Source organism: Rhodothermus marinus (assembly GCF_009936275.1).
Taxonomy (GTDB): domain Bacteria; phylum Bacteroidota; class Rhodothermia; order Rhodothermales; family Rhodothermaceae; genus Rhodothermus; species Rhodothermus marinus_A.
Genome location: NZ_AP019797.1, coordinates 1,497,535 through 1,555,205, shown reverse-complemented (window position 1 = coordinate 1,555,205; position 57,671 = coordinate 1,497,535). Strand labels below are relative to the sequence as shown.

General features: G+C 65.2%; 45 protein-coding genes and 2 tRNA genes (2 of these 47 only partly in view). 12 read left to right on the top strand and 35 right to left on the bottom strand.

Annotated elements, in window-relative coordinates; all coding sequences use genetic code 11:
* The 6 genes from GYH26_RS06765 to GYH26_RS06740 all read left to right on the top strand — a co-directional run.
* On the top strand, nucleotides 1-1,279 hold the 3' portion of the coding sequence (locus GYH26_RS06765) for a CHRD domain-containing protein (protein ID WP_161541000.1). 161 nt of this gene lie to the left of the window's left edge; only the last 1,279 of its 1,440 coding nucleotides appear in the window; its start codon lies beyond the left edge, outside the window; the stop codon is at nucleotides 1,277-1,279.
* A 174-nt stretch (nucleotides 1,280-1,453) separates the two neighbouring features.
* A complete protein-coding gene (locus GYH26_RS06760; protein WP_161540999.1) occupies nucleotides 1,454-2,110 on the top strand; it encodes a metal-dependent transcriptional regulator in 657 nt (218 codons plus the stop codon).
* Nucleotides 2,083-3,030: a metal ABC transporter solute-binding protein, Zn/Mn family gene (locus GYH26_RS06755; RefSeq protein ID WP_161540998.1), complete on the top strand. Its 948-nt coding sequence runs from the start codon at nucleotides 2,083-2,085 to the stop codon at nucleotides 3,028-3,030. The genes GYH26_RS06760 and GYH26_RS06755 overlap by 28 nt, the downstream gene beginning before the upstream one ends.
* Nucleotides 3,027-3,770: a metal ABC transporter ATP-binding protein gene (locus GYH26_RS06750; RefSeq protein WP_161540997.1), complete on the top strand. Its 744-nt coding sequence runs from the start codon at nucleotides 3,027-3,029 to the stop codon at nucleotides 3,768-3,770. The genes GYH26_RS06755 and GYH26_RS06750 overlap by 4 nt, the downstream gene beginning before the upstream one ends.
* 2 nt (nucleotides 3,771-3,772) lie before the next feature.
* The gene (locus GYH26_RS06745) at nucleotides 3,773-4,840 is read left to right on the top strand and encodes a metal ABC transporter permease (RefSeq protein ID WP_161540996.1); all 1,068 of its coding nucleotides are present in this window, start codon (nucleotides 3,773-3,775) and stop codon (nucleotides 4,838-4,840) included.
* On the top strand, nucleotides 4,837-5,967 hold the full coding sequence (locus GYH26_RS06740) for a metal ABC transporter permease (protein WP_161540995.1): 1,131 nt from the start codon (nucleotides 4,837-4,839) through the stop codon (nucleotides 5,965-5,967). The genes GYH26_RS06745 and GYH26_RS06740 overlap by 4 nt, the downstream gene beginning before the upstream one ends.
* Nucleotides 5,968-6,226: 259 nt before the next feature.
* Here GYH26_RS06740 and GYH26_RS06735 read toward each other — a convergent pair.
* Nucleotides 6,227-6,299 (bottom strand) — tRNA-Lys (locus GYH26_RS06735).
* Between the two features lie 186 nt (nucleotides 6,300-6,485).
* On the opposite strand from GYH26_RS06735, the gene GYH26_RS06730 reads away from it, so the two are divergent.
* The gene (locus tag GYH26_RS06730; protein ID WP_242006631.1) at nucleotides 6,486-7,364 is read left to right on the top strand and encodes a DMT family transporter; all 879 of its coding nucleotides are present in this window, start codon (nucleotides 6,486-6,488) and stop codon (nucleotides 7,362-7,364) included.
* A gap of 55 nt (nucleotides 7,365-7,419) precedes the next feature.
* On the opposite strand, the gene GYH26_RS06725 is transcribed toward GYH26_RS06730, so the two are convergent.
* The 8 genes from GYH26_RS06725 to GYH26_RS06690 all read right to left on the bottom strand — a co-directional run bounded on the left by GYH26_RS06725 (nucleotide 7,420) and on the right by GYH26_RS06690 (nucleotide 17,141).
* A complete protein-coding gene (locus GYH26_RS06725) occupies nucleotides 7,420-9,366 on the bottom strand; it encodes a DNA gyrase/topoisomerase IV subunit B (protein ID WP_161540994.1) in 1,947 nt (648 codons plus the stop codon).
* Nucleotides 9,367-9,379: 13 nt separating this feature from the next.
* Nucleotides 9,380-11,707 (bottom strand): DNA gyrase/topoisomerase IV subunit A, encoded by a 2,328-nt coding sequence (locus GYH26_RS06720; protein ID WP_161540993.1) that lies wholly within the window; start codon nucleotides 11,705-11,707, stop codon nucleotides 9,380-9,382.
* Between the two features lie 119 nt (nucleotides 11,708-11,826).
* Nucleotides 11,827-12,483 (bottom strand): AlbA family DNA-binding domain-containing protein, encoded by a 657-nt coding sequence (locus GYH26_RS06715; RefSeq protein ID WP_161540992.1) that lies wholly within the window; start codon nucleotides 12,481-12,483, stop codon nucleotides 11,827-11,829.
* A 17-nt stretch (nucleotides 12,484-12,500) separates the two neighbouring features.
* Nucleotides 12,501-13,607, bottom strand: coding sequence for an NAD(P)H-dependent glycerol-3-phosphate dehydrogenase (locus tag GYH26_RS06710; RefSeq protein ID WP_161540991.1), 1,107 nt, complete (start codon nucleotides 13,605-13,607; stop codon nucleotides 12,501-12,503).
* Between the two features lie 40 nt (nucleotides 13,608-13,647).
* Nucleotides 13,648-14,343 (bottom strand): glycerol-3-phosphate 1-O-acyltransferase PlsY, encoded by a 696-nt coding sequence (gene plsY / locus GYH26_RS06705; RefSeq protein ID WP_161540990.1) that lies wholly within the window; start codon nucleotides 14,341-14,343, stop codon nucleotides 13,648-13,650.
* Between the two features lie 104 nt (nucleotides 14,344-14,447).
* The gene (gene purM / locus GYH26_RS06700) at nucleotides 14,448-15,449 is read right to left on the bottom strand and encodes a phosphoribosylformylglycinamidine cyclo-ligase (RefSeq protein ID WP_161540989.1); all 1,002 of its coding nucleotides are present in this window, start codon (nucleotides 15,447-15,449) and stop codon (nucleotides 14,448-14,450) included.
* An 87-nt stretch (nucleotides 15,450-15,536) separates the two neighbouring features.
* A complete protein-coding gene (locus tag GYH26_RS06695) occupies nucleotides 15,537-16,349 on the bottom strand; it encodes a phytoene/squalene synthase family protein (protein ID WP_161540988.1) in 813 nt (270 codons plus the stop codon).
* A gap of 3 nt (nucleotides 16,350-16,352) precedes the next feature.
* Entirely contained in the window at nucleotides 16,353-17,141 is a 789-nt protein-coding gene (locus GYH26_RS06690) for an enoyl-CoA hydratase/isomerase family protein (RefSeq protein ID WP_161540987.1), read from the bottom strand.
* A 171-nt stretch (nucleotides 17,142-17,312) separates the two neighbouring features.
* Here GYH26_RS06690 and GYH26_RS06685 point away from each other — a divergent pair, with 171 nt between their 5' ends.
* On the top strand, nucleotides 17,313-18,122 hold the full coding sequence (locus tag GYH26_RS06685) for a DUF6454 family protein (protein ID WP_242006630.1): 810 nt from the start codon (nucleotides 17,313-17,315) through the stop codon (nucleotides 18,120-18,122).
* On the opposite strand, the gene GYH26_RS06680 is transcribed toward GYH26_RS06685, so the two are convergent.
* The 7 genes from GYH26_RS06680 to GYH26_RS06650 form a co-directional block, all read right to left on the bottom strand.
* The gene (locus GYH26_RS06680; RefSeq protein ID WP_161540985.1) at nucleotides 18,115-18,843 is read right to left on the bottom strand and encodes a hypothetical protein; all 729 of its coding nucleotides are present in this window, start codon (nucleotides 18,841-18,843) and stop codon (nucleotides 18,115-18,117) included. The two genes, GYH26_RS06685 and GYH26_RS06680, sit on opposite strands and share 8 nt — an antisense overlap.
* Nucleotides 18,824-20,134 carry a threonine synthase gene (thrC, locus tag GYH26_RS06675; protein ID WP_161540984.1) on the bottom strand — a complete coding sequence of 437 codons (1,311 nt, stop codon included), beginning with the start codon at nucleotides 20,132-20,134 and terminating at the stop codon, nucleotides 18,824-18,826. Before thrC ends, GYH26_RS06680 begins: the two co-directional genes overlap by 20 nt.
* A 4-nt stretch (nucleotides 20,135-20,138) precedes the next feature.
* Nucleotides 20,139-21,116, bottom strand: coding sequence for a homoserine kinase (locus GYH26_RS06670; protein ID WP_012843764.1), 978 nt, complete (start codon nucleotides 21,114-21,116; stop codon nucleotides 20,139-20,141).
* A 27-nt stretch (nucleotides 21,117-21,143) separates the two neighbouring features.
* Entirely contained in the window at nucleotides 21,144-22,622 is a 1,479-nt protein-coding gene (locus GYH26_RS06665; RefSeq protein ID WP_012843763.1) for a glutamate synthase subunit beta, read from the bottom strand.
* Between the two features lie 25 nt (nucleotides 22,623-22,647).
* Complete coding sequence (gene gltB, locus GYH26_RS06660) at nucleotides 22,648-27,180, bottom strand: glutamate synthase large subunit (protein ID WP_161540983.1); 4,533 nt, start codon at nucleotides 27,178-27,180, stop codon at nucleotides 22,648-22,650.
* A 664-nt stretch (nucleotides 27,181-27,844) separates the two neighbouring features.
* Nucleotides 27,845-27,921, bottom strand: a tRNA-Pro gene (locus tag GYH26_RS06655).
* 59 nt (nucleotides 27,922-27,980) lie between these two features.
* Nucleotides 27,981-28,346 carry a MerR family transcriptional regulator gene (locus tag GYH26_RS06650; RefSeq protein ID WP_161540982.1) on the bottom strand — a complete coding sequence of 122 codons (366 nt, stop codon included), beginning with the start codon at nucleotides 28,344-28,346 and terminating at the stop codon, nucleotides 27,981-27,983.
* A gap of 105 nt (nucleotides 28,347-28,451) precedes the next feature.
* On the opposite strand from GYH26_RS06650, the gene GYH26_RS06645 reads away from it, so the two are divergent.
* Nucleotides 28,452-29,369, top strand: a complete 918-nt coding sequence (locus tag GYH26_RS06645) for a DMT family transporter (protein ID WP_012843760.1) — start codon at nucleotides 28,452-28,454, stop codon at nucleotides 29,367-29,369.
* Nucleotides 29,370-29,372: 3 nt separating this feature from the next.
* On the opposite strand, the gene GYH26_RS06640 is transcribed toward GYH26_RS06645, so the two are convergent.
* The 3 genes from GYH26_RS06640 to GYH26_RS06630 form a co-directional block, all read right to left on the bottom strand.
* A complete protein-coding gene (locus GYH26_RS06640; protein ID WP_161540981.1) occupies nucleotides 29,373-32,432 on the bottom strand; it encodes an SbcC/MukB-like Walker B domain-containing protein in 3,060 nt (1,019 codons plus the stop codon).
* Between the two features lie 70 nt (nucleotides 32,433-32,502).
* Nucleotides 32,503-33,453, bottom strand: coding sequence for a cation diffusion facilitator family transporter (locus tag GYH26_RS06635; RefSeq protein WP_242006629.1), 951 nt, complete (start codon nucleotides 33,451-33,453; stop codon nucleotides 32,503-32,505).
* A gap of 63 nt (nucleotides 33,454-33,516) precedes the next feature.
* Entirely contained in the window at nucleotides 33,517-34,086 is a 570-nt protein-coding gene (locus tag GYH26_RS06630; protein ID WP_161540980.1) for a Uma2 family endonuclease, read from the bottom strand.
* Nucleotides 34,087-34,201: 115 nt separating this feature from the next.
* Here GYH26_RS06630 and uvrC point away from each other — a divergent pair, with 115 nt between their 5' ends.
* From uvrC to GYH26_RS06615, 3 genes are all read left to right on the top strand, one after another.
* Nucleotides 34,202-36,049 carry an excinuclease ABC subunit UvrC gene (gene uvrC, locus GYH26_RS06625; protein ID WP_161542385.1) on the top strand — a complete coding sequence of 616 codons (1,848 nt, stop codon included), beginning with the start codon at nucleotides 34,202-34,204 and terminating at the stop codon, nucleotides 36,047-36,049.
* Nucleotides 36,050-36,121: 72 nt separating this feature from the next.
* Complete coding sequence (locus GYH26_RS06620; protein WP_161540979.1) at nucleotides 36,122-37,123, top strand: nucleoside recognition domain-containing protein; 1,002 nt, start codon at nucleotides 36,122-36,124, stop codon at nucleotides 37,121-37,123.
* Nucleotides 37,124-37,128: 5 nt separating this feature from the next.
* Nucleotides 37,129-37,671: a spore maturation protein gene (locus GYH26_RS06615; RefSeq protein WP_161540978.1), complete on the top strand. Its 543-nt coding sequence runs from the start codon at nucleotides 37,129-37,131 to the stop codon at nucleotides 37,669-37,671.
* A gap of 112 nt (nucleotides 37,672-37,783) precedes the next feature.
* On the opposite strand, the gene GYH26_RS06610 is transcribed toward GYH26_RS06615, so the two are convergent.
* From GYH26_RS06610 to ptsP, 16 genes are all read right to left on the bottom strand, one after another.
* Nucleotides 37,784-39,286, bottom strand: coding sequence for an NADH-quinone oxidoreductase subunit N (locus GYH26_RS06610; protein ID WP_161540977.1), 1,503 nt, complete (start codon nucleotides 39,284-39,286; stop codon nucleotides 37,784-37,786).
* Nucleotides 39,287-39,311: 25 nt separating this feature from the next.
* Nucleotides 39,312-39,611 carry a 4a-hydroxytetrahydrobiopterin dehydratase gene (locus GYH26_RS06605; protein ID WP_161540976.1) on the bottom strand — a complete coding sequence of 100 codons (300 nt, stop codon included), beginning with the start codon at nucleotides 39,609-39,611 and terminating at the stop codon, nucleotides 39,312-39,314.
* Between the two features lie 10 nt (nucleotides 39,612-39,621).
* Nucleotides 39,622-41,205 (bottom strand): sodium:proton antiporter, encoded by a 1,584-nt coding sequence (locus tag GYH26_RS06600; protein ID WP_161540975.1) that lies wholly within the window; start codon nucleotides 41,203-41,205, stop codon nucleotides 39,622-39,624.
* Nucleotides 41,206-41,229: 24 nt separating this feature from the next.
* A complete protein-coding gene (locus GYH26_RS06595) occupies nucleotides 41,230-42,834 on the bottom strand; it encodes a complex I subunit 4 family protein (protein ID WP_161540974.1) in 1,605 nt (534 codons plus the stop codon).
* A 25-nt stretch (nucleotides 42,835-42,859) separates the two neighbouring features.
* Nucleotides 42,860-44,848, bottom strand: coding sequence for an NADH-quinone oxidoreductase subunit L (gene nuoL / locus GYH26_RS06590; protein ID WP_161540973.1), 1,989 nt, complete (start codon nucleotides 44,846-44,848; stop codon nucleotides 42,860-42,862).
* Between the two features lie 38 nt (nucleotides 44,849-44,886).
* The gene (gene nuoK, locus GYH26_RS06585; protein WP_014066891.1) at nucleotides 44,887-45,192 is read right to left on the bottom strand and encodes an NADH-quinone oxidoreductase subunit NuoK; all 306 of its coding nucleotides are present in this window, start codon (nucleotides 45,190-45,192) and stop codon (nucleotides 44,887-44,889) included.
* 25 nt (nucleotides 45,193-45,217) lie between these two features.
* The gene (locus GYH26_RS06580) at nucleotides 45,218-45,730 is read right to left on the bottom strand and encodes an NADH-quinone oxidoreductase subunit J family protein (protein WP_054683297.1); all 513 of its coding nucleotides are present in this window, start codon (nucleotides 45,728-45,730) and stop codon (nucleotides 45,218-45,220) included.
* A 103-nt stretch (nucleotides 45,731-45,833) separates the two neighbouring features.
* Entirely contained in the window at nucleotides 45,834-47,471 is a 1,638-nt protein-coding gene (locus tag GYH26_RS06575) for a Ppx/GppA phosphatase family protein (RefSeq protein WP_161540972.1), read from the bottom strand.
* A 252-nt stretch (nucleotides 47,472-47,723) separates the two neighbouring features.
* On the bottom strand, nucleotides 47,724-48,821 hold the full coding sequence (locus GYH26_RS06570; protein ID WP_161540971.1) for a hypothetical protein: 1,098 nt from the start codon (nucleotides 48,819-48,821) through the stop codon (nucleotides 47,724-47,726).
* Nucleotides 48,822-48,878: 57 nt separating this feature from the next.
* A complete protein-coding gene (locus GYH26_RS06565; protein ID WP_161540220.1) occupies nucleotides 48,879-49,877 on the bottom strand; it encodes an IS701 family transposase in 999 nt (332 codons plus the stop codon).
* A gap of 107 nt (nucleotides 49,878-49,984) precedes the next feature.
* The gene (locus GYH26_RS06560) at nucleotides 49,985-51,682 is read right to left on the bottom strand and encodes a DEDD exonuclease domain-containing protein (protein WP_161540970.1); all 1,698 of its coding nucleotides are present in this window, start codon (nucleotides 51,680-51,682) and stop codon (nucleotides 49,985-49,987) included.
* A gap of 4 nt (nucleotides 51,683-51,686) precedes the next feature.
* Nucleotides 51,687-53,054 (bottom strand): alkaline phosphatase, encoded by a 1,368-nt coding sequence (locus GYH26_RS06555; protein ID WP_161542384.1) that lies wholly within the window; start codon nucleotides 53,052-53,054, stop codon nucleotides 51,687-51,689.
* Nucleotides 53,055-53,209: 155 nt separating this feature from the next.
* The gene (locus tag GYH26_RS06550; RefSeq protein WP_161540969.1) at nucleotides 53,210-53,734 is read right to left on the bottom strand and encodes an apolipoprotein A1/A4/E family protein; all 525 of its coding nucleotides are present in this window, start codon (nucleotides 53,732-53,734) and stop codon (nucleotides 53,210-53,212) included.
* 90 nt (nucleotides 53,735-53,824) lie between these two features.
* Entirely contained in the window at nucleotides 53,825-54,619 is a 795-nt protein-coding gene (locus GYH26_RS06545; RefSeq protein ID WP_161540968.1) for a 5'-nucleotidase, lipoprotein e(P4) family, read from the bottom strand.
* Nucleotides 54,620-54,767: 148 nt separating this feature from the next.
* Entirely contained in the window at nucleotides 54,768-55,811 is a 1,044-nt protein-coding gene (locus GYH26_RS06540) for a bifunctional phosphoglucose/phosphomannose isomerase (RefSeq protein WP_161540967.1), read from the bottom strand.
* 37 nt (nucleotides 55,812-55,848) lie between these two features.
* On the bottom strand, nucleotides 55,849-57,671 hold the 3' portion of the coding sequence (gene ptsP, locus GYH26_RS06535; protein WP_161540966.1) for a phosphoenolpyruvate--protein phosphotransferase. It continues 10 nt past the right edge of the window; 1,823 of the gene's 1,833 nt are visible here — the last part of the coding sequence; the start codon falls outside the window, past its right edge — the gene reads right to left on this strand; its stop codon occupies nucleotides 55,849-55,851.

The window sequence follows — 57,671 nt, the reverse complement described above, 5'->3', positions numbered from 1 at the left end:
GCAGTTCGTCATCACCGTCGATGGCCTGACAGGCCCCGTTCAGGCCGCCCACTTTCATCAGGGCGCGGCGGGCACCGACGGTCCGGTAGTACGCGCGATTACCTTCGAAGGCAACACGGCCACGGGCGTCTGGACGGCCACCGACGCCCAGCCGCTGACCGACGAACTGATCACGGCGTTGCTACTCGGCCAGCTCTACATCAACATCCACACGGCCCAGTATCCGGCCGGCGAAATCCGAGGCCAGGTACGGCTCAGCGGCGGCACCGCCCTGCAGGCCGAGCTCACGCCCGAGCAGGAGACCGACGCCGTCACCAGCAACGGACGCGGCACGGCCCACCTGACGCTCACCGACGCCGGACTGGTCTATCGAGTCTCCGTCGAAGGACTGACCGGCCCCGTCCAGGCCGCCCATTTTCATTACGGCGCGGCGGGCGTCAGCGGCCCCGTGGTGCACGGCATTACCTTCGAGGGAAACACGGCGGCCGGCGTCTGGACCGACCTGCCCGATTCGCTCATCGTCGCGCTGCTACTGGGAAAGCTTTACCTCAATATCCACACCGCTCAGTATCCGGCCGGCGAGATCCGTGGTCAGGTGCAGCTGGCCGCCGGAACCGGTGCCGTCGTGTCGCTCGACCCCATGCAGGAAACCGGCACGGTCAGCAGCAACGGACGCGGCACGGCGTTTCTGGCGCTGACCGAGGCCGGACTGGTCTACCACCTCACGGTTAGCGGACTGACAGGGTCCGTCCAGGCGGCCCACTTTCATCATGCGCCTGCCGGCCAGGACGGCCCCGTCGTCCGCACCATCGCGTTCGAAGGCAACACGGCCTCCGGCGTCTGGCGCCCGACCGACGACGAGCCGCTGACCGACGAACTGATCCGGGAGCTACTGGCCGGCAACATCTACATCAACGTACACACCGCCCAGTATCCGGCCGGGGAGATTCGGGGACAGGTCCGTCCGGGCCAGCTTGTGCTGACTGCACTGGAATCGCTCGAAGGCGAACCGCCCACCACCCTGATGCTCGCACCGAACTATCCGAATCCGTTCCGCGATCGCACCACCATCACGTTCGCGCTCCCGCAGGCCGCCCGGGCCACACTGGCCGTCTACAACCTGCTGGGCCAGCGCGTGGCGACACTGGTAGATGGCTTCCTGCCGGCCGGCCGCTATCAGGTGGTGTTCGATGCCGCCTCGCTGCCGGCCGGTCTCTACCAGTACCGGCTCGAAACGCCCTACGGAAACCAGAGCCGCACGCTCATGCATCTGCGCTGAGACATTTACCGGCAAACGTTTGTGGCGCTGCCTGCCTGAAGGGGAAACCTGGGCCGGCCTCCGGGTAGCGCTGCAGCAGACGCCTCCCTCGCGGGAGGCGTTCTTTTTTTGGCTTGCTTTTGTTTTTAGGATAAACTAAATTATGATGCAAACAGAACAAGTCTTCACCTAAAAATGCTGTCCGAAGCACAGGAAGACTATCTGAAGCAGATTTTTCTGCTGGGCGAAGGTGAGCCGGTCTCGACCACGGCGCTGGCCGAGCGGCTGGGCGTGCGTCCGGCCTCGGTGACGGGCATGTTGCAGAAGCTGGCGGCGCTGGGGCTGGTGGACTATCGACCCTACCAGGGCGCGCGCCTGACCGAGGCCGGCCGCAAGATCGCCATCGAGTTGCTCCGGCACCACCGGCTGATCGAAACCTTCCTGGCCGAGGCGCTGGGCTTCGACTGGCACGAGGTGCACGACGAAGCCGAACGGCTGGAGCATGTGATCAGTGAGCGTCTCGAAGCCCGCATGGCGGAATGGCTGGGCCACCCCGTGCGGGATCCGCACGGCGACCCGATTCCCACGCCGGAGCTGACGTTCCCGGCCATCGAGCCGGGGCGTCCTCTGCCCCTGCTGCCGGTGGGCTCAGTAGCCCAGGTCGTTCGCGTTCGGGCTCAGGACCCTGATACGCTGAACCTGCTGGCGCGCCTGTCGCTGCGTCCGGGCACGCGCGTGCACGTGCTCGAGCACTCCGCCTCGGGCGTCCGACTTGCCGTGGGCGGCGAACGCTTTCTCCTTCCTCGAGAACTTGCCGAAGCCATATGGGCCGTCGAAGAAGCTTCCTCCTGAGCGGCTGCGCCGCCATCGTTCTGTTGCTGCTGGTGGGTTGCCAGGCCACGACATCCCGGACGGACGGGCGGCTGCGCATCGTGGCCACCACCACGATCGTGGCCGACCTGGCCCGTCAGCTTGGCGGCGAGGCGGTGGCGGTGACGGCACTCATGGGACCGGGCATCGACCCGCACCTTTACCGCGCCAGCGAGGGCGACGTGGCCCGTATGCAGCAGGCCGACCTTGTGCTCTACAACGGCCTGCACCTGGAAGGCAAAATGACCGAAGTCTTCGAGCGCATGCAGGCGCTGGGCCGACCGACGCTGGCCGTGGCCGAATGCGTGCCCGACAGCCTGCGACTGCGCGCCTCCGGCTTCGGAGGCGTCTACGACCCGCACGTGTGGATGGACGTACGCCGCTGGCAATATGCGGCGCGTTGCGTGGCCGAAACGCTGGCCCGCATGGACACGGCACGGGCTGCATTCTACCGGGACCGGCTCGCCGCCTATCTGGCCGAACTGGACAGCACTGACGCCTACGTTCGCCGTCGCTCTGCCACGCTGCCGCCGGAGCGGCGCGTGCTGATCACCTCACACGATGCCTTCCGCTACTTTGGCAACGCCTACGGCTGGGAGGTACACGGCCTGCTGGGCGTCTCGACGGCTTCCGAGGCCGGCACGGCCGACGTTCAGCAACTGGCCGAATTCATCGTGGCCCGTCGCGTTCCGGCCATCTTCGTGGAAAGCTCCGTGCCGGAGCGCTACCTGCGAGCGTTGCAGGAAGCCGTGGGCGCCCGTGGCTTTTCGGTGCGGCTGGCCGGTCCGCTTTACTCCGATGCGCTGGGCGACCCGGGCTCGCCGGCCGGCACCTACACAGGCATGATCCGCACCAACATCGACACGATCGTCGAAGCCCTTCGTGAAGCGACCCTGCCATGAAGTGGGCGATTGAAATCGAAGACCTGACCGTTGCCTACCAGCAGCAGCCGGTGCTCTGGGACGTGGACGCGGTGATTCCGGCCGGCCAGATGACCGCGATCGTCGGCCCCAACGGCGCCGGCAAGAGCACGCTGCTCAAGGCCGTGCTGGGGATTGTGCGGCCGGCCGCCGGGCGCATCCGGGTGCTGGGCCGGCCGTTTCGTGCCCGGGAACGCCGGGTGGCCTATGTGCCTCAGCGGGCCGAACTGGACTGGGACTTTCCGGCGACCGTGTTCGACGTGGCGCTGATGGGCACCTACGGACGCGTGGGCTGGCTGCGGCGCCCCGGAGCAGCCGAACGTACCCTGGCTCGGGCGGCGCTCGAACGCGTCGGGATGACCGAGCTGGCGGACCGGCCGATCGGTCAGCTTTCCGGCGGCCAGCAACAGCGCGTGCTGCTGGCCCGCGCGCTGGCTCAGGAAGCGGAGCTTTACCTGCTCGACGAGCCGTTTCAGGGCGTGGACGCCCCTACCGAGGCCACGCTGCTCGACGTGCTACGATGGCTCAAGCAGCAGGGCAAGACCATTGTAGTGGTCCATCACGACCTGTCCACCGTGGCCGAATACTTCGACTGGGTGGTGCTGCTGAACGTCCAGTGCATTGCCTGTGGGCCGGTGGCCGAAGCTTTCACCCCCGAAAATCTGCGGCGCACTTACGGCGGCCGCATGGTGGTCCCGGCTCCGGCGGTGAACCCGACGTAGCCATGGACTTCACGCTGCGCATCGTGATGACCGGGGCGGCCCTGCTCGGGCTGATCTCCGGATCGCTGGGTACGCTGGCCGTGCTCCGGCGTCAGGGGCTGATCGGCGATGCCGTCGCCCACGCGGCGCTGCCGGGTATCGTGCTGGCTTTTCTGCTCAGCGGCTCGAAAGCTCCGGTGGTCCTGCAGCTCGGCGCGGCCGTCAGCGGCACGCTGGCGCTGCTGTGGGTGCAGGCCATCCTGCGCACGACGCGCGTCCGCTTCGACGCAGCGCTGGGCATGGCGCTGGCCGTCTTTTTCGGGCTCGGCGTGGTGCTGCTTTCGGCCGCTCAGCATACGGCCGGCGCGGCACAGGCAGGGCTGGATCGCTTCCTCTTTGGCCAGGCGGCCACGCTGCTTCGGGAGGATCTGATCGTCATGGCCGCGGCCGGCATACTGGCTTTTGCACTGGTGCTGGCCTTCTGGAAGGAAATCCAGCTCGTACTGTTCGATGAGGCCTACGCGGCGACGCTGGGACTTCCGGTGCGCCGGCTACAGACGCTGCTGATCGTGTTGCTCGTGGTGGCCATCGTTATCGGACTCCAGACGGTGGGCGTCGTGCTGATGAGTGCTGTGATCGTGGCCCCGGCGGCGGCCGCCCGTCAGTGGAGCAGCCGGTACGGCCGTGTGTTGCTGCTGGCCGGGCTTTTTGGTCTGCTGAGCGGTGCGCTGGGCGCCTGGATCAGCAGCCTTGCCCCCCGGCTTCCCACCGGTCCCCTTATCGTACTGCTGCTGACCGCGCTGGCCCTGCTGTCGGTGCTGGTTGCCCCGGCACGTGGCCTGCTCTGGCAATACGTTCGACGGCGACGGGCCCGGGAAACCGCCCGCCAGGCCGTAATGGCCGTCCTTCAGGAGCTGGCGCATCGCCATCCGGACGCGGCGCATCCGCACCCCACGGCCACCATTCAGGCGGCGCTGGGCGCCGACGTTCCCGTCGAGGCCATCCTGCGCGATCTGGAGCGGCGCGGGAAGGTCCGGCACACGCCGGATCAGGGCTGGCAACTTACCGAACGTTCATCTCACACGCCATGAGTCCGGCTCTCGAGATCCTGCTGGTAGCCATGCTGACGGCGGCCGCGTGTGCGCTGCCCGGCGCCTTTCTTGTGCTGCGCCGCATGAGCCTCGTCAGCGACGCCATCAGCCATGCGGTGCTGCCCGGGATCGTGGTCGGGTTCTTTCTCACCGAAAACCTGCAGCATCCGCTGCTGCTCGTGCTGGCCGGGGCTTCGGGGCTGCTCACGGTCTATCTGATCGAGCTGCTGGAGAAGACCGGCCGGCTGCGCGAGGATACGGCCATCGGGCTGGTCTTCCCCGCGCTGTTCAGCGTGGGCGTGCTGCTGATTGCCCGCTTTGCAGGCCAGGTGCATCTGGACACCGACGCCGTGCTTCTGGGCGAGCTGGCCTTCGTGCCGTTCGATCGGCTGATCTGGCGCGGAATCGACCTCGGTCCGCGTGCGCTCTGGACCATGGCCGGCCTCCTACTGATCAACGCGCTGCTGATCCGACTGCTTTACAAAGAGCTGGTACTGGCAACGTTCGATGCGGCCTCGGCGGCCGTGCTGGGCTTCCGACCCGTGCTGTTGCATTACCTGCTGATGGGCCTCGTGGCCGTCACGGTGGTGGCCGCCTTCCATGCGGTAGGCGCCATTCTCGTCATTGCACTGATGATCGGTCCGCCGGCTGCTGCCCTCCTGCTGGCCCGTCGGATGCCGACCTACCTGCTGGGGAGCCTGCTTTTCGGCGTGCTGAGTGCCGTACCGGGCTACGGCATGGCCCGGCTGCTGGACGTGTCGATCGCCGGATCGATGGCCACCATGGTGGGCGTGCTGTTCTGCCTGGTCTGGCTGCTGGCTCCGGAGACCGGACTGCTGGCCCGCTGGCGCCGCCATCGTCGGCAGCAGCGCGATTTTGCGCTGGACCTGCTTTTGATCCATCTGCTGCACCACGAGCACCGGCCGGAGGCCACGGCCGAACGCCATCGCGCCACGCTGCCCCTTCATCTGAACTGGACCGACGAAAAGTTTGCCCGCATTCTGGAAGAAGGCCAGCGACGCGGCTGGCTGCGCCTTGAAGGCCGCATGATCCACCTGACCGAAGCCGGTCGTCGCCACGCACGGAAACGGCTGGAAGCACTGGCGCCTGCACCACATACGACCTGATCGTTTGATGTGAAGCCAGACGTATACCTTCAATCTTTTAGTCCTGGCGAAACGGCTCGATGGCTCCCCGTACCGCACGTTGTGCGACAGGATTGCTCTGCATGGAAGTGCCCCGCCCGCATCCGCACCTGGCCTGCTACACGTTCGACCTAGCGGCGGTGACCCTCATTGGCCCGGAAAACACCGCCCGACAGAGCCTATCGTTTGTCACGATACAAAAAAGGGTTGCCGGCCTATTTTACCAGCAACCCTTTCTCTGTAGGTCCGGGGGGACTCGAACCCCCAACCCGCGGATTAAGAGTCCGCTGCTCTACCAGTTGAGCTACGGACCTGTCAATCTCTGAACGCGACGCTAAAACACTGCCACCCGTGGCTTCGTTCCCGTCGGACTCCCGACTTCTGCCGGACTTTTACGCAATCTCCACGACGGACGCCTTTTTCTGGAATTCAAGCCACAAAACGGCCGGCTGCGCGTTTCTGCGGCGTTCCTCTGGACACCAGACCGTTGACGCAGGGAAGTGACGACGCCGGCGACGCTCGGACTCTCGCGCGGGTTACGCTACATGATCGGCTCGGCCTTCATGTTCAGCCTGATGGGGCTGTTCGTGAAAGTGGCCGGCCGCCATCTGCCCAGCCAGGAAATCGTTCTCATCCGCAGCGTCGTCACGCTTTTCTACAGCTACCTGCTGCTCCGCTGGCAACGGGTCTCGTGGCGGGGACAGCGCACGGGCCTGCTGATCCTGCGCGGTGTAGTGGGCTTCGTGTCGCTGAGCTGCCTCTACTTTGCGCTGACGCGGCTGCCGCTGGCCGACACGCTGGTGCTGCAGCACACGAGCCCGGTCTTCACCACGCTGCTGGCCGCCCTCTGGCTGAAAGAACCCATCGGCCGCCGCGAAATCGCCGGCATTCTGCTCAGCTTGCTCGGCGTGGTGCTGGTGGCCCGGCCGGGCTTTCTGTTCGGCACCCACACGGCCGGGTTGGATCCGCTGGGCGTGGCCGCCGCCATGGGCGCGGCTATCTTCAGCGCCGGCGCGTACACGATCGTGCGCGAACTTCGCCGCACCGAGCACCCGCTGACCATCGTGTTCTATTTCCCGCTGGTCTCGACGATCGGCTCGCTTCCGATGGCGCTGCCCACGGCCGTCTGGCCCTCGCCGCTCGACTGGCTTGTTGTGGTGGCGGGCGTGGGGCTCAGCGCCCAGATCGCGCAGGTGTGGATGACCCGCGGCCTGGCCGAAGAACAGGCCGGCCGGGCGGTCGCCATGAACTACCTGCAGGTCGTCTTCGGCGCGCTCTGGGGCCTGCTGTTTTTCCGCGAGATCCCCACGCCGCTGAGCCTGCTGGGCATGGGATTGATCTTTGCCGGTACCTGGCTGGTCGCCCGCGTCCGCGCCTGACTACGCGCAAAGTTGCAGTCCCGAGTACGACAGCCGTTCGGAAAAAACGGTTCGATTACACGTCGAGCGCCTCGGCGTCGACCTGAGCGGCATTTTCCATGATGAACCGAAAGCGGGCCGAGACGTCGCGTCCCATCAACTCGGTGATGGTCTGCTCGGTCAACAGGCGGGCGTCTTCCGGAATCTCGACGCGCAGCAGGCGGCGCTTCCGGGGATCCAGCGTGGTTTCGCGCAGCGTGTCGGGCATCATCTCGCCCAGCCCCTTGAAGCGCTGGATTTCCACCTGCACGTTCTTCCGCTTTTTGCGCAGCTCCTGCAGGATGCGGTCGCGGTCGGCGTCGTCCAGGGCCCAGTAGGTCTCTTTGCCGGCGTCAATTCGGTACAGCGGCGGCTGGGCCACGTACACGTGCCCGTTTTCGATGAGCGGCCGCATGTAGCGGTAGAAGAACGTCAGGAGCAACGTCGTGATATGGTGGCCGTCCGAGTCGGCGTCCATGAGCAGGATAATTTTATGATAGCGCAGGCGGGAGAGATCGATTTTATCCCCGATGCCACATCCCAGTGCCTGCACGATGTTGGACAGTTCCTTGTTTTCCTCGACTTTGCGCAGCGAAGCCTGCTCGGCGTTCAGCACCTTGCCGCGCAGCGGCAATACCGCCTGGAAGCGCCGGTCGCGGGCCTGCTTGGCGCTGCCACCGGCCGAGTCGCCCTCGACGATGAACAGTTCGCACTCTTCGGGATTTGTCGAAGTGCAGTCGGCCAGTTTGCCGGGAAGGTTCAGCCGGTGACTGACCGAACTCTGACGGCGCACCGAGCGGGCGGCCGCCCGGCTGGCCAGTCGCGCTTTGGCGGCCTGAATGATCCGGGCCACAATGGCCTCGGCCATTGTCGGATGGGCGTTCAGGAATTGCTCCAGGTCCAGCCGCACCGCCCCGATCACCAGCGATCGGGCCTCCGGGTTGTTCAGTTTTTCCTTGGTCTGGCCCTGGAACTGGGGTTCCACCATGAACAGGTTGACGACAGCCACCAGCCCTTCGCGGATGTCGTCGGCCGTCACCTCCAGATTGCGGGGTAGCAGGTCGTGCGTCTCCATGTAGGCCCGCACGGCACTCCGCACGGCCTCTTTGAAGCCCTGCTCGTGCGTGCCACCCTCGGTGGTAGGAATCCCGTTGACGAACGACTTGATCAGCTCGCGCGGGGCCTCGGTCCATTGCAGGGCCACCTCCAGGCGAGCTCCGTCGCGCAACTCCTCCTGGATCAGCACGAACGGTTCGGGATGCACCACGCGCGCGCCCTGCTCCTCGACCAGCCGCGCCAGATACTCGACGATCCCTCCTTCGTGCTGGAATTCGTACCATTCCCCGCTCGTCTCGTCCTTGAAAACGATCTTCAGGTTGCGGTTCAGGTACGTCTTGATCTCCAGATGCTCCCGGATCCAGGCCGGATCGAACTCGGTAGTTTCGAAAATCTCCGGGTCGGGACGGAAATAGATGCTGGTGCCGGTGCCGCGCGTGTTTTCAGCAACGACCTTCAGCTTCGATTTCGGCTTGCCACGCACGAAGCGCTGCTGGTAGGTCTTCCCGTCGCGCTTCACCGTGGCGACGAGCTCCTCCGAGAGCGCGTTCACCACCGAAGCGCCCACGCCGTGGAGTCCGCCCGAGGTGATGTAATTCTTTCGATCGAACTTGCCGCCGGCATGCAGCGTGGTGAGGATCAGCTCCAGCGTGGGGATCTTCTTGACCGGGTGCGGATCGACGGGAATGCCCCGGCCGTTGTCCGTCACCGTGACGCTCCGGCCGTCGGCATGCAGCGTCACCTCGATCAGCGAGGCAAAGCCGTTGACGGCCTCGTCCACCGCGTTGTCGACGATCTCCCAGAGCAGATGGTGCAGGCCGGGTTTACCGGTGCCGCCGATGTACATGCCCGGCCGCTTCCGCACCGGCTCCAGCCCTTCCAGTACCTGAATGTCCTTTCCCGTATAGGTTGTCGAGAGCTCCGCCATAGGTTCTGTCTGCTTATCCCTGTCCGTTCAAACGAATTTCCACCGGCGCCGGGATGACCCGGACGAGCTGGCCGCGCCGGATGATCTGCCGGCCCCGGTTACCCCGGCGCGACACCTCGAACTTCGTGGTGCGGACGATCTCGCGCCGGCCGCGGCTGGTCTCCACCTCCAGCCCCTCGCGGGCGGCCGAAGCCAGCGTGAAGCCCAGCACCTCGTCGCCCTTGCCCAGACGCATGGCGATCACGCCTTTGGCCGCCGACTTGACCGGCGGGATCTGGTGCACAGGGAAGATGAGCACGTAGCCCTCGCGTGAAGCCAGACAGACGTTCTCGTCGCCGGCCGCTACCTCGACGCCCAGCACCTCGTCGCCTTTCTCCAGGCGCATGAAAAGGCGGCCATTTTTCGTGGACGGCTCCCGGAAGCCATCGATGGGGATGCGGAGCGTCTGGCCTTTACGGGTGACGGCCACCACATGGAGCCGGGGCGGTTCCTTCTCTCCGTTTTCGAACAGTGCCGGTTCGACTTCGGGCTCCGGAACCGGCCGAGGAAGTGCCCGCTCGTCGAAGACCACCACGCCAACAACGCGCTCTCGGTCCGAAAAGTCGAACAGCTTCTGCACCGGATCGCCATACCCCGTCGTGCTGGGGAGCGAATCGATGCGCGTGGTGTAGCAGCGGCCGTAGTTTGTAAAGAAACCGACGGTGGCGCGGGTCGAACCGGGAAGCACCCAGCCCACCGTATCGCCCTCACGGACGCGGATGCTCTGCACGTCCGTGTAGGAGCGCTGGCGTTTGACCCAGCCGTCCCGTGTAACGATGACGTACACGTCCTCGTCCACGATGTAGGCTTCCTGGTTGTATTCGAAGCCCTCGTCGGGTCCGGCGATGACGGTGCGCCGCGCGTCGGCAAATTGCTTTTTGATGGCCTTCAATTCCTCGCGGATGAGACCCCAGCGGGCGGCCTCGTCGGCCAGCAGCGCCCGCAGTTCGGCCGCCTGCTTTTCTTTTTCCTCCAGCTCCTGACGGATCGCTTCGATCTCCAGCCGCGAGAGCTTGTAGAGTTTCGTTTCCAGGATGGCGTCGGCCTGCTCGTCGTCGAGCTGGAAGCGGTGCATCAGGCGCTGGGCGGCGTCGGCCTTGTCGCGCGCGGCGCGGATGATCCGTATGGCTTCGTCCAGCGCCCCGAAGATTTTCTCGAATCCACGCAGGATGTGGATGCGGCGCTCAAGTTGCTCCAGATCGTAGCGCAGTCGCCGCACCACCACTTCCATGCGGAATTCGAGAAAGGCCCGGAGCATGGTCATCAGATCGACCTTGCGCGGCGCGGCGACCTCCGGGTTGGCCGTCGGTACCAGACACGTCAGGTTCACGTGAAAGCGCGTCTGAAGCGGCGTGTGTCGGAACAGGTAGGCCATGGCCGCCTCCGGATCGGCGCCTCGGCGCAGCTCGAGCACGATGCGCACCTCGTCGGTCGATTCGTCTCGCACGTCCGAAAGCTGGGGCACCTTGCCGGCCGCGATATGCTCGGCGATCTTCTCGACCAGGTCGGCCTTGGCAATGCCGTACGGGATCGACGTAATGACGATGCGCGTCTTGCCCTCCAGTTTGTATTCACCGCGCAGTTCGATGGGCCCCTCGCCTGTGCGGTAGATTTCCAGCAACTCCTCGCGCGTGTTGAGCACCCGGCCGCCGGTCGGGAAGTCAGGCCCCTGGATGAACCGCTCCAGGATGGTCTCCAGCGGCGCGTTGGGCACGTCGATTAGATAGATGAGCGCGTCGATCACCTCGCCCAGGTTGTGGGGCGGGATGTTGGTCGCCATGCCCACCGCGATGCCGCTGGCACCGTTGACGAGCAGGTTCGGGAAGCGGGCCGGAAGGACCACCGGCTCGAAGAGCGTACCGTCGAAGTTGGGCCGCATGGGGACGGTCTGGCGCCGCAGCTCCTCCAGGAGCTGCATGGCCAGCGGACGCAGCCGCGCCTCGGTGTAGCGCATGGCGGCCGCCGCGTCGCCGTCGATCGACCCGAAGTTGCCGTGCCCGTCCACCAGCGGATAGCGCAGCGAAAAGTCCTGCGCCATCCGCACCATGGCTTCGTAGATGGCCGCGTCGCCGTGCGGGTGGTACTTACCCATCACCTCGCCGACGATCGTGGCGCTTTTGCGATAGCGGGCATCCGGGTAGAGACGCAGGTGCTGAAACATCGCATACAGAATGCGCCGCTGGACGGGTTTGAGACCGTCCCGGATGTCGGGCAACGCGCGGCTTGTAATAACGGACAACGCGAAGTTCAGATAACGCTCCCGCGTCGTCTCGTGCAGGGGAATGACTTCTACAACCGGCATTTTTGTATCGCAATAACAGACTTTTCGGATGAACGCACAGAACAAGATACGAATTCCGAACGGATTCCGTATCCGCCCCGAGTTTACCCGCGCTTCGGTGACAGCAGTCTGTCACCCCTTCAGGCGGCCGAGGACGAAACGTTGTAGGCCAGCGTAAAGTAGTCGTGCGGCTCGTCGGGGTGCAGGCGCAGCACGTTGGCCTCCGTGAGGAGCACCAGCGTGCGCGACGCCTGCCGACGCGACAGATTGGCCAGCTGGGCGAACTGCTGCACGGTGATGCGGCCGTAATGCTCCAGATACCTCATCAGCAACAGCTCCTTCTCGCCAAAGGTGAAGACGACATTGCGCGGATGTTTTTCGGCCCGCATGAGCGCCAGCACTTCCGGACTGGCCTCGATGCTCCGATCTTCCACCCGGATATAAGCCTGCCGGTGTCGGCCGTTGCGCAGAAAGTGCGGCTTACGCGCGCTCTCCTCGATCGTCACCACGATCACCTCCCGCCGGTGCTCCACCTGAACGCGCTCCAGCGTGAAGGCAATGGGCGGCGTGGCGCAACGGTGCAGGGCCTGTCGCAGGGCGAAGACCTCTTCGTCGGGGTCGCGCACGCCCACGATGGCGCCGCTGTCGTCCACACCCAGCAGCAGGCGTCCCCCGCGCGTGTTGGCAAAGGCGATGACCTCCTTGGCGATCCGCTCGGGACGGGGAACGCGGCGCTTGAATTCCAGCGTGAGCCCCTCGCCCAGGGCCACCAGCTGGTTCAGTTCCTGAAGCGTCATGGTGGGACGGCGTCGGGCTATCGAGAAGGAGTCGGTTCTGAAGCAGCCAGCCCGTCAGGCCGGGTCGTTTCCGGCGTGTGGGGCAACCAGTCTTCGTACTTGGCCTCGCGCGTCATCAGTTCCCGGACGGCCTCGCGGGGCTTTTTGCCCTCGAACAGGATCTGATAGACGGCCTCGGTGATCGGCATTTCGACGCCCAGTTCCCGAGCCAGTCGATAGACGGCCGCAGTCGTCGGCACCCCTTCGGCCACCATCTGCATTTCCCGTTGCACCTCTTCGAGCGTGCGGCCGCGGCCGATCTGCTCGCCCACGTAACGGTTGCGGCTGTGGCGGCTCATGCAGGTAACCACCAGATCGCCGATACCGGCCAGTCCGGCAAACGTGGCCGGATCGGCCCCCAGCCGAACGCCCAGCCGCTGAATTTCGGCCAGACCGCGTGTGATCAGGGCCGCCTTCGCGTTGTCGCCGAAGCCCACGCCGTCGCTCATGCCGGCCGCCAGCGCCAGCACGTTCTTGACCGAGCCGGCAATCTCGACGCCGATCAGGTCGGGGTTGACGTACACCCGAAAGGTCGGGGCCATAAACAGCGCCTGAATCTGCTCGGCCACCGCACAGGAAGGGGCCGAGGCCACCACGGTGGTGGGCATGCCGGCGGCCACCTCTTCGGCATGGCTGGGACCGTAGAGCACGCCGATTCGTTCCCGGGGCACTTCAGGCAGCACTTCGGCCAGCACCTGGGTGGTGGTTTTCAGCGTGGCGATTTCCAGCCCTTTAGCCACCGAGACGATGATCAGGTCCGGATGCGCCCAGGGTCGCAGTTGCTCGGCCAGCGCGCGTATAGCCTGGGCCGGCGTGGCCACCACCCAGATGTCCCGGTCGGCGGCTGCTTCCTGCAGATCGGCCGTCACGTGTACGGAATGCGGCAGCTCGATCTCGGGCAGATAGGTCGGATTGTGCCGCGTGCGGCGGATGTGCTCGGCCACTTCGGCCCGCCGGGCCCAGAGCGTGACCGCGTGTCCATTCGACGCCAGCAGCAGGGCCAGAGCCGTTCCCCAGCTTCCCGCACCAAAAACCGTCACCCTGCGCCCGGCCGGCCGTCGGGCCTGGCTGGCGTGTGCCTTCATGGCTCTGTGAAGGTCGTCTTCGAGAACGAAATCGTCCGTGCTATGCCTTCGGCTTCAGCTCGCCGCGTCCCAGCATGCCGCGGGCCGGCCGGAACGTGCGCACGCGGTTTTCCGTGCCGCTGAGCAGCCGCCGGATGTTCGAGCGGTGTGCCCAGATCACAATGGCGGCCAGCACGATGCCGAATATCAGCAGGCTGGTGTCCAGCGACTCGATGCCGAACACATACTTACGAATCGCCACGGTCGAAGGAAACGCAATGGCCGCCACGATGGAAGCCAGCGACACGTAGCGCGACACCAGCAGCACGACCACAAAGACGGCCGCCGTGATCAGGGTCGTGACCGGCGTCAGCGCCAGCAGCACGCCGGCCGACGTGTTGACGCCCTTGCCACCACGAAAACCGGCCCAGATGGGAAACATGTGCCCCAGCACGGCGGCAATGCCTGCCATCAGCCGCACCACCGTTTCGATATGCCAGTGTGCCAAGCCCGACGGCAGGTCGTCAATCCGGATCGTCGCAATCACGCCGGCCGCCAGCAATCCTTTGCCCAGATCGACAATGGTCGCCAGAATGCCCGCTTTCCAGCCCAGCACGCGGAAGACGTTCGTGGCGCCGGCGTTGCCGCTGCCGTACTGACGCACGTCGATGCCGTACATCAACTGTCCCACCCACACACTACCCGGGATGGAGCCCACCAGATAGCTCAGAATCAGAATGACAATCAGCGACAACATGGCTGCCTTTTTCGCAACGAAATACAGTTATTGTGTAAACGGAATTTCCGGGATCGGAAGTTTCCATGCAAGCGGTTTTTCCCAACAAAAAGGACGCCAGGCTGTCAGGCGGGCACGATCCGTCCAATTTCGATCGGGCGCTCGCCCAGCGCTTCCAGCGTGCGCATCGCCTCGGCCTTGCGATCGCCCGGTACGATGGCAATCAGGCCGATGCCCAGGTTGAACGTGCGCCGCATGTCGTCTTCGGGCACCTCGCCCAGCTCCTGAATGAGTCGGAAAATAGCCGGCCGCTCCCAGGCGTCGTAATCCACCTCGAAGCGCAGGCCTTCGGGTACCACGCGCGCCGTGTTGCCGGGAATGCCGCCGCCGGTCACATGCACCAGCGCGTGCACGCAGTCGGCCTCGATCAGGGCCCGGATCGGCTTCAGGTAGGAGCGGTGCACGGCCAGCAGCGCCTCGCCCACCGACATGCCCTCCAGCGCAGGCGGTCGGTCGTGTACCGAAAAGTGGCTAAGGAGCACCTTGCGGGCCAGCGAATAGCCGTTCGTATGGAGGCCGGTCGAGGGCAGTCCGATCAACACGTCGCCCGCCTGCACGCGACTTCCGTCAAGGATGGCATCGCGGTCCACCACCCCCACGATCATCCCGGCCAGGTCGTACTCGTCCGCCGCATAGAAGTCGGGCATTTCGGCCGTCTCGCCGCCGATCAGCGCACAGCCGTTCTCCCGGCAGGCCGTGGCAAACCCGCGGATGATCTGCTCGGCCACGTCCGGCTTCAACCGCCCGGTGGCCAGATAGTCGAGAAAGAACAGGGGCCGGGCGCCGCAGACTGCAATGTCGTTCACGCAGTGGTTGACCAGATCCTGTCCTACCGTGTCGTGCCGGTTCATCAGGAAGGCGACTTTCAGTTTCGTACCCACGCCGTCCACCGACGAAACCAGCACAGGCCGCCGGTAGGCCGAAAAATCCGGCTCGAAAAAGGCGCCAAAGGCGCCGATGTCGGTCAAAACGCCAGGGATGAACGTCTCGCGCACGATCGGCTTGATGCGCCGCACCAGCTCGTCGCCGGCGTCGATGTCCACGCCGGCATCCCGGTAGGTCGTCATGGGTCAGGGTCTCCGAAAGTTTTTCTGTCCAACGCCCATTGCAATCCAATATAAACGGTTATCGTATGAAAAACTGTTCAAAGCTATCTACGCCCGAAAGGCCACACGGGAGAAGCGGGCCTGGTAGGCCACCTGCAGGCGCTGCCAGCGGGAAAGGCGAATGGGACCACGCCAGAGGTCGTAATCGCGGCGTTCGATCGTGCGTAGCACTTCGAGCGCCAGCAGCCACTCGCGCCGGAGCGCCCGGGCATAACGCCGCGGCAGTTCGTGCACCAGTGTGCGTCCCCGCGCCAGCGCCTCCTGGGCCCGCACCACCTGCTTCCAGATCAACCGTCGCACGGCCGGATGGCCGGCTCCTCGCTGCAGCAGTTCCACCGACACCCCGGCCCGCTCCAGATCTTCCAGCGGGATAAACAGCCGATCGGCCGCCAGATCGCGCGGCAGCCGGGTCAGCCGATCCGTCAGAAAGAAGCCGGCCGCCAGCGCGTTGACCTGAGGGTCGTTGAAACGCGTGCCCACGCCGGCCAGTCGGGCCAGCAGCCGCCCGTGCGCCCCGGCAAAATCCTGCAGAAACGCCTCCAGGGCGGCCGCATCCGGAAAACGCACCGGCGCCACCCAGGCCCATGCCGCCCGCACCTGCTCGGCCAGTAGCTCTACGGGCAGTTCGTGTTGCATCGCGGCCTCCCGGGCTGCCCGCCATACCTCCTCGGGCACCACCCGGATCGGCTCGTCTTGCTGAAGCCGCACGGCCTCCGCTTCCAGAAAGGCCGTCACCGCCTCCGGCTCCGTGGCCGGCACGTTCGGACGCCGGAGCGCCAGGTGCCAGTGCCAGAGCGCCCGGGCAGCCGGACGCAACGCTTCGGGCCAGGGCTTTTCGTAAAAGGGGCGGATCAGCGCCATGGTTCAGCCTGACGATTGGCGCCAGGGGGGATCCTGCTTTTCCAGAAAGGCCCGGATGCCGGCCTTGCAGTCGGCCGTACCCCGCGCCAGCGCATTGACCCGCGTGGCATAGGCCAGCGCCGCGTCCAGACTCAGGCCGGGCAGATCGGCCAGCAGACGACGCGTCAGCGCAACGGCCGAAGGGCTCGTCTCGGTGGCCAGCTCATGGGCCAGTGCCTGCACCGTAGCATCCAGCACATCGGCCGGCACCGCCTGATGAATCAGCCCCAGCCGCACGGCTTCCTCCGCTTCGATGAGCCGGCCGCGCAGCAACAGATCGCGGGCGACGGTCTCGCCCACCCGGCGCAGCACAAACGTGGCCACAATGGCCGGCACGAACCCGATGCGCACCTCCGTAAAGCCCAGCTTACTGCCGGCGGTCGCGATGGCGAAGTCGCAGGCCACGGCCAGCCCGCACCCGCCGGCAATGGCATGGCCGTTCACCTTTGCAATAAGCGGCTTCGGATAATAAGCAATCTGACGAAACAGCGCGGCCAGGCGCTCCGAGTCGGCCAGATTCTCCTCGGCCGTCGCCTCCTGAAGCCGCGAAAGCTCCGCCAGATCGGCCCCCGCCGAAAACACCTTGCCCGCCCCGGTCAGTACCACCACCCGCACCTCATCGCGCTCAGCAACAGCGGCCAATGCCTGAGAAAGCTCCGTGACCAGCGCCCCGCTCAGCGCGTTGCGTTTGTCCGGCCGGTTGAGCGTCAGCGTCGCGATCGGCTGTTCAATGTGCGTCTGTACCAGTTCCATGCGATTATCTCGATCAACGCGTCGGATCGTCCGATCTTTATCGACAAAGCAGGTAAACCCGAAGGCCCTTCCTATGATACCCCATCGCTTTTTATGATGCAATAACGGCCCCTTTATTCTGCACTAACAGCTCGTCTGTAGCATACGGCGGCCAGAATGAAAAAAGCCGCCATGATCCGACCGCTACAGCTTACACCGATCCTGCTGCTCCTCAGCACGCTTTCCCTGCCAGCACCCCCGGGCTCCGCGCCGCCTTCTTCGGAGCTCCCCGCCTCGATCGTACGCCATCGTCTGCCCGATCCCACCGTTCGCTTTCCCCTTCGTTTCGACGCCTACCACGTCCAGGGTCTGGTCGTGACCGACACCGCCTTTTTCATTACCGCCGTCGATCGTCGAGAACGACGCGGCTGGATCTTTCGCGTCGCGCGCGCCAGCGGACGCCCCACTCTCCGCCGGGAGCTGACCGAAGGCGAACGCATCCACCCCGGCGGTCTCGCCTTCGACGGACGCCTGCTCTGGGTCCCCAGTGCTCCCTACCATCCCGGCGGTCCCTCCCGCATCCTCGCGCTGTCCCCCGACGACTTTTCCGTCGTGCACAGCTTCTCAGCGCCCCGACACATCAGCCTGCTGGCCGCCGATCCGGAAGGACGCCTCGTCGGGACCGACTGGGACTCGCGTCACTTTTACATCTGGGACCCCTCCGGTCGACTCCTTGCGCAGTTTCCCAGTCCCACCGGCGTGGCCTACCAGGACTGCCAGTTCGTCGAGCGGCTGCTGCTGTGCGGCGGTTACCACCGGCTTTTTCAGGGCGTCCTCGACTGGATCGATCTGGAAAACCGACGGCTAGTGCATCGCCTGCCCGTAGGACGGACCCGCCAGGGATGGCCGCTGACGCGCGAAGGGCTGGCCTTGCATCGCGACACGCTCTACCTGCTGCCCTACGATGGCGCGGGCGACGTGCTGGCCTTCGCGCTCAACTGACCGCACAGCAGAAACGATACAGGGGCCAGGCCATCCGCCAGGTTTCCAGGATCCAGTCCACCACCTCACTTCCCCGTTCCAGCACGGCCTCTCGAGACAACGTCCATCCCGCCCAGATACCCTCCGCACCACGCAGCAGGACCGACAGGCGCTGCAGATCCTCCACGCCACCTATCAGACGCGCTTCTCCCTTCCTCGGGTAGATTTTGACTTGCAATAACGGAATAATCGGCCCCAGAACCGATACCCCGGCCTCCGGCAGACGCGCCCGCACCGCACGCCAGACCGTTCGCGCCGGCTCCCCGGCATACACGCCCACCCGCAAACCATCGGCATGCAAACTCACGATAAGCTGCACATCGGCCAGACGTCGCCGCCCCTGCCGGTAAAACGCCATCCAGTAATGCGCATAGCAGCCACCGGCCCCGAAGTCATTCTTCAGAAACCGACTGAACACGTTGCGCTCCGTCTCCAGTGCCAGGGCGTTAGGGAGCACCCAGTTCACCACCAGATCGTCCCGCAGCCTCCGAAAAGGCTCCTGCACGTACCGGCGCAACGCGGGCTTTTCCTGTCGGTACTGCTCGATGTGCGGACGGGACTTCAGACGAGCCAGGGCCTCGAACGCTTCGGGCGCAAAGCCCTCAAAGGTGCGCACCGGTGGTACGAGCGCGGTCAGCTTTTCCGGTGCGACTTCGGCCGGATCACGCCCCGGCAGCCACATGAGGCAACAGGTGCGCTTTCAAGGCCTCCAGATCGGCTTCGACATGAACCACAGAAACTTCCTGCTTCCAGAGCCGTGCCAGCGCCTCGGGCGCCTCCGGCTCGAAATCCAGCGCCTGGCGGATCACTTCGGGAAACTTGGCCGGGTGGGCCGTAGCCAGCACCACGAGTGGTGCCCGATCACCTGTGGCCTCCCGGTAGCGGCGGGCCGCCTCCAGCCCCACGGCCGTATGCGGATCGGCCAGGTAGCCGGTCGTCTCGTACACCCGCCGGATGGTCTGCAGCGTTTCTTTGTCCGATACGCTCGTGCCCCAGATGCGCTCGGGCATGGACGCGCCCAGCAGCGCCTGCAACCGTTCGAAGTTGCTCGGCGCGCCCACGTCCATGGCATTCGACAGCGTGCGTCGCGATGGCCCGAAGGCCGGTCCCTCTCCCGCCAGAAAGCGCGGGAAGAAGTCGTTCGCGTTGTGGGCGGCAATGAAACGCCGCACGGGTAACCCGCTCAGTGCGGCCAGCACCCCGCCGGTCAGGTTGCCCAGGTTGCCGCTGGGCACGCAGAAGACCACTTCGTCGAACCCGCCCTCGGCCACGGCCCAGATGTAGTAGAGCATTTGCGGCAGCAGGCGTCCCACGTTGATCGAGTTGGCCGAAGAGAGCCGCACGCGGGAAAAGTCCGGATCGGCGAAGGCCGATTTGACCAGCCGCTGGCAGTCGTCGAACGTGCCGTGCACGGCGAAGGCCTGCACGCCCGGCCGTTGCACGATGAGCTGGCGCTCCTGCACGGGACTGACCTGGCCGTAGGGATAGAGCAGGCCTACCTGCACGCGCTCCAGTCCGGCGAAGCCATCGGCCACGGCGCTGCCCGTATCGCCCGACGTGGCCACCAGCACCAGCAGGCGCTCCTCTCGCCGGCGCAGCACCTCACGGGCAAAGCGGGCCATGGTGCGGGCGCCAAAGTCCTTGAACGAAAGCGTCGGCCCGTGGAAAAGCTCCAGCACGTAAAGGCCGTCGCCCAGCGGCACGAGCGGTACCGGGAACGAAAGCGCCTCGGCCGTTACCCGGGACACCGTTTCCTCCGGAAAAACGCCCTGCAGCCAGCGCGCCAGCACCTCGGCGGCCATCTCGGGAAACGAGCGGGCCGCGCGCCAGACGGTGGATGGCAGTTGCGGAACACGCTCCGGGATGTAGAGGCCACCGTCAGACGCCAGCCCCTGCAACAGGGCTTCGTCGAACGTCAGGGCGGGCGCCTTCCCGCGCGTGCTGACAAAACGGATGGGCTCCGGAGCACTCATGATCTCAGAGCTGACGTGCGCCTTCAAAATCGACAGCCGTAACGTATCCTTCCACGTCCACCCCGCTTTGCAGGCAGGCTTCCCGCATGGCCGAGAGCACCTGACGGGCGTGCATTTCGTCGCGGGCCAGTGCGAACATGGCCGGGCCCGAGCCGGTCAGGGCGCAGCCGAAGGCTCCGGCGGAAAGCGCGGCCCGGCGTACCGGCTCGTAGCAGGGCACCAGCCGCGCCCGAACGGGCTCCACGATCCGATCAGCCATCATCCAGCGCCCCACCGTCTCCCAGTCGCCGGCCCGGAACGCGTCGATCAGAAACGCCAGTGCCGAGGCATTGTGCACGGCGTCCTGCAGCGTCACCTGCCGGGGCAGAATTTCGCGGGCCGTACGCGTCAGGATTTCGACCCGGGGCAGAATCAACGCGATCGACAGGGGCCCGGGCAGCGGAATGCGGCGGTAGCAGGTCGGATCGCTGGCCGACACGAGCACGAGTCCGCCGAAAAGCGCCGGTAGCACGTTGTCGCCGTGTCGGCTGCCCGAAGCGACGGCCTCCCCTTCGAGCACGGCTTCCACGAGCGCCTCGCGCGGCAGGGGCTCGTCCAGCAACAGGTTGGCCGCCCAGGCGCCGGCCACGGCACTGGCGGCCGAGCTGCCCAGTCCCGAGCCGGAGGGCAGCCCTTTATGCAGGCGTAGCGCCACTCCGTGGCGGGCACCCACCTGGCGCAATACGGCGGCGGCCGCCACGGCGGCCGTGTTCGTGGTGGAATCACAGGGAATGCTGGAGCCGGGCAGGCCGTTGGCCTCCACCAGCGTCACGCCGGGCGTTTCCGTGCGCCAGGCTTCCACCCGATCCCCGAGCCCCTGGATGCACAGCCCCAGCGCATCGAAGCCGGGACCAAGATTCGACAGCGAGCCGGGGCCCCAGACCACCACGCGCTCGCCCTGTCGGTCGGATACCACAGAAATTGACGATGGTACAGCTTCCATAGCGGCGGCAAGATACGAGTGGCCGACTTATCGGAGCAAGGGCAGGTCGCCTTCGCCCTTCGTGGGCAGCGTCGTATAGTCCATCAGGTACAGATCGACACCGCGGGCCGCCTCACGCCCTTCCGAGATGGCCCAGACCACCAGCGAAGCGCCCCGATGCGCGTCGCCTGCCACGAACACGCCGGGGACGTTCGTCTGGAAGTGTTCGTCCGCCTTCACGCGTCCACGTTCGTCCAGTTCGACGCCCAGCGCCTCCAGCAACGGGCTCCGCTCCGGTCCCTCGTAGCCGATGGCGATCAGCACCAGATCGGCTGGCCATTCGCGGCGGGAGCCGGGCACCTCGCGGCGCATGCGGCGGCCGTCCGGTCCCGGCGGACCGGGTTCGACGTCCACCGTGATCACCCGCTCGACGTGCCCGTTGCGCCCCTCGAAGGCGATCGTCTGCACGCTCCAGACCCGCTCACACCCTTCTTCGTGCGAGGTGGTCACCTGCAGCAGGTGCGGATGATAGGGCCAGGGCATTTCGGGCGTGCGCTCTTTTGGCGGCGCCGGCCAGATGTGAAAGTTCGTGATGGAGCGGGCGCCCTGCCGATTGGCCACGCCAATACAGTCGCTGGCCGTGTCGCCCCCGCCGATGACGATCACGTCCTTGCCGGCGGCGTCGATGATCGGGATGCCGGCCGCTTCCAGGTCGTCGCGAGCCACCCGCTTGGTAGCCTGCCAGAGGTATTCCCAGGCGAAGTGAATGCCGGCCAGTTCGCGTCCGGGGACCTTCACGTCGCGCGGTTGCGTGGCGCCCGTGCAGAGCACGATCGCATCGAAGTCGCGCCGGAGCTGATCGACGGGATAGTCGCGGCCCACGTGTACCCCGGTGCGGAACGTGATGCCCTCGGCTTCCAGAATGGCCACGCGCCGGTCGATCACCCACTTTTCCATCTTGAAGTCGGGCACGCCGTAGCGCAGCAGCCCTCCGATGCGGTCATCCCGCTCGAAAACCGTCACCCAGTGGCCGGCGCGGTTGAGCTGGTCGGCGCAGGCCAGTCCGGCAGGCCCCGATCCGATGACGGCCACCTTTTTGCCGGTCCGGCGCGCCGGTGGCTCAGGTTTGACCCATCCTTCACGGAAAGCCCGTTCGATGATGGCCCACTCGATCTGTTCGATCGTCACCGGCGGTTCGATCAGGCCCAGCACGCAGGCCGACTCGCAGGGGGCCGGACAGACGCGTCCGGTAAACTCCGGGAAATTGTTCGTAGCGCGCAGCCGCTCGTAGGCATCCCGCCAGCGGTTGCGGTACACCAGGTCGTTGAACTCCGGAATCACGTTGCCCAGCGGGCAACCGGAGTGGCAGAACGGAATGCCGCAGTCCATGCAGCGGGCGGCCTGCTGCTGGATGCGTTCGTCCGGCAGCAGCCGGTACACCTCTCGGAAATCCCGAACGCGCTCCTCGACCGGTCGCTTCTCGGGATTCTCGCGGGGGATTTCTATGAAACCTCGCAGGGATCCCATACGCTTGCGTACAACTTGTGGGTTTTCAGGCGGCCAGATGTTGCCGTAGGTTCGCTTCTTCCTGCTCCCGGGCCAGCCGCTCGAGCGCCTTCCGGTAGTCGATCGGGAAAACCTTCACGAAGCGGGCCAGGATGTTCGGCCAGTCTTCCAGCACCCAGCGGGCCACCGGGCTGCCTGTGTAGGCGTAATGGCGTTCGATCAGTTCGCGCAGCTCGGCAATGTCCGCCTCCTCGACCACCGGCATCAGCTCGACCATGTCCAGGTTGCAGTGGCGCTCGGCGAACAGCCCGTCCACGTCCAGCACGTAGGCGATGCCGCCGCTCATGCCGGCCGCGAAGTTGCGGCCCGTGGGGCCCAGCACCACCACGCGCCCGCCGGTCATGTACTCGCAGCCGTGGTCGCCCACGCCCTCGACCACGGCCCGGGCGCCGCTGTTGCGCACGGCGAAGCGCTCGCCGGCCCGGCCGCGGATGTAAGCCTCGCCGGAAGTGGCCCCGTAGAGTGCCACGTTGCCGATGATGATGTTCGACTCGGCCGGATAGGCGGCGTTTTCCGGCGGATGAATGATGAGCTTACCGCCGGAGAGGCCTTTGCCGAAGTAGTCGTTGGCCTCGCCGATGACGCGCAGCGTCACGCCCGGCGCCAGGAACGCCCCGAAGCTCTGTCCGGCCGAGCCTTCGCAGTCGAGCCAGATCGTGTCTTCCGGAAGACCGCTTTCCCCGTAGCGCGTAGCGATTTCGTAGCTGATGCGGGCACCGACGGTGCGGTCCGTGTTACGGATGGCCACGTGCAGCCGCACCGGCTCGCGGCGCTCCAGCGCAGGCTTCAGGCGGGGCAGGACGCGCTCGTCGAGCGTGGGCACGTCGCGGCGCGCGGGCGGCTTCTGGCTGAAGGGCCGCAGGATCTCCGGTGTTTCGACTTTTTTGATCAGCGGCCGCAGATCCAGGTAGCGGGCCTTCCAGTGGTCGGTCGACCGGATGCGCAGCCGATCGACGCGCCCGACCATTTCCTCGACCGTCCGGAAGCCCAGTTGCGCCATGATCTGGCGCAGCTCTTCAGCCACGAAATAGAAGTAGTTGATCACGTGCTCCGGCTGGCCCGTGAACTTCTTGCGCAGCTCCGGATCCTGCGTGGCGATGCCCACCGGGCACGTGTTCAGGTGGCATTTGCGCATGCGGATGCACCCTATCGCCACCAGGGGGGCCGTGGCAAACCCGAATTCCTGGGCGCCCAGCAGGGCCGCGATGGCCACGTCGCGTCCGGTCTGGAGCTGACCGTCCACCTCCACGACGACCCGCTCACGCAGGCCGTTGGCCACCAGCGCCTGATGCGTCTCGCTCAGCCCCAGCTCCCAGGGCAGACCGGCGTGCAGGATCGAGGTGATCGGCGAGGCGCCGGTGCCGCCGTCGTGTCCGCTGATCAGGATGACGTCGGCCCCGCCCTTTGCCACACCCGCTGCAATGGTGCCCACACCCGCCTCGGCCACCAGCTTCACGCTGATGCGAGCGGTGGGATTGGCCTGCTTGAGGTCATAGATGAGCTGGGCCAGGTCTTCGATCGAGTAGATGTCGTGATGCGGTGGCGGCGAGATCAGGCCCACCCATGGAGTCGAATGCCGCACGCGGGCGATCCAGGGATAGACCTTCTCGCCCGGGAGCTGACCGCCCTCGCCCGGCTTGGCCCCCTGCGCCATCTTGATCTGGATTTCGTCGGCGCTGGCCAGATAACCGATCGTTACGCCGAAGCGTCCGGAGGCCACCTGCTTGATGGCGCTCCGTTTCGGGTTGTCCCGGGCGTAACGCTCCGGTTCCTCGCCGCCTTCGCCCGTGTTGCTCTTCCCTCCGATGCGGTTCATTGCCTCGGCCAGCACCTCGTGCGCTTCCCTGCTGATCGAGCCGAAGGACATGGCGCCCGTCTTGAAGCGGCGCACGATGGACGTCCAGGGCTCGACCTCTTCGAGCGGGATCGGGCGTTCGGCCGGGACGAAGTCCAGCAGGCCACGCAGTTTGCACAGCCGCCGACTCTCGTCGTTGACCAGGCGGGCGAATTCCTCATAGTCTTTCGGATCGCGTTCGCGGACGGCGTGCTGCAGTTTGGCCACCGTCAGCGGGTTGTAGCGGTGATGCTCGCCGCCGCGCCGCCACTGGTAGAAACCACCGCGCTCCAGCTCGTCCTTCGGTGCGCCGGCAACCGGCACCTCCGGATAGGCCTGCTCGTAGCGCAGGCGCACCTCCTCGGCCAGCACGTCGAAGCCCACACCGCCCAGCCGGGAAACGGTCCGGGCAAAGCAGCGCTCGACCACCTCCTCGCTCAGGCCCACGATTTCGAAGATCTGGGCGCCCCGGTAGCTCTGAAACACCGAGATGCCCATCTTCGACATCACCTTGAGCAGCCCCTTGCAGAGCGCCTTGATGTAGCGCTGCTGGGCTTCCTGGACGTGCAACCCGGTGATCTCGCCCATGCGCACCAGGTCGGCCACGGTTTCCAGGGCCAGATAGGGACACACGGCGTCGGCACCATAGCCGACCAGCACGCAGAGGTGGTGCACCTGGCGCGGCTCACCGCTATCGACCACCAGGCTGCAGCGGGCCCGCAACCCCGTGCGGATCAAGTGGTGATGCACGGCTCCTACGGCCAGCGCGGCCGGAATGGGTGCCCGTCCCGGACCTGCTTCCCGATCCGAGAGCACCAGGATGGTGAAGCCCTGCTGCACGGCCTCGGCGGCCTGCCGACACAGTTCGTCCAGCGCGGCCACCAGGCCTTCACCGCCAACCTTCACGTCGAACGTGGTGCTGAGCGTGGTGGCCCGCAGGTTCTCTTCGTCCAGCGCCTTGATACGGGCCAGTTTTTCCGGGGTCAGCACCGGATGCTCCAGACGCAGCCGGTGCGCCTGTTCGGGCGTTTCGTCCAGCAGGTTGGCCTCGCCCCCCAGATACGTATGCAGCGAGGTAACCAGCTCTTCGCGGATGGCGTCGATGGGCGGGTTGGTCACCTGCGCGAAGAGCTGCTTGAAGTAGTCGTAGGTCAGCCGCGGAAAGTCCGACAGCACGGCCAGCGGCGTGTCGTCGCCCATGGACCCGACGGGATCATCCTTCTTCTGCGCCATGGGCGCCAGGATCATGCGCAGCTCCTCGAGCGAGTAGCCAAAGAGCCGCTGCTGGCGCCGCAGCGATTCCAGATCCGAGGTCCGCGGCAGAGCCTGGGCCCGGGGCAGATCCGCTTCGGTGCGCAGGTGCGACCGGAGCCAGAGACGATAGGGCCGGCGACGACTCAGCGTGGCTTTGATCTCCTCATCCCGCACAACCCGGCCTTCCTCCAGGTCCACCAGGAACATGCGTCCGGGCTGCAGCCGGCCTTTTTCGACGACACGTTCGGGCTCCAGATCGAGCACACCCACTTCGGAGGCCAGCACGACGAGCCCGTCGCGGGTGATCGTGTAGCGGGCCGGGCGCAGCCCGTTGCGGTCGAGCACGGCCCCGGCGTAGCGGCCGTCGGTGAAGCAGACGGCGGCCGGTCCGTCCCAGGGCTCCATCAGACAGGCGTGGTATTCGTAGAAGGCCTTGCGCGCGTCGTCCATGTAGTCGTCGTGCGCCCAGGCCTCCGGGATGGTCATCAGAATGGCGTGCGGGAGCGAACGACCGGCCCGGTAGAGCAGCTCGATCATGGCGTCGAGCATCTGCGAGTCGCTGCCCGATTCGTCGAGCAGCGGCAGCACCTTGGCCAGATCGTCGCCCAGCAGTTCCGAGCGCAACAGCGCCTCGCGCGCCCGTAGCGCATTGATGTTGCCCCGCAGCGTGTTGATTTCGCCGTTGTGCGCCAGTAGATGGAAGGGCTGGGCCAGCGGCCAGCGCGGCCAGGTGTTCGTGCTGAAACGCGAGTGCACCAGAGCCAATCGGCTGGCAAAACGCGGGTCGGTCAGGTCCGGGTAATAGACGCCCAACTGATCGGGCATGAGCATGCCCTTGTAGACCAGCGTGCGCGCCGACAGGCTGACCACGTAGAAGTCCGGGTCGTCGATAACATGCCGGGCCCGACGCTTGATCACAAACAGCTTGCGCTCGAAGGCCTCCACGTCGAGCCCCGGGCCCGCCTGCACGAACACCTGCCAGACGGCCGGCTCGACGGCGGCCGCCGACACGCCCAGCACTTCGGGGCGCGTGGGCACACGACGCCAGCCCAGCACCTGCTGCCCCTCGGCCTGCACCAGTCCCTCAAAGGCCTCCCGGCAGGCCTGCTGGCGCGCGCGATCTTTCGGCAGAAAGAGCATGCCCACCGCGTAGGCGCCGGGTTCGGGCAGCCGAACGCCCTCCTCCAGGGCCACCTCCCGGAGGAACAGATCGGGGAGTTGCACAAGGATGCCCGCCCCGTCGCCCGTGCGCTCGTCGCAACCGCAGGCACCGCGATGGCTCAGGCGCAGCAGCACCTGCAGGCCGTCCTGCACAATGGTGTGGGAAGGGGCATCCGTCAGCGTACAGATCAGACCGACGCCACAGGCGTCTTGCTCCTGAGCGCTAAACAGCGAGCGATGGTGATCGGGGTTCTGGTTCTGCAGGCGCATCGCAACCCGGGGTTTATGGCGCCCCGGTCTGCGCTGCAATCTTTTAAAAAAGTTGTAAAAGAGAGGCAGCCGGGGTCGCCAGGTTGGAGAATCAGGCGGTAATCGTCGTTACGCGGCCCGTAGGGGCCGTAATAAGGACCGCACCGCAAGGTCGTACCGCACGGACCATCCTGGCGCACACCCGACGCACGACACCCTGCTTCCCGTTGCATCCGGGAAGTGACAACCGGCCTGTCTGACGAGAAGCAAGGTGATGCATGCGCGTACCCGTCAATTTGCAGCGTAACGTTGCTTTTTGATTGCAATAACGCATTTAAGATCCTCGCCGTCAAGCAGCAAATCCTGCAAAAACAACAGCGTCGGTAGCGCTTTCATTAAATCTAAACGGATTGGAAGCCCTTTTCATTTTTGTTTTTAAGAAAAACTTTCCATCAAACCTTAGTTTCATTGAGCAATTCTAATCTTTCGACTTTCTTGTTTATACATTATTCACACAGACAATTACTCTTTTAGCTCGACAGCAGGCGCCACCAAAAAAGCTTTACCGATCAGAACAAAGCACCGGACAATTTCAGGAAGCGTCAGGATCTGCAACGGGATGACGCTCAAGCAGCTCGCCAGAATTGCCCGCACAAAAAAAAGCCCCGCCCGAAAGGGCGGGGCCTGGTCGGGACGGTGGGATTTGAACCCACGACCCCTAGCACCCCATGCTAGTGCGCTACCGGGCTGCGCTACGTCCCGACATCATTCGCTGGCAAACTACACCGAATGGTAGCCGTCAGGCAAGGGCTGCAAATGCTTCAATCGGGGCCGGAGTTCCCTTTTGCCGGCTCTTCACAGCCGGGCCGCGCTTCCAGGTACTGCAGCAACTCCACCAGAAACGCCCGGAGTTCCAGCAATTGCGCCCGCATGGCACCGTCCTGCCGTTGGCGCCGACGTGCCAGCACGCGCCGCGCCCCTTCGATCGTGTAGCGCTCCACATGCAGCAGGTGCTGGATCTCCCGTAACAGTGTCAGATCTTCTTCCGAGTAGCGACGACGGCCGGCCTTATCCTTCTGCGGCCGTAACTCCTCGAACTCGGTCTCCCAGTACCGCAGCACATGGGGCGCCAGCCCCGTCCGCTGCGCTACCTCCCCGATGCTGTACCACTTCTGCTGCTCCTGCATAACGTCGCCCGGTCTGCTGCTGCAAATTTAACGGGAAGCTATCAAAACGAAAAGGCGCTTTCCGGATATTTGAAGCTTCCAAACCGCACAACCTGCCGAACGGCCATGTCGCAGAGCCGCCTCAAATACGAGCTGGCGCTATTGTTCGACGTGCTGGTCTGGGGCATCAACTTTCCCATCCTCAAGGTGGCCCTGGCCGCCATGCATCCGTTCGTGGTCAATCTCTTTCGTTTCATTTTCTCGCTGCTGGTGCTGGGCGCATTGCACGCCTGGACGCACCGACGCGACCGCACGCCGTTTTTCGAGCCGCTGCGCACACACGGCCGCGCCATCCTGCTGCTGGGCCTGCTCGGCTACGTGATCTACCAGCTGGCCTTCATCGAAGGCGTCAACCTGACCACCTCCGGAAGCGCCGCGCTCATCATGGCCAGCGCACCGCTCTGGACCGCCGTCATCAGCCAGCTCCGGGGCTACGATCGGCTGAACCTGCTGGGCTGGATCGGGTTGCTGGTGTCGCTGCTCGGGACCGCCGTCGTGGTACTCTACGGACCGCGCGCACTGGACTTTTCAGAAGATGCGCTGCTGGGCAACCTGCTGATGACCGGGGCAGCCGTGGCCTGGGGCGCCTACACGGCGCTCAGCCAGCCGTTCGTTCATCGCATGGACCCGGCCAGCCTGACATTTTTCAGCCTGCTGCTGGCCTATCCGATCCTGGCGCTGCTGGGCCTGCTGCATATCGACGCGGTGGTGTGGGCCGACGTCGATGCCACCATCTGGGCGGCGCTGATCTTTTCCGGGGCGCTCTCGACCGGCCTGACCGTCGCCTTCTGGAACCATGCGATCCGGCACGTTGGCCCCTCCCACACGGCCGCCTTCGGCAATCTGGTCCCGGTGGTGGCGCTTGTGGCCGGCTACCTGATGCTCGGCGAGCCGATCACCCCGGCCCAGCTCCTGGGCGGCGCCGGCATCATCGGCGGCCTGCTCCTGATGCGCCGGGCCCGCCGCATGCCGCTGCCTTCGTGAGGATCACACGCCGATCACCTCGAAGCGCGAGCCCTCGACCGGGTCTTTCTCGACCTCGATCCGCACCGGAAACACCTGCTTGAGTTCGCTCAGGTGCGTGATCACCAGAATCTTGTCGAAATCGGACTGTACGGCCTGAATGGCCTCCACCAGATGCTGCAGTCCCTGCAGGTCCTGCGTGCCGAAGCCCTCGTCGATGACCAGCGTGCGCACGCGCACGCCGCTGCGCTCGGCCAGCAGCTGGGCCAGCGCCAGCCGCAGCGCAAAATCGACCCGGAAAGCCTCGCCCCCGGAGAAGGTCTCGTAGGGACGGGCCGCCCCCTGCTCGTCGGTGATGATGATGTCGAGCGTTTCTTTCGTGCCTCCGGATTTTTTGGCGCGCTGCGTGCGCAGGTAAACGTGCATGCGGCCGTCGGTCAGCCGCTCGAGCAACTCGTTGGCGCGGGCCTCCAGCTCGGGAAGCGTCTGTTCGATGATCAGTGAAGGGATGCCGTGCTTGCCGAAGGCCTGTTGCAGATGTCGGTGCAGCCGTTCCCGATGCCGTACCGATTCCAGCTCCTGCTGGAGCTGTTTGCGTTGCACACGAAGCGCCTGCAATTGCTCCATACGCGCCTGGCATTCACCGATTGCCTGCCGCACCTCCTGCAGCGCCTCCTCTGTGGCCGCCAGTTGCTGCCGGGCTTCTTCGCAGGCCGCCTGCACGCGGGGAAGATCTTCCAGCTCCTGCCGGAGTTGCTGCAGCTGCGCCTGCAGCCGCTCCAGCGCCTGTTCCTCCTGTCGGATGCGTCGCTGCAACGTCTCTCGTTCCTGCCGGCCTTTCTTCAGGTTTTCCTCCGCATGGAGCAGGCGATGCACCTGGGCGCCGACGTCGCCCAGCGCCTCCAGCTCCTGCTGCACCTGTTGCAGACGCGCCGGATCGAAGCCGATCGCCTGAAGCTTTTCCTGAAGTGCGCGCTTGCGCTGCAGGAGCTGTTGCAAAGCCGGCCCCTGATCCAGCTCCTGACGGTACTGCTGCTCCAGTTGCGCCAGCCGCCGCTGCTCGTTCTCCAGGCTTTCCCGCCGTCCCTGCAGCGTCTCCAGCTCCTGAAGTCGTTCGCGGAGCGAAGCGGCTTCGGCCGCCTGCTGCCGTAGCACCTCAAATTTTTGCTCGTCGAATGGAATGGCCTCCAGCTTCCGGTGCAGTTCCTCCAGCCGACGCCGTTGCTCCTGCGCAAAGGCGCGCTGTTCAAGTTGTACCTGAAGTGCCGATAGCTGACGCGCAAGCGCCTCCCGTCGGGCATTACGCCGCTGCAGTTCTTCCAGCTGCGCGCGCGCACGCGCCAGCTCTTCAGGCGCCTTCTCCAGCCGCTTTGCTTCCGAAAGTCGGGCTATGTACTGCTGCCGGAGCGCTTCCCGCTCCTGCTCCAGCGCGGCCAGCCGCCAGCGCCCTTCATCCAGTCCACGCGCCAGCTCCCCCAGTTGCTCTTCGTAGTGGCGCTCGACCTCTTCCCGGTGCTCGGGCCCCAGCTCGCTGCCACAGACCGGACACACGTCCGCTTCGGCCTGCCGGAACGTATCGTAGCGCTGCTGCAGGTCCTGCTGCTGTCGCTCCAGCTCCTGCAGCCGCGCCTGCAGCGCTTCGATCGCCGCCTTCTTGCCCTGCCCCGTCTCCTTCAGTCGTTCCAGTTCTTCCTGCAGCGCCCGGTAGCGGACTTCTTGCTGCTCCAGCTCACGGCACCGGGCTTCCAGTGCGGCAAGCTGCTCCGGCACGTCGGCCTCCTGCTCCAGCTGGCGCTGCAGCGACCGCAATTGTCCTTCGAGCTCCTTCTGCGCGGCCAGCAGCGCTTCGGAGACGTGGCGGATTTCCTCCTCCAGCGCGCTGCGCTGCTGACGCTGCTGCTCCAGCCGGGCCATTTCCTGACGTGCCTGCTCGGCCGCCTTCAGGCGCTGCGCGATCCGGGGTCGCTCCTGCAGCCGCGTGGTCAGCTCCTGGAGCTGTCGCTGCACATGCTCCTGCTCTTTGCGGACCAGCGCCAGCTTCTTTTCCAGCTCGCTCCGCTGGCGTTCCAGTTCGCTCTGGACCTGATCCAGTTGCTTCTGGATGCCCCAGTACTGCTCGCGCTTTGCTTCGAGCTGGCGGCGCTCTTCCTGCAGGGTTCGCTCGCGGGCATGGGCCTGTTCGATCTCCTCACGTCGCGCCAGCAATTGCTCCAGGTCCTGCAGCTCGGCCTCCAGTCGGACCAGCCGCTCACGTTCCTCCCGCAGGCGGGCCGTCTGCTGACGCTCCTGCTCCTGCAGTTCTTCAAGGCGGCGGCGGTTTTCTTCCAGACGTACGCGCTGCTCCTGAAGCGTCTGCAGGTGCCGCTGGCGGGTTTCACGCTCGGCCTCCAGCGCCTGGCGACGCTCCTGCAACGCTTCGTGCCGGGCTTTCAGCTCGGACTCCTCCTGAAGTGCTTCCTGAATCTGCTCCAGCTGGCGTTCGATCTGCTCGGCCCGGGCTTTCGCCTCGCGGACCTCCTCCCGCGCCAGTTCGGCCAGTCGCTCGTAGCGATCCAGGTTCAGGATACGGGCCAGGATTTCCTTGCGCTCACCGGGCTTTTTGCGCGTGAACTCGTCGGCCCGCCCCTGCAGCAGAAACGACGCGTTGATAAAAGTCTGGTAGTCAAGGCCCAGCAGCTGGTTGAGTCGTTCCTGCGTTTCGGAAACCGAAGCGCCTGTAAGCGGCCGATAGGTGCCGGTCTCCGGCTCGTACACCTGCAGTTCCAGCTCCGACTTGCTGGTTTTGCCGGAGCTGGAGCGCGTGTAGCGCCGGAGCACCCGGTAGCGCTGGCCTTCGAGGTCGAAGGTGAACTCCACCTCCATCTGCTGCGCCCCCACGCGCAACAGGTGCTCGTCGGGTTTTCTGCTGTCGCTCGTCTTGCGCGCCTCGCCCCAGAGGGCCCAGGTGATCGCGTCCAGCAGCGCCGACTTGCCCTGGCCGTTGTTGCCCGACAGACAGGCCACCTGAAACTGCTCGAAATCGAGCACGGGCGCCGCCTCCCCGTAGCTCATGAAGTTCTTGAGGCGCAACGCGACCGGTACCATCCCTGCGTTCTCCGCGTTCGTTGAGCTGACTGCTGAAAGATAAAACAGTCCGGTGCCGAAAGCGAATCGGTTATCGCCGGGCCTGTGCTTTTAACGGATCTTCGGGCTCGCGATGACCGGCGGGATGTGCCACTTCGTGATGTTCGGGCTCCAGGTGGGCCGTCACGTAGACGCGACGTCCGGGGAACCGCTTCTGGATCGCTTCTTCGACCCGATGTGCCTGTGCGTGCGCCTCTTCCAGCGAACGCTCGCCGGGCAACATCAGGTGATACTCTACCCAGAGCTGATCGCCGGTGCGACGGTGCCGAAGCTGGTGATAATCGGAGATGATCCCCTGCTGCACGGCCTCGTCGAGCACCTCGATCAACCGGCGCGTGTCCTCCTCATCCACACGCTCCATCAAGCCGGCCACGGCCTGGCGGAGCAGCTGAAAGGCCGTCCGGAGGATGTTGAGCGCCACGACGATTGCGATCAGCGGGTCCAGCCAGACCACCCCGGTCCAGGCCACCAGGGCCACGCCGACCACCACGCCCAGGCTGGTCCACATGTCCGTGAGCACATGGCGGCCGTTGGCTTCCAGCACGAGGCTGTGGTGCCGCCGCCCCACGCGGATCAGGTAAAGCCCCAGCAGCAGGTTGATCAGGCTGAACAGCGCGGTCAGCAGCACGCCCAGCCCCAGCCGTCGGAGCTCCGGCCCGTGCAGCAGGTCCTGCACGGCCGTGTAGAGAATACCGGCGGCGGCCAGCAGAATCATGGCGCCTTCGAAGCCGGCCGAGAAGTAGGCGATCTTGCCGTGCCCGTAGGGGTGATCGGGATCGGGCGGCTGGAGCGCATACCAGAGGCTGAAGGCGACGAACGCCGTGGCCAGGATGTGCACGAGCGACTCGGCGGCGTCCGAAAAGATCGCGGCGCTTCCCGTAAGCAGATAGGCGGTAAACTTCCCGACAAGCATCAGTACCGACACCGCCAGGCTGGCCGCCATTGCCCGGTGGCGCGGATCGCGTAAATCAGGCCACTGCATGTGCAAACCGAAAGCGTCTCAGGATGCGCCTACTGAACGCACGGGCGGCCACTTCGTGCCCGTTTACAGGTCCCGGAAGAGCGTTTCCAGATCGACTTCGAAGCCCGGCAACAGCACGCTGCGCAGGCGGCCGCTGTGCTGCGCGCCGGCGTGCAACCGGAACTGCTCCCCTTCCCGCACATACAGCTCGATACGCCGCGATTCGGGATCGACGATCCAGTATTCCTGCACGCCCGCCTGCGCATAGTCGTAGCGCTTCTCCCAAAGATCCAGGTGGGCCGTCGCGGGCGAGAGCACCTCGATGATCAGATCGGGCGCGCCTTCGATGTGCGTGGGCCGAAGTCGATCGGCATGCTCCCGGAGCACCACGAGCAGATCCGGCTGGTAGACCGTGTCTTCACGAAGCTTGACATCCAGCGGTGCGTTGTAGACCCATCCGCGACCGGTTCGGCGCACCACATCGACCAGGAGCAGTTCCAGACGGATTGAAACTTCCTGATGAATCCGCGAAGGCGAAGGGCTCGGCATGGGTTCTCCGTGGACAAGGATCCAGTAGCCCGGCTGTGATTCCGTCCACCGGCGAAAGTCTTCGTAGCGCGAAAAGCGCACTGTTTCGGCGACGGACTCCGACATGCGGCGTTCAGCCTTTTGCTGAAAAGCGCTGTTTGCGGGTGATATGCGGCCTACCGGAGCCGGTTCCGTGGCCTTCGGGGAACTCCGGCCGCCTTCGGGCGAACGTATGGGCGCCATGCACGTGGACCTGCAAGAAAAACTGGCCCATCTGCCCACATGCCCGGGCGTCTACATTTACCGCGACGCCGCGGGACAGGTGCTCTACGTCGGTAAGGCGAAGAACCTGCGCCAGCGCGTCCGCTCCTACTTCCAGGAAAGCCGTCCGCGCGACGGCCGGCTCGAAGCGCTCGTCCGCAAGATCGCCGACGTCGAAGTCATCGTCACCGACACGGAAGCCGAAGCGCTCATCCTCGAAAACAACCTGATCAAGCAGCTCAAGCCCCGCTACAACATCAACCTGCGCGACGACAAGACCTACCCGTACATCTGCATTGCGAACGAACGCTTTCCGCGCGTCTTCCCCACGCGGCGCGTGCGGAAGGACGGCTCGAAGTATTTCGGCCCCTACACCGACGTCGGCCAGATGCACCGGCTGTTGCGGCTGATCCGTTCGCTGTTCAAGCTGCGCACCTGCAACCTGAACCTCTCGCCCGAGGCGATCGCGGCGGGCAAGTACCAGCCCTGCCTGGAGTACCACATCAAGAAATGCGCGGCGCCCTGCATCGGGCTGCAGTCCGAGGAAGACTACAACGCCACCATCCGCCAGATCGAACAGCTGCTCAACGGCAAGACACAGGCGCTCATCGCCCAGCTCCGGGAAGAGATGAAGGCGCGGGCGGCAGCGCTGGACTTCGAACGGGCGGCTGAACTGCGCGACCAGATCCGATTGCTTGAGCAGCACGCCGAGCGTCAGAAGATCGTCAGCCAGGACTTTGCCGACCGCGACGTGTTTGCGCTGGCCGTCGATCGCACCGACGGCGTGGCCTGTGGCGTGGTGTTTCAGGTGCGTGAGGGCAAGGTGATCGGCCGCCGCCACCGGTACCTGCGCCGCATCGAGGGCCAGCGCGATGGCGCGCTGCTGCAGGCTTTCGTCGAAGACTACTACGCCGAGGCCGTCTTCTTCCCCGACGAAGTGCTGCTCTCGCACGAACTGGAAGAACCCGACGCGCTGGAGGCGCTGCTTCGGGAGCGTCGTGGTAAAAAAGTGCCGCTGCGTGTGCCACAACGCGGCGACAAGGCCGGACTGGTCCACCTGGCCGAAGCCAACGCCCGACTGCTGCTCGAAGAATGGCGGCTGGCCCGGAAAAAACGCGGCGAAGCCCGGATTCCGGAAGCCGTCCGTGCTCTGCAGGAGGCGCTTCGCCTGCCCGGACTACCCCGCCGCATCGAATGCTTCGATATCTCCCACCTCGGCGGCACCGGCACGGTGGCCTCCTGCGTGGTCTTCGAGGACGGCCGTCCCAGCAAACGCGACTACCGGACCTTCAAGATCCGGAGCGTCACGCCGGGCAAGCCGGACGACTACCAGGCCATGCGTGAGGCCGTCACACGACGCTACCGACGCCTTCGCGACGAGGGCGGCCCGTGGCCCGATCTGGTGGTGATCGACGGCGGCAAGGGCCAGCTCTCCAGTGCACTCGAAGCGCTCGAGGCCCTGGAGCTGCGCGGACGGTTCCCGGTGATCGGCCTCGCCAAGCGGCTGGAGGAGATCTACCGCCCCGGCGATCCCGATCCCTACCAGCTTCCGAAGACCAGTCCGGCGCTCCAGCTTCTGCAGCGCATCCGCAACGAGGCGCACCGGTTTGCCGTCACGATGCAGCGCCGCCAGCGCCGCCGCGTGCTGCGCTCCGAGCTGCTCGACATCCCGGGCATCGGACCGCGCACCGTCGAGAAACTGCTGCAGCATTTCGGATCGGCCCGGCGCGTGCGCGAGGCCGACCTGGAGGCGCTGGCCGCCGTCGTCGGACGCGCCCGCGCCGAGCGTATCCGTCAGCACTTCGACACCGCTTCTACCTCTTCCTGAGCGCTGGCAATTTCTCACGCGCCGCGTTATGTTTGCGGCGGAAGCATCCGTACACGTAGCCTCCCCGCCGCCATGCTGAACTACATCTGGGCCGGGCTGATCATCTTCAGCCTCGTGTTCGCCGCAGTGTCGGACGTGCGCGACCTGACGCGCAACACCTACCGCAACGGCGATCCCCTGCCCGTCACGCTCGTCTTCCCCGAAGGCTATCGCCCGGAGGCCCGCCACCAGCCCGTCAGGGTACGGATCGACCCGACTACATACCGGGCCTTCTATCGCACGGAAAGCGTCCCGGACTCGGCCTATGCGGGCGAGCTGGTGCAGTTTCGCACCGGGCGCGAGCTGCGCTTTGCAAAAGACGTAGACATACCCGAGCCGCTGGCCACGATTCGGCGCGTGACCTCCCCCCGCGAAAACGACCTGCGCGGCACGCTGCAGGCGCTGACGTTCGTCAGTGACTCGCTGGCCACGGCGGCCGTGCTGTTTGCGCCGGTGCGGTTCGTGCGGCTGCAGGCCATCACCGACGCGGCCTTCGAGTTTGCCCGAACGGCCGTCACGCTGGCGCTGGGGCTGATCGGTCTGCTGGCCCTCTGGCTCGGGCTGCTGCGCATCGCCGAGGCGGCCGGCCTCGTGCAGCATCTGGCCCGCTGGACCCGCCCGCTGCTGCGCCCACTCTTTCCCGACGTGCCGCGCGATCACCCGGCCTTCGCGCTCATCACGCTGAACCTGACGGCCAACATGCTCGGCCTCGGCAATGCGGCCACGCCACTGGGCATCAAAGCCATGGAAGAACTGCAGAAGCTCAATCCCCGCCCCGACACGGCCACCAACGCCATGGTCATGCTGCTGGCGATGAATACGGCCAGCGTGCAGCTCGTGCCGCCCGTGTTGCTCATGGCCATCATGGGGTCGGCCATCAACGAGCTGATCCTGCCGATCATTCTGGTCACGCTCGCCTCGCTCGTGGTGGCCATCGTGGCGGCCAAACTGCTGGGCCGACTGCCTGCCTATCGCCGCACCGATCCGATGCTGACCACAAACAACGATCCGAAGCAACCCGAAACGGACGCCTGAACGCCATGGAAACCTTCCGCACGCTGATCGAGACGCTTTCGCTGCTGGTGCTTCCGCTGCTGATCGTGAGCTTTCCGCTCTACGGGCTGCTGCGCCGCGTGCCCGTCTACGAAGCCTTCGTCGAAGGTGCCCGCGAGGGTTTCGACGTGGCCGTCCGGATCATCCCCTACCTGGTGGCGATCCTGTTTGCGATCGGAATGTTTCGGGCCTCGGGTGCCATGGATTTTCTGACCGAACTGCTCCGTCCGGTGCTGAGTCCGCTGCGCATTCCGCCCGAAGTGCTGCCCATGGCCATTCTGCGCCCGCTGACGGGCTCCGGCTCAGCGGCCGTCGTGCTCGACCTGATCCGCCAGTACGGCGAGGACTCCCTCATCGTCAAGATCGCGGCCGTGATGTTCGGCTCGACCGAGACGACCTTTTACGTGCTGGTGGTCTATTTCGGCGCGGTCAACATCACCAAAACGCGCCATGCCGTACCCGCCGGCCTGATCGCCGACGTGGCCGCCATGCTCATGGCCATCTACCTCGTGCAGTGGCTGTTTGCCTGAGCATGTCCGCCCTTCAGGCCCCGGAAGAACGACCGCGCCGATCCCAACCAGAATTGCCACAAAAAAAGGCCGCCCTCAGGCGGCCTTTTCTATAACCAGCGAACCGTAATTTCTAAGGCAGCAGAGCCGTCGTGGCCGCCGGTGGTGCGGCCGGCGTCGGGAAAAACGACGCGGTCACCTCCAGCAGGCCGGGCAGCACGCCCAGCAGCACGATCAGCACCACGCACACCACCAGCACCGCCTGCGGGGCCAGCGGTACCGGGAACGCCTGCTGACGCACCGCCTCGGGCGCCTCGTCCGGCGACTTCATCCAGAAGACGTACACCACGCGCAGATAGTAGTAGGCCGAAAGCACGCTGGCCAGCACACCGACGATCACCAGCCAGGTCAGCCCCGCCTTCACGGCCGGCGCAAAGACGGCGTACTTCGCGATGAACCCGGCCAGCGGCGGGAAGCCCGTCAGGCTGAACATGAAGAACGCCATGGCCACGCCCAGCAGCGGCCGCCGGTAGCCGATCCCTGCCAGCGAGTCAATGGTCTGCTCGTAGCCCTCCTTACCGTCCCACTCCAGAAAGGCCATCACACCGAAGGCGCCGATGTTCATCAGCGCATAGACCAGCAGGTAGAAAAGCGCCCCGGCGTACCCTTCGGGCGTGCCGGCCGCCAGGCCGGTCAGGATGTAACCGGCGTGGGCGATCGACGAGTAGGCCAGCATGCGCTTGACGTTCTGCTGCACGAGCGCCAGCACGTTGCCGGCCACCATCGTCACCAGCGCCACCAGCGCCAGCAGCAATTGCCAGCGCTCGGCCGGCAGCGCGGCGTCAAGCACCAGCACCAGCGCCGCAAAGGCCGCCGCCTTCGACGCCGCGGCCATGTAGCCCGTCAGCGTCGTCGGCGCGCCCTGATAGACGTCGGGCGTCCACATGTGGAAGGGCACGGCCCCCACCTTGAACAGAAAGCCGATCAGCAGCAGCGCCACGCCGGCCCAGAACATGATCGGGTGGGCTCCCTCGGCCAGATGCGCCGCCATCTGGGGCAGGTACATCGTGCCCGTGGCCCCGTAGAGCAGCGCAATGCCGTACAGGAAAAAGCCGGTCGAGAAGGCGCCCAGCAGGAAGTACTTCAGGGCGGCCTCGCCGGCCCCCACGTCTTCGCGGACCAGTCCCGTCATGATGTACAGGCAGATCGACATGGTCTCCAGGCCCACGAAGACGGAGATCAGACTGTTGGCCGAGGCCAGCACGATCATACCGACCGTGGCGAACAGAATCAGCGCATAGACCTCGCCGTGCAGGTGGCGAATGCGCTTCAGGTAGGGCCCCGATAGCGCGATCGTCAGCAGGCCGCTGGCCAGAATGATCGCGTTCACGAATGAAGCCATGCCGCCGACCCGGATCAGCCCGTAGAAGGCCGTCTCCGGTGCACGGCTCAGACCGCCCAGCTCCCAGAGCAGCGCCAGTGCCAGTGTGCCGGCCGCCACCCAGGGAATCGGCGGGGCATCGTTCCAGAACGCGTCCCAGACGACCAGCACCAGGCCCACGACGGCCGTCAGCACCAGCGGAAAGGCCGCCCATAGGTCGGCCGGAAGCATCCGGTAGGCTTCCAGTAGGTCCATTGCGGATGAGGCGTCTTGTTTTGTGCTACTTCACCCAGGCAATGCGCTCGATGGCGCGCGCCAGCTCCACGTCCCGGGCCGTTACCCGGTTGCCGGCCGCGTGCGTCGTCAGCGCCAGCGTCACGCGGTTGTACACGTTGTGCAGTTCGGGATGGTGGTTCAACTGCTCCGCCTCGAAGGCGATGCGCACGATGAAGCTCACCGCCTCCCGAAAGCTCCCGAACGTGTAGGTCTTCTGCAGCCGATCCTCGGCATAGGTCCAGCCCGGCAGTTCGGCCAGCGCGGCTTCGATCGCCTCGCGGCTCAGCGGTTCCACCCGGCTCATCGCTTCCCTCCTATCGAATCAGTAGCTGTTCAAAGAAAGCATCCAGTCCCGGAAACAGTCCGCTGTAAAACAGCAGGTAAATCAGGAAGTAAATCGGAATCAGAATCGGGAGCGAGTACTTCGTCACGTATCCCATGAAGGAAGGCATCTCCACCTTGTTCTCCTCGGCGATCGCCTTCACCATGAAGTTGGGCGCGTTGCCAATATACGTCATGGCGCCGAAGAATACGGCCGCAATGGAGATCGCCTGCAGGTAGAACCAGGTCTCCGGATGCACCGACGCTTCGGCGAAGGCCCTCACCTGCTCGGGCACGTTCACGTCGAGTCCGAATTTACCCATGGCCGCCGCCAGGAAGTTCAGGTAGGTGGGCGCGTTGTCCAGCACACTGGAGAGCGAGCCCGTCCCCCAGTAGAACATACCCACCGTGAGCTGCTCGGCGTGGTCGTGCGCAAACAGGCTGATGAGCTGGAGCGCCGGTTGCATCGTGGCGAAGATGCCCAGAAACAGCCAGCCCACCTCGCGAATGGGCTCGAAGGTGAACTCGTTCTTCTGGAGCGCCTCTTTGTCGGCCAGCTTGTAGGCCAGCACGGCCACCGAGAACATGATAATCTCGCGGATGCCGAACGGAATATGGAAAAGCTCATGCAGGTCCGGCACCCACTCAAAGACGTTCGGGTCGATGAACACCGACAGGATGATCACCAGCACCCAGAGAAAGTTTTTAGCGCCGCGGATCTGCACGAGCGGCTGCGACGGATCGGGATCCGGGCTCTCGATCTTGTTGCGCGCATCGATCACGTAGAAGACGGCCAGGATCAGCAGCACCGTCGGCAGCCAGACGAACCACACGTGCGTCAGCGTCCAGAAGAACGGCACCCCGCGCAGAAAGCCCAGAAACAGCGGCGGGTCGCCGATGGGCGTCAGACCACCGCCCACGTTCGCCACCAGAAAGATGAAGAAAATCAGGTGGTAGGGCTTGAGCCGGCCTTTGTTCAGGCGCATGTAGCTGCGCACGAAGAGCATGGCCGCGCCCGTGGTGGCGATCAGGTTCGCCACGAGCGATCCGACAAACAGCAGAATCGCGTTGTTGCGGGGCGTGCCCTTCGCGTTGATGTTGATGTAGATGCCGCTGGCCGCGATGAACAGCGAGGCCACCAGCGCAATGAACGACAGGTACTCTTCGATGGCGTGCACCACGGGCGTGGTCGATCCCAGCCCGAAGATGTAGTAGAGCGAGACGAACAGCCCCAGCCCTACGGCATACTTCGGATAGTGGTGATGCCAGTGGTGCGGGTAGAACAACGGCCCGGTGGCGATCATGATGAGCAGGATCGCGAACGGCAGCACGAGCCAGACCGGCGGACGCGGTCCGTGCTCGTCGGCCGCCGCATGCGCCGCTTCTTCGGCATGGGCAACCGCCGCCGACGTGTCGTGTGCATGTTCGGCTTCGACGGCCTCAGTGGCCGGCGCCTCGGCGGCCGGTACTTCCTGCGCCAGGGCCGAAGCCACCGGCAACAACCATAGACATACGACAAGCGGGCCCAGCATGCGCGCCAGCCCGCTTCCGAAAGCTTTCAGGTGTGGTGCGTTCATGGGACGTCAGGTTGATGGTGGACCTCAGGGGTTAGCGGCCCGCACCGTCTCCCCTTCCGACACCTCCAGACGCGCGCTGGCCGTGGTAGCCGGCTGCTCCGCCTCTTCCAGCGCCGCCAGCCGCTTCTGTTCGACGGTCTCCAGCAGGAAGCGCGCCGTGGGCTCCGTCCGCTTCAGGAACGGCCCGGGCGCCACGCCAATCCAGAGCATGAAGACCGCCAGCGGCACCAGCAGCAGCACCTCACGGGCGTTCAGGTCGGGGAGCGTGCGGTTGATCTCCTTCTGAATCGGCCCGAAAAGCGTTCGGTAAAGTAGCCAGAGCAAATAAACAGCCGCCAGAATCACCCCCGACGTGGCCAGCGCAATCAGCAGCGGATGCCCCACCAGTGCACTTTTGAACGAACCCAGCAGGATCATGAACTCGCCCACGAAGCCGTTCAGCCCGGGCAGTCCGGCCGATGCCAGCGCCGTAAAGACCAGGAAGAGGGCGAACACGGGCATCACGCGGGCAATGCCGCCAAACTCTTCCATCAGCCGCGTGTGGCGCCGCTCGTAGAGCATGCCCACCAGCAAAAAGAGCGCGCCCGTCGAAAGCCCGTGGTTGATCATCTGGATGATGGCGCCCTGCATGGCCTCGACCGTGAAGGCGAAGATACCCAGCACCACGAAGCCCAGGTGGCTCACCGACGAGTAGGCCACCAGCTTCTTGGCGTCGGCCTGCACGCGCGACACGAGCGCGCCGTAGACGATCCCCACCACGGCCAGCACCGCCAGCCAGAGCGCGTAGTCGGTGGCGGCGTTCGGGAAGAACGGCAGGCAGAAGCGCACCAGGCCGTAGGTTCCCATCTTCAGCAGCACGCCGGCCAGGATGACCGACCCGCCGGTGGGCGCCTGCACGTGCGCGTCGGGCAACCACGTATGCAGCGGAAAGAGCGGCACCTTGATCGCAAAGGCCAGCGCGAACACGAAGAACAGCCACCCCTGCGCGGCCAGCGGCACATTGTAGGCCAGCAGCTTGAAGTAGTCGGTGGTGAACACCCCGCCGTTGACCGCATCGCCGGCCGCAAAGCCCAGATACAGAATGCCGACGAGCATCAAGAGCGAGCCCACCAGCGTGTAGAGCACGAACTTGACAGCCGCGTAGATGCGATCCTCGCCGCCCCAGATGCCGATGATGAAGTACATCGGGATGAGCGTCAGCTCGAAGAAGATGTAGAACAGGATCAGATCATAGGCGGCGAAGACGCCCGTCATGCCGGTCTGCAGCACCAGCAGCAGCGTGTAGTAGCCCTTCTGGTGCCGGTCGATGTAGTTCCAGGACGAGAGCACGACGATGGGCCCCAGCAGCGTCGTCAGCAGAATCAGCAGCAGGCCCAGGCCGTCGATGCCCACGTAGTACTGGATGTCCAGCCCGGGAAACCACCCGGCGATCCGGTCCACAAACTGCGGCTGTGCCGGACTCCCGGCCGGATCGTAGCCGACGTACAGCAGCAGCGAGATCAGAAACGTAACCGTCGTGGTCGCCAGCGCCGTCCACCGGATGGCCGACACGCGGCGCATCGGCAGCATGAGCAGCGCGCCGACCAGCGGCAGGAAGATGACGATCGAGGTCAGATACGGCAGGTTCATCGCTTCAGGCTGAATTTCGCGGTCGTTATCCAAACAGCATCAGCGCCAGGACAAGCGCCACGCCGAGCACGATGGCCATGGCGTAGGCCTGCACGACGCCGGTCTGCACCCGGCGTACGCGCTGACCGATCTCGGCCATCAGCCGCGCCACGCCGTTGACGGCGCCGTCGATGACCTTCTGGTCGAAGACGGCCAGCCCGTAGCGGGCAAAGCGCAGCAGCGGCTGCACGATCGCCCGATCGTAGAATTCGTCCCAGTAGTATTTGGCAGCCCAGACGCGGTAGAAAGCACCGAACCGCTCGCGGAGCACGTCGTCGTAGGCCAGGCCGTGGCGGCGGTAGGCCGTCCAGCTCCAGTAGAGCCCGATCAACGCGATCGCCACGCCCAGCCCGATCAGCGCCCACTCGACGGCCAGCGGCACGTGCGCATGCAACTCGGGCTCGGCCACCGGTCCGCCACCCGAAGCGCCCAGGTAGTGATGGATCAGGTTCCATTCGCCGTGGGCGATTACGCCCGGCAGCCCCACAAAGCCGCCCACCAGCGACAGTGCGGCCAGCACCCAGAGCGGCAGCGTCATCGTTGCGGGCGACTCGTGCGGGTGCACCTGATCGGCCATGGGCCAGCGCGGCGTGCCCTCGAAGGTGAGCACGTAGGAGCGCATCATGTAGAAGGCCGTCAGCAGCGCCGTCACCACGCCCAGGATCCAGGCGATCCAGGCATAGGCGTGGCCGTTGTAGCCGTATTCGAAGGCTTTGAACAGAATCTCGTCTTTCGAGAAGAAGCCGGCCGTCAGCGGAAAGCCCGCGATGGCCAGCGTGGCGATCAGGTACGTGGTGCGCGTGGCCGGCATGAAGCGCCCCAGCCCGCCCATGTTGCGCATGTCCTGCGGATCGAGATGGCCGTGATGGCCCCGCTCGTGCAGCGTGTGCTCCACATGATGCATGGCGTGGATCACGCTACCCGATCCGAGAAAGAGACAGGCCTTGAAAAACGCGTGCGTGAGCACGTGAAAGATCGACACGAAGAAGGCGCCCACGCCGGCCGCCATGAACATGTAGCCGAGCTGGGAGACCGTCGAATAGGCCAGCACCTTCTTGATGTCGTACTGGGTGATGGCGATCGTGGCCGCCATGAAAGCCGTCAGCGCGCCCACCAGCGCCACCACCACGAGCACGCCCGGTGCGGCCAGCGCCAGCGGCGAAATGCGGGCGAACAGATACAGACCGCTCGTGACCATCGTGGCGGCATGGATCAGCGCCGAGACGGGTGTCGGGCCGGCCATGGCGTCCGGGAGCCACACAAAGAGCGGAATCTGAGCGCTTTTGCCCGTGGCGCCGATGAACAGCAGCAGCACGGCCGCCGCCACCACACCCGACGGCAACGCGGCCGGATCGGCCAGCAACGCGCCAAAGTCCAGGCTTCCCACCTCCCGGAACAGCAGGAACATCGCCAGCAGGAAGGCCGCGTCGCCCACGCGGTTGACGATGAAGGCCTTGTTGGCGGCCTCGCTGTTTTTGAAGTCCTCGTACCAGAAACCGATCAGCAGGTAGGAGCAGAGTCCGACGCCCTCCCAGCCCAGAAACAGCAGCGTCAGGTTGTCGGCGAGGACCAGGTTGAGCATCATGAAGATGAAGAGGTTCAGGTAGCTGAAGTACTTCCAGTACCCCCGGTCCTCGTACATGTAGCCGATCGAATACAGATGAATGAGCGCGCCCACGCCCGTGACGATGAGCGTCATCACGAGCGAGAGCTCGTCGATCCGGTACTGGAAGGCCAGCTCCAGCTCGCCCGCGGCGATCCAGGTGAAGAAGCGGGCCAGCAGCGGCTCCCCTTCGTAGGTCAGGAACAGATAGAGCGCCAGCACGAAGGGCACGGCCACAGCCAGCGTCGCCAGCGCCCCGATGAGCACTTTCTGGCGCCGGAGTCCGTGGAAGGCAAGGCCACCCAGTCCATTAAAAACCGCCCCCGCCAGCGGCAGCAGCAGGATCAGTCCAACCAGGGTCGTGTGGTTCATATCCGAGCAGGTCGGTTAGCTTCGGAAGGCCCGGAGCATCAGTACTTGAACAGATTGAATTCCCCCACGTCCACCGTCACCTTCTTGCGGAACAGGGCAATCACGATCGCCAGTCCGACGGCCGCCTCGGCGGCGGCCACCGAGATCACGAAGAACACCAGCACCTGACCCGACACGTCCCCCATCGCCTGGCTGAGCGCCACCAGCGTCAGGTTCACCGCATTGAGCATCAGCTCCACCGACATCAGAATCACGATGGCGTTGCGCCGGAAGAGCACGCCCAGCACGCCCAGCGTGAAGAGCACCACGCCCAGGGCCAGGTACCAGTTCAGCGTAATTTCCATGGTCGATTCCCGTTGGTCGCGCCGTTCAGATGAAGCGCCGCTTGGCCAGCATGACCGCCCCGATCGTGGCCGCCAGCAGCAGAATGCCAATCACCTGCAGCGGCATGATGTAGCGCGTGAGCAACTCCCGTCCCAGCGTCTGCGCGCTTCCCGTAACGGCGGCCTGCTCGGGCGTGGCCACGAACGTGGGCAGCACGTCCAGGCCCAGCGCCACCACATAGACGAGCTGCGCCAGCACGATCATCGTGACCACGAAGGCCAGCACCTTGCCCCAGTCGATCTGGCGTGGATGCGGGAGCGCCTCCAGGTTCAACAGCATGATCACGAACAGAAACAGCACCATGATGGCGCCTGCGTAGATCAGCACCTGGATCACCCCCAGAAACGACGCCTGGAGCGTCAGGTACAGGCCGGCGATGCAGAACAGGTTGAGCACCAGCCACAGCGCGCTCGATACCGGGTTGCGCGCGATGAGCATGCCGAGCGCGGCCGCAATGGCCGTCACGGCCAGCAGGAAGAACAGGAGTTGCGCAATCATGCGGGGCGTGTCGGGTTTGGCCAGCGGCTTTTTCCGGGCTTAACAGTCGGCCAAATTAGAGCACGCCCGGCATAACAGCAAGCGTCGCCCCTCAAAAATCCCGTTAAGCACCGGCTGTCTCCTCCAGCAGCGGCGGCTCGGCCGTGGCCGATACCTCGACGGTGCGCCCGAAGGTCTGCTCGAACAGTTCGGCGCTGCGCCGCACCCCCCAGATTTCCAGTTCCGGATCGCCCCGCGTCTCCAGATGGAGCACCAGCCGGTCGGGCTCCAGCCGCACGTGCAGCGTGTGTACGTTCTGGTTGTGGCTGCGGTCGAGTCCTTCGGCCAGCCGGAGCAGCGCGGCCAGCTTGCAGACACGCTCCCGGTTTTCTTCCGAGAGGGCCATGTAGTCGGCGTGCGTCGGCTTGGGCAGGCTTCCGCGATGGTAGCGGACCACGTTGGCCAGCACGGCAATCTCCTCCGAGGTGAACCCCCGCAGATCGGCATGTTTGATCAGATAAAGGCCGTGCTTGTGGTGGCTGCGATGGCTGATGTGGTAGCCGATGTCGTGCAACAGCGCCGCATATTCGAGCAGCTCGCGGTCGATGGGGCCCAGCCCGTGCAGCGGCTGCGTGGCGTCGAAGAGCTGGAGCGCCAGGGCCGCCACCTGCTGCGCATGGCGGTACTCCCAGTCGAAGCGCCAGCCCATTTCGTAAATGCTACGGCGGCGCACGTCGGAAAAGGCCGTGAGCCGGGCCAGCAACGGGGCGTTGCGCTCGACGAAGTCCACCACCAGGCCCTCGCGCAACGCATGTGGCGAAATGCGCACGCGCTCGATGGCCAGATCTTTCAGCACGACGTCGATCAGCGCAGCCGCCGCCACGATCTGGTCCACCCGCTTCGGATCGATGCCGCGCAGGCGGCGACGTTGCTCTCGCGGTAGGCGCATGATCCGGCGTGCCACGCGCCGGATGTCCTCAGCCGGAAAGGTTATCTCATAGATGGAATGCATCGCCTCGCCACGCATCCGGGCGCAGGCCGATGCCAGGTTTTCCATCGCGCCCGAGGACCCCACCACTTCGCGAACGCCGTGAGCGCGAGCCGCTTCAAAGACGGGTTGCAGTTGCTCGCGGTAGAAGGCCCGCAGCGCCTTCAATTCTTCGCGCGTGGCCGGATCGTTCCGGATGAACTGGCGCGTCATGCGCGCCGCGCCCAGCTTTAAACTGAACAGGTGCAGCGGCTGCTCGCTCGTGCCCACGATGAATTCGACGGAGCCGCCCCCCACGTCCATGATGAGCACCGGCTCCGGCATGGGAACGGCCCGCCGGACGCCCTTGTAGATGAGCCGGGCTTCCTGCAGGCCGTCGATCACACGCACATGCAGCCCCACTTCGCTGCGGATACGCTGCAACAGCTCGCCGCCGTTTTCGGCCTCCCGGATGGCGCTGGTGGCACAGGCCAGAAATTCGGTAGCCCCCCAGCCTTCGGCCAGCTGACGGATGCGCCGGAGCGCCCGAATGGCTCGTTGCATGGCCGCCTCCGAGAGCCGCTGGCCCTGCAACCCTTCCTCCCCCAGCCGCACCATCTCTTTGAAGCGATCCACCACCCGGAACGTGCCGGGCAGTGCGTCGACGATGACCGCATGAAAGGAATTGGTCCCCAGATCGATCACGCACATGCGCACCGGGGACCGCGTGGCCTGCTCCAGTTCGGCCACGACGGCCGGCACCGGACAGGCCCCCACTTCGTCCGCTTCGGACATATCGCCTGGCGGTTTACTGACGTCCGTCGCTTCCAACCGCCGCGCCTTCGGGCCGTTCCCGGCTCACCCGATCCTTAATTCTGCGTTAACCCGGAAAACGTCGCCCCCGGAAGGGGCGCTGTGTAGCCCGGGCAATGTAACTTCGCTACGCCCCGTGCCCGACTACGGGCACGTGACTGTAGTAAGCCACGAAGGCGTCAGCCGTGGTGGCGTCCCCCGAGACGACACGACGCTTCGCTCCGTGCCCGACTATTACCCTTCACCTTCAAGACGGCTCAGGTCGATCTGCTCCAGCGCGGACCGCAGCACGTCCATCGAGACGTTCGTGCCCTCCAGTTCGATCATGTAGCGATCGCGCACCACCACCTGCAGCGTGGCGTGCGTAGTGCCGTCGTCCAGGCGCTCCATCTTCTCATAGGCCGGATGTCCCTGGTAGCGCGTGGTGCGCTCGTAGCCGCGCTCGTTCTCCCGGTCGATCTCCTGGCGCATCCAGGCCGCCGCAAACCCCATGATCTGCTGCATCGAGCCCATATCGCTGATCTTCACCCGCACCTCGCGGTCGCCGTCGCGGTAGGTGGCCGAGGCCTGGCTGATCTGGATGCCCATGGCCGAGCTGCGCTCGCCGGAAGCCTCCACGCGCTTCAGCCCGTCGATGGATTCGGGCAACATCTCTTTGAGCACCCGGAAGTCGGTCAGCTCCGCCTTCGCTTCGCCCAGTTCCTTCGCCATCTCCTCGAGCACCGCCAGGTCCATGCTGCGCAGCACTTCGCGAAGCGCCTCGGGCGGCACGTTGGTGCCTTCCAGGCTCACCACGAAGCGATCGGCCACCACGGTCGAGAGTTCGGCTTCGATGGTGCCGTCGTAGCGGGTGACTTTTTCGTAGGCGCGGCGACCGTCGAGCGTCAGCGTTCGTTCGTAACCGTCTTCGTCTTCCTGGTCGATGTCCTGCTGCATCCAGCTGTAACCCAGCGCCGCGAAGCCCTGCAGCGTACCGGGATCGACGATTTCGATATGGAGGCTCCGGTCGCCTTCCTCATAAAAAGCCTCGGCTTTTGAGGTGCGGATGCCGAACGCCCCGCCCTTCGAGCCTTCGGCCCGCACACGCGGCAGTCCGGCCGCCTCCTCGGGCAAAAGCGCCTTGAGCTTGCGAAAATCGGCGATGCCGTCGTCCGAGTCGCCGGCCATCGCTTCTTCGGCCTCTTCGGCCGCCTTCTCTTCGGCCTTCTGTTTGGCCGCTTCCTCCGCTTTCTGCTGCAGTCGTTTCCAGATCTGTGCCTGCGATGGGATGGGCCAGACCAGCCAGCAGCCGGTCACCAACAGCATGATCCCCAGCAACGATGCGCGCTTCATGGCTTCCTCCCGGAAGGTTTGACGTGGTCTCTTCCACGTTTTCAAATTAAATAGGAGTTACGCAGTTGAATGAAGGATCAGGGAGGGAGAGGCCAAGTAATGACGGATAGCCTCCCGAAGGATGGCCTGTTTGGCCTCAAACCAGCTGATACCACGCTGCAAACGGGCCACTTCCAAGCGCAAAAAGGCTCGAATGGCCAAACCAATGTGGTTGCGCTGGGCTTCAGCCACACGAAATTGCCCCCGTTCGATCCCTGTGAACTGCTTCAGACCCTGATGATACACCTCGATTTGCCAGGCATGCCGGCCATACGCGGCGGTTTCTTCCAGGGTCATATCCAGGCGGCTGCTGGCCCGGTATTCCTCGCGACCGTCTGGGGTCACCGTCTTGAACACCTTCACCCAGCCGTACCCTTTCAGATGCATCACACAACCTTCAGCAGGGATCGGCCAACTCGATACCGGACGATTCCGGCGCTCGCCCTCTACCGAAACCAACCGGTTGGCTTTCAAACGCGTGAACCATTCCCATCCCAGCTGGCGCACATACTTCAAGTTGGCCAGACTGGCATACCAACTGTCAAAGACAACCAACCGGGGCTGAAAGCCACGCGCATGGGCCGTTTGCAGCAGGGCTCGAAAGTGGTCATTCTTGGTCAGGCCGTCTTCTGCCCGGTTGTAAAGGCGAAAATCGCAAGGCAGGCGTGCTTGACCTTCGGTCCACAACAGCGAGATCAGGTTGATGCCCTGGACCACCCGCTTGTGCTTACCCGACCAATGGCGTGTCACCCATGCCATCTTCCGAGCATGGGGCTTGTCCAGCGTGGTATCGTCCACCACCAACACCCCACGGTCTGGCCGGACAAAGGGGGCCACCTCCTGCCACAGGGCTTCCGTATCGGGCGGAATCCGCTTCAGCAGACGCGTATAGGCATCATGCGCCGGGGCGTTGAGCTCCCCTGCCCGAATCCGAGCCGCTTCGGTGGTGGTGAAGACCCGTTGGGCCGCAACCAAGAAATGAATGTAATCTAACTCATCCACTTTCGACGCGTTCACGGTTGGCCTCCCAGACTAAAGCGTTGTCCCAGTGTGCCTCCCAAAGTTACATCATCACGGTCAACTGCGTAAGTCCTATTAAAATCATCCCGCCCTGTTCTCAACGCTTATGCGCCGCCCTCCGATGCGCCGGAAGTGTCAGGTTCCGCCCGATCAGGGACAAGATGGCGTAAACCGTGGCGGAGGCGGCGGCTGAAGGATGCCATAGGCTCATCCGGACGGCGACGCAGCAGCCGGAGTCGTCCGCGGTGAAGATGCATCCAGTGCGCCAGGAGTTGCATGGCGTCGGTCTCGGCGTGATGATAGGCTGCAGGAGACCGTTTCGCAGCAAGGTGTTCGCGAACCCAGGCAACGAGTGCGTCGATGGCGTCCTGTGAGGGCGGAAACGGCAGGGCGCGAACGGCCACCGGGCGGCCCGCCTGCACCAGGCAACAGGCCAGCCGGTCGGGTGCCTCGCGCACGAGCACCACGGCCTCGCGCTCCAGCACGGACGCATCGGCCAGCAGCGGCCGCTCCAGCAGGCGGGTAAGCAGGCGGAGTTGATCCCGGTAGCGAGCCGCCGCTTCGAATTCCAGCCGGGCGGCGGCCGCCCGCATCTGCGTCTCAAGCCACGAAAGCGGATGCGTACACCCTCCCCGGAGCAACCGGCGCACACAGGCGACCACTTCGGCCTCCCCGTCGGCGCAGGCATTCGTGCAGAGCTCGCCGCCGGCAAGTGGACAACGACCCGTCAGCACCAGATGGGCATTCTGGCGGGGCAGTCGAAAAATCTCCTGCAGGGCTTCCAGCGCACGACGTCCCTGACGCCGCCCCGGCAGCGGACCGTAGTACTCGGCGCCGTCGTCGAGCAGCACGGGCGTAAGCGAGAGCACGGGCGGGGTTTCGTGCAGCGCCAGCCGCAGAAAAGGTCGGGTGCGGTAGCGACGCTGCAATCGGTTGTAGCGGGGCTGGTGTTGTTTGATGAGCCGGGATTCTTCCAGCAGGGCTTCCAGTTCGGTGGCCGTCACGTGCCATTCGATCTGGCGAATCTCGCTCACCATCTGGCGCAGCCGGGGTGGATGGGCTTCGACGGCCGTCAGATGCTGACGCACGCGGGCCTGCAGGTTGCGGGCCTTGCCCACATACAGAAGCCGCCCGTGCTCGTCCCGGAACAGATAGACACCGGGCGCTTCGGGCAGCCGCGGCAGCAGCGTTTCACGCAGCCGCACCAGCGGGCTTGCGTTTTTGTACTGCGGATAGCGCTGCTGCTGGAAGGTCAGCAGCGCCTCCAGCGTATCGATCCCGTACTGTCGGCGCGCTTCCTCCAGCAGACGCAGCAGCACGTAGGCGGTCGCCTCGGCGTCGCCCAGGGCCCGATGTCGGTTTTCTACAGGGATCTGATAGAAGCGAATCAGGCCGTCGAGCCCTTTTGCGGGCAGGCCGGGCAGCAGCCGACGTGCCAGCCTGAGCGTGCACAACGTGGGGTTGCCAGGCCAGAGAAGGCCGATCCGTTGCAGCTCGGCCTCCAGCATTTTACGGTCGAAGGCCAGGTTGTGCGCCACCAGCACGCCGTCGCCCAGAAAGTCCAGAAAGTCCGGTAGCACCTCGTCGGCCGAAGGTTTGCCCACCAGCATGGCCGTGGTGATACCGGTCAGACGCGTAATGAAGGGCGGCACCGAGCGACCGGGGTTGATGAGCGTGGCGAAGCGATCGACGATCCGGCCACCCTGCACACGCACGGCTGCCAGTTCGATGATCCGATCGGCAGGCCCGGAGCCCGTCGTCTCGGTATCGACGACGACGAACGAAACGGCGTCGAGCTGCATCCCCTCAGTGGCTTTCGCCGACGGCTTCCTCCTGCCGGAGCGTCTCGGTCAGGGCCGGCAGGTCGAAACCCATGAGTTCGGCCAGTAAGCGGCCGAGTTCGTCATTCTCGAAGCTGCCCACCAGCCGTTCGGCGCCGGGTCCGAAGGCGTACAGATTGACGTCCACAGCGGTGTGGCCATTCGAGGTCCAGCCCACCACGGCCCGGCGACCGATCAGCTCGGTAACCACCTCGGCCCAGGTATCGGGCTCGGCCATGGCCTGCGCTACGAGCGCCTGCTCGTCGGCACGCAGGCTGTCGAGGCCAAGCCAGGCCTGCAGGAGCGAGTCGGGTCGCTCCGAACGGCGCAGTGCCGGGATAAGCCGTTCGTAGGAAGCCTGCACGCGGGCCAGCACGTCCGGGTGCCAGTCGTAGACGCCGCGGCCGTTCACGTTGCGCCCCAGCGACAGACCGCCCGTCTCGTGGTCGGCCACCGAGACGACGAGCGTCTGTCCGTCGCGGCGGGCAAAGTCGAGCACCACGGCCACGGCTTCATCGTAAGCCAGCACTTCGCGGACGTGGGCGGCGGCGTCGTTGGCATGTCCAGCGTGGTCGATGCGGCTGCCCTCCACCATCAGGAAGAAGCCGTCCGGGTCCTCCGCCAGCAGCTCAAGGGCGGTGCGGGTCATCTCGGCCAGCGAGGGGACCTCTTCCGGGTCGCGGTCGAGCTCGTAGGGCAGGTGGTCCGGACCGAACAGTCCCAGCACCGGTCTCCTCACCCCCCGGCGGAAGTCGGCGGCCGTACGCACCACCTGGTAGCCCATCGCTTCGGCTTCGCGCAGCAGATTGCGGCCGTCCTGTCTCCGTCCGCCCTCCGCGGTCGGCAGGAAATAGCTCCAGCCACCCCCCAGCAGCACATCGACGCGTTGCGCCAGCATCTGCGCGGCGATCTCGCTTTCCATGGCGCGCTGCGGCACGTGGGCGGCAAAGGCGGCCGGCGTGGCGTGCGTAATCCGGCTGGTCGCCACCAGTCCGGTCGCCATCCCACGCGCCTTTGCCGCTTCGAGCAACGTGGCGAGTGGGCGTCCGGCCGTATCGACAGCGATCGCGCCGTTGTAGGTCTTGACGCCGCAGGCATAGGCCGTCGCCCCGGCGGCCGAGTCGGTCACCCGGCTGGAGGCCGAAGCAGTACGCACGGCACCGGTCTGAATGGCATCCAGCGTCAGTTCCTCGCGTCCCAGCACGGCCCGGGCATAGTCACGGGCCATCGTGATGCTGGCCGGGCCACACCCGTCGGCAATCATCAGGATCAGGTTCTTCGGACGCGGCGACTGAGCCTGAGCTCCTTCTCCGCCCCCCAACAGCATCACCAAAAACAGCAATATCCAGCGCATTGTGCATCGCTCCATCTGATGAACACGGGCTGTTTCAAAGATACGACAGATCGGCTTTCATCCACAGCCCCGGATACTACGGAAAGAGCACCATAGAAAAGCCAACCACCCGAACACCTGTCCACCTTGAGGGCCAACCCGGCCGGGCTGCGACCTCAACGCAGCAGCGCAAACAGCGCCAAAATCACCCCGATCTGTCCCGCCCAGAAAATGAACATCCAGCGCACCAGACTTGCATACCGCTCGCTTAGCATCACTTTCACCTCGGCAATCCGGCTATCAAGCTTCGCCTCCACCTCGGCAATCCGGCTGTCGAGCTTGGCCTCCACCTCAGCGATCCGGCTATCAAGCTTCGCTTCCACCTCGGCGATCCGGCCATTAAACTTTGCCTCTACCTCGGCAATCCGGCGGTCAAGCTTTGCCTCTACAGCGGTGATGCGCTGCTCCAGCCGAGCCACCTCCTCCGTGATGCGCTGCTCCAGACGCGCTTCCACCTCGGTGATGCGATTGTCCAGGCGCTTTTCGGTCTCGGCGACCCGCCGCGCGAAACGCTCCTCGACAATCCCCAGCAGATTGTTACGCTCGTGATGGGCCGCCTCGTTAAGCAAATTGATGAGCGCCTCGACGCCTTCGTCGCCGAGCTTTTCACGCAAAACTTTCGGGACGGTCAGAATTGCCATGAGCGCCTCCACATAGGCATAGGCTAAAAGGAAATCGCACCTTATTTCTGGAGGTTCCCGTTTTCGTCCAAACCGTCCGGTGTCTCGTTGTCAATTGCCCGGCCAGGTTCGGAGGCTATCCGGTGCGCGCTGCCAGGCGCCGTATTGCGGATTGGGCAGGACGATCCAGCGCGTGCCCCACCAGGAGCGATAACGCCGGACCAGTGCTCGCCGTGCTTCGGCTCTGGTTTCAGGATCGGACATAAAGTCGCCCAGCTGGTCGCCGATCTGGAGCAGGATGCGATAGCGCTGGCCCAGGAACGCCCGGCGCGGTTCTTTGTCGGAAGATGCCCACTCGGGCCGCTCGCCACGCGTCAGGATTACGTCGAGCGTGTCCGGCAGTGGGAAGCCAACGGCCTGCAGGTTACGACGGGTGGCCTCTTCCAGGTCGGCCGTGCGGTTGGTCACATAAAAGACCTGGACGCCGTGCCGGCGCGCCTCCTGTACGAACACGACAGCACCGGGCACAGGTTCGGCCTGTGCAGCCTGCACCCAGCGCGCCCAGCTCTCCGGCGCAAAAGTCCGGCCTGTCGTAACGAGCCAGGCCTGATAGGGGCTGTTGTCGAGCACGGTCTCGTCCACGTCCACGATCACGGCCGGCGGACGCCGGGCCAGATCCGGCGCGTCGGCCTGGGCCGGGTAGGCCGTCCAGGTGCTGTCGGCCAGCGCCTGCACGAGCTGGCGCCGGGCCATCTCGTAAGCCTGCAGCGCCAGCGCGGTGTACTCGGCCGACGTCTGCACCCAGCGCGTACTCAGCAGGCCGGGACGTTGCGAGACCGGACGGCTACCAGTACAACCGACCAGCACCAGCACCCCGGCCATCCATACCATGGCTCGGCTTTTCATGAGGTGCGCTCCGTTTCCTCAAAAACGGCCTGTCTGCTACCACGCACTGACACGCCTTGCTTTTCTCTGGAAACAACCGGCTACCGGCGCGCAATTTCCCGGCCCGTACACAGAAAACCCCGTCCCTCTCAGGACAGGGCTTCGGCGCTTACACGCGCGCCAGCGTTTCCTTGAGCTGTCCGATCAGCGGCACCGGCGTCGGATCCACGCCCAGCAGCACGGCCAGGTACAGGCTGACCCAGTCGCCCAGGTTCACCAACGACATCATCCGGGCCAGACGACTTTCGCCCTGGCTCTGCACCTCGGCCCAGTAGCCGGCCCGGTCCGAGATCAACTCGCGCGTCACCTCCATGCGCTGCTGGACGCGGGGGTGATCCTCGCGGTCGCGCAGCACGATCACCCCGATCATCTCGTGCAGCGGGCCGGGGTACTCCCAGCCCATGATTTCGTTGTGGTTCAACTCGGGATAGACGTTGCCGGAGGCCAGCCGCTTGGCGTTTTCCTGAATCTGGCAGCGCCAGCGCAGGTTGACGGCCTCCATGAGTCCGGTCCCGCTGTAGATGAAAGGCAGGCGATCCTGCAACGCCTCGGCCAGCTCCAGCGCGTCGTTGCCGGACGGATCGCCGAAAACCTCGCTTTGCTGCTCCAGCAGCTCCTGCGTTTCGTCCCAGGCCGCCTCGTCGGGGGCCACCAGGCCGATATGCTCGGCGATGGTCAGCAGCGCCGTGAACGAATAGCCCAGCGCGGCCCGTGGCTGCAAACCACCCGGGATCTGCAAATACGGGAGCCCTTCGGCCCGGGCCCGCCGCAGCAACTCACCACCCGACGCCACGCAGACGACCGTGGCGCCCCGTGCCCGCGCCTCTTCGAAGGCGGCCAGCGTCTCTTCCGTATTACCCGAATAGCTCGAAGCGATCACGACCGAACGCTCCGTCACAAAGCCCGGCAACCGGTAGTGCCGGACGACGGTCACCGGCAGGCGGGCCGCGTCGGCCACCAGCGTGCGCAACAGATCGCCTCCAATGGCCGAACCGCCCATACCGGCAACGACCAGGTGGTCTTTGCCCTCGACCGTAAAGCCCGGATCGAAGTCACGGGCCAGTTCCCGGCCCCGACGCCACTGCTCCGGAAAGTCCCGGATGGCGTCGTACATCCCCTGGGGATCTACCCGGCGAATGTCTTCGAGTCGCATGGTACTACGGCAATGTACTTCAGGTTATGAGGAATGGTCAGGATTCCTGCAAACTGGAAGCTTCGGCGCGGCCGTTGCCGGCCGTTGGTTCGTCGGCCTGCATGTACTGCAGCAGACCGCAGCCATGCTCCTGCAACCACGCGTTGACCAGCGTGGCCACCTCGGTGGCCGTACGGCACTGAAGCGCCTGTTCGGCCAGCTCCTGGGCCTCGCGGAACTGCATGGCCCGGATGACCCGCTTCACCTCGGGCAGATACGGCGGCGCCGCGCTGAACTCGTCCAGTCCCATGCCGGCCAGGATCGGCGTGGCCTGCGGATCACCGGCCAGTTCGCCGCACAGACTCACCGGGATGCCGTGCCGATGGCCGGCGTCGATCGTGTGCTTGACCAGACGCAACACGGCCGGATGCAGCGCTTCGTAAAGTGGCGCCACCAGGTCGTTACCGCGATCGACGGCCAGCGTGTACTGCGTCAGGTCGTTCGTGCCGATCGAGAAGAAGTCCACTTCTTCGGCGAACAGATCGGCCATGAGCGCCACCGAAGGCACTTCCACCATGATGCCCACCGGCACCGCTTCGTCGAAGGGTTCGCCCCGCGCGCGCAGTTCGGCCTTGACGTCTTCGAGCACTTCCTGGAACCGACGGTATTCGTCCAGCGCCGTGACCATCGGCACCAGGATGCGAATCGGCCCGTAGGCGCTGGCCCGCAGCAGCGCCCGGAGTTGGGGCAACAGCAGCTCGGGGCGGTCCAGCAGCACACGCAGTCCGCGCCAGCCCAGGAACGGGTTGTGCTCGCGGTGTGCGATCGGAAGCATCTTGTCGCCGCCCAGGTCGAGCAACCGGAACGTGGTCGGATTCGGTTTGACGCGCTCGACGATCTGGCGATACACGTGCAGCTGGTAGTCTTCGGAGACGTTCAGCGGTCCCCGCATCAGAAAGAGCACCTCGGTCCGGAACAGACCGATGCCCTCGGCGCCGAATTTTTTCAGCAGATCCAGTTCTTCGATCAGCTCCAGGTTGGCGCGCAGCACGAAGCGATGGCCGTCGAGCGTTTCGGCCGGAAGCGGGATCAGGTGCTGCTGGTCCTGCAGCAGGCGGCGGTAGCGCTCCTGGCGGGTCCGGTACAGGGCCAGCGTTTCGGGGCGCGGGTTGACGACGACGCGTCCCTGAATGCCGTCGAGGATGATCAGATCGCCGGTCTGCACGCTGTCCGAGAGGCCGTGTAGGCTCACCACGGCGGGCACGCCCAGCGCCCGCGCCATGATCGACACGTGCGAGGTGGGTCCGCCATGGTCGGTGGCACAGCCCAGAATGCCCCGGCGGCTGAAGAGCACCACGTCGGCGGCCGAGAGGTTTTCGGCCACGATGATGTGCTCGGGATCGATGGCCGAAAGCAGCTTTTCGCGACGAAGATGACGGATCAGCCGTTCCTTGACGTCGATCAAGTCGGCCACGCGCTCGCGCAGGTAGGCGTTGTTGCTGGCTTCCAGGCGGCGAATGTGCTCGTCCAGCACGTGCGCCACGGCATAGTCGGCGTTGCAGCGATGCGTCTGAATGTATTCACGGATGCGATCGTAGACCGATGCGTCGTGCAACATCAGGCGTTGCGCTTCGAAGACCGAGGCGCTTTCCTCGCCGAGCTTTTCCCGGGCGACCGAGCTGATCTTGTTCAGGTCACGCTCGGCCCGTTGCACCGCCTGCTCGAAGCGCTCCAGCTCGGCTTCCACTTCGGCCTCCGAGATGCGCCGGGCTTCCACCACCACCTCCCGCTTGTTGAACAGGTAAGCCGGACCGATCGCAATGCCCGGCGCGGCCGGGATCCCGATAAAAATGCGTTCCTGCGCTTCGGCCTGGATCGATC

Excerpts from the sequence above, each read along its gene's own strand:
- GYH26_RS06645 (WP_012843760.1), top strand. The coding sequence starts at position 28,452 with ATGTCGCAGAGCCGCCTCAAATACGAGCTGGCGCTATTGTTCGACGTG.
- GYH26_RS06575 (WP_161540972.1), bottom strand. The coding sequence starts at position 47,471 with ATGTCCGAAGCGGACGAAGTGGGGGCCTGTCCGGTGCCGGCCGTCGTG.
- purM (WP_161540989.1), bottom strand. The coding sequence starts at position 15,449 with ATGACGACCTACCGGGATGCCGGCGTGGACATCGACGCCGGCGACGAG.
- GYH26_RS06690 (WP_161540987.1), bottom strand. The coding sequence starts at position 17,141 with ATGGAACTGGTACAGACGCACATTGAACAGCCGATCGCGACGCTGACG.
- GYH26_RS06695 (WP_161540988.1), bottom strand. The coding sequence starts at position 16,349 with ATGGCGCTGATCCGCCCCTTTTACGAAAAGCCCTGGCCCGAAGCGTTG.
- GYH26_RS06685 (WP_242006630.1), top strand. The coding sequence starts at position 17,313 with ATGATCCGACCGCTACAGCTTACACCGATCCTGCTGCTCCTCAGCACG.
- GYH26_RS06615 (WP_161540978.1), top strand. The coding sequence starts at position 37,129 with ATGGAAACCTTCCGCACGCTGATCGAGACGCTTTCGCTGCTGGTGCTT.
- GYH26_RS06605 (WP_161540976.1), bottom strand. The coding sequence starts at position 39,611 with ATGAGCCGGGTGGAACCGCTGAGCCGCGAGGCGATCGAAGCCGCGCTG.
- GYH26_RS06635 (WP_242006629.1), bottom strand. The coding sequence starts at position 33,453 with ATGCAGTGGCCTGATTTACGCGATCCGCGCCACCGGGCAATGGCGGCC.
- GYH26_RS06610 (WP_161540977.1), bottom strand. The coding sequence starts at position 39,286 with ATGGACCTACTGGAAGCCTACCGGATGCTTCCGGCCGACCTATGGGCG.
- GYH26_RS06725 (WP_161540994.1), bottom strand. The coding sequence starts at position 9,366 with ATGGCGGAGCTCTCGACAACCTATACGGGAAAGGACATTCAGGTACTG.
- GYH26_RS06580 (WP_054683297.1), bottom strand. The coding sequence starts at position 45,730 with ATGATTGCGCAACTCCTGTTCTTCCTGCTGGCCGTGACGGCCATTGCG.
- thrC (WP_161540984.1), bottom strand. The coding sequence starts at position 20,134 with ATGAGTGCTCCGGAGCCCATCCGTTTTGTCAGCACGCGCGGGAAGGCG.
- GYH26_RS06750 (WP_161540997.1), top strand. The coding sequence starts at position 3,027 with ATGAAGTGGGCGATTGAAATCGAAGACCTGACCGTTGCCTACCAGCAG.
- GYH26_RS06640 (WP_161540981.1), bottom strand. The coding sequence starts at position 32,432 with ATGGTACCGGTCGCGTTGCGCCTCAAGAACTTCATGAGCTACGGGGAG.
- GYH26_RS06560 (WP_161540970.1), bottom strand. The coding sequence starts at position 51,682 with ATGCAGCTCGACGCCGTTTCGTTCGTCGTCGTCGATACCGAGACGACG.
- GYH26_RS06680 (WP_161540985.1), bottom strand. The coding sequence starts at position 18,843 with ATGTGGCTGCCGGGGCGTGATCCGGCCGAAGTCGCACCGGAAAAGCTG.
- uvrC (WP_161542385.1), top strand. The coding sequence starts at position 34,202 with ATGCACGTGGACCTGCAAGAAAAACTGGCCCATCTGCCCACATGCCCG.
- plsY (WP_161540990.1), bottom strand. The coding sequence starts at position 14,343 with ATGTTGTCGCTGATTGTCATTCTGATTCTGAGCTATCTGGTGGGCTCC.
- GYH26_RS06600 (WP_161540975.1), bottom strand. The coding sequence starts at position 41,205 with ATGAACGCACCACACCTGAAAGCTTTCGGAAGCGGGCTGGCGCGCATG.
- GYH26_RS06620 (WP_161540979.1), top strand. The coding sequence starts at position 36,122 with ATGCTGAACTACATCTGGGCCGGGCTGATCATCTTCAGCCTCGTGTTC.
- GYH26_RS06710 (WP_161540991.1), bottom strand. The coding sequence starts at position 13,607 with ATGAAGGCACACGCCAGCCAGGCCCGACGGCCGGCCGGGCGCAGGGTG.
- GYH26_RS06545 (WP_161540968.1), bottom strand. The coding sequence starts at position 54,619 with ATGAAAAGCCGAGCCATGGTATGGATGGCCGGGGTGCTGGTGCTGGTC.
- GYH26_RS06550 (WP_161540969.1), bottom strand. The coding sequence starts at position 53,734 with ATGGCAATTCTGACCGTCCCGAAAGTTTTGCGTGAAAAGCTCGGCGAC.
- GYH26_RS06740 (WP_161540995.1), top strand. The coding sequence starts at position 4,837 with ATGAGTCCGGCTCTCGAGATCCTGCTGGTAGCCATGCTGACGGCGGCC.
- GYH26_RS06555 (WP_161542384.1), bottom strand. The coding sequence starts at position 53,054 with ATGCGCTGGATATTGCTGTTTTTGGTGATGCTGTTGGGGGGCGGAGAA.
- GYH26_RS06595 (WP_161540974.1), bottom strand. The coding sequence starts at position 42,834 with ATGAACCTGCCGTATCTGACCTCGATCGTCATCTTCCTGCCGCTGGTC.
- GYH26_RS06650 (WP_161540982.1), bottom strand. The coding sequence starts at position 28,346 with ATGCAGGAGCAGCAGAAGTGGTACAGCATCGGGGAGGTAGCGCAGCGG.
- GYH26_RS06715 (WP_161540992.1), bottom strand. The coding sequence starts at position 12,483 with ATGACGCTTCAGGAACTGAACCAGCTGGTGGCCCTGGGCGAGGGGCTC.
- GYH26_RS06570 (WP_161540971.1), bottom strand. The coding sequence starts at position 48,821 with ATGAAGCGCGCATCGTTGCTGGGGATCATGCTGTTGGTGACCGGCTGC.
- GYH26_RS06670 (WP_012843764.1), bottom strand. The coding sequence starts at position 21,116 with ATGGAAGCTGTACCATCGTCAATTTCTGTGGTATCCGACCGACAGGGC.
- GYH26_RS06755 (WP_161540998.1), top strand. The coding sequence starts at position 2,083 with ATGGGCCGTCGAAGAAGCTTCCTCCTGAGCGGCTGCGCCGCCATCGTT.
- GYH26_RS06720 (WP_161540993.1), bottom strand. The coding sequence starts at position 11,707 with ATGCCGGTTGTAGAAGTCATTCCCCTGCACGAGACGACGCGGGAGCGT.
- GYH26_RS06630 (WP_161540980.1), bottom strand. The coding sequence starts at position 34,086 with ATGTCGGAGTCCGTCGCCGAAACAGTGCGCTTTTCGCGCTACGAAGAC.
- nuoK (WP_014066891.1), bottom strand. The coding sequence starts at position 45,192 with ATGGAAATTACGCTGAACTGGTACCTGGCCCTGGGCGTGGTGCTCTTC.
- nuoL (WP_161540973.1), bottom strand. The coding sequence starts at position 44,848 with ATGAACCACACGACCCTGGTTGGACTGATCCTGCTGCTGCCGCTGGCG.
- GYH26_RS06540 (WP_161540967.1), bottom strand. The coding sequence starts at position 55,811 with ATGCGACTCGAAGACATTCGCCGGGTAGATCCCCAGGGGATGTACGAC.
- GYH26_RS06760 (WP_161540999.1), top strand. The coding sequence starts at position 1,454 with ATGCTGTCCGAAGCACAGGAAGACTATCTGAAGCAGATTTTTCTGCTG.
- GYH26_RS06745 (WP_161540996.1), top strand. The coding sequence starts at position 3,773 with ATGGACTTCACGCTGCGCATCGTGATGACCGGGGCGGCCCTGCTCGGG.
- GYH26_RS06665 (WP_012843763.1), bottom strand. The coding sequence starts at position 22,622 with ATGGGATCCCTGCGAGGTTTCATAGAAATCCCCCGCGAGAATCCCGAG.
- gltB (WP_161540983.1), bottom strand. The coding sequence starts at position 27,180 with ATGCGCCTGCAGAACCAGAACCCCGATCACCATCGCTCGCTGTTTAGC.